We start from the raw sequence: 55934 nt of genomic DNA, 5'->3' as shown, positions 1-55934 counted from the left end.
GGAAGACCTGGCGCACATCGCCGTACCTGACCGAGCACATCAACCGGTTCGGCGAGTACTCAACACACGCGATCAACGCGGCGGCTCCCGGGGACTTGGCCGCGGCGGTGGCGCACTCCTCGGCCCTGTTCTCGTACAGCTGTGGCCAATGGACATGTAGCGCTGCGAACCGCGTCACCAGCCGCAAACGGTGGTGATCGGTCCTTGGACTGTGATCTTCCTGGGCTGGGCGGCTCGTACACTGACGAAAATGGAGGACCACACGGCCACCGGGATCGGTGCACGTCCGGCGCCCGTCTTGCGGGAGTACGTCGACTCGTACGTCGGCTTCGACCTCCGCGGGTTCCCGACGGGGGTGCACTGCGGCCCGCCGAGCCGCGCGCTCACTGCGGTGATCAGCCTGTCAGATCCTTTGGAGGTGGCGGCGGGCGTTGACGACGGGTCACCCGTCACCCGATTCGGCAGCGTGGCCGGCGGTCTGATGCGCCGGTCCGTCGCGATTCACCACGACGGACGCCAGCAAGGTGTCCAGGTATCGCTGACACCGCTCGGGGCCCGGGCCATCTACGGCATGCCGTCCGCCGAGCTCGCCCACCGACTGGTCCCACTTGACGAGCTTCTCGGAGCGTTTGCCGTCGAGTTGGTCGACCGGCTCCGATCGGCGACAACATGGGCGGCGCGGTTCACCGCGCTGGACGAATTGCTCCTCCGGGCTGTCGGCCGTGGTGCCTGCGGCGACCATGTGCGTTGGGTGCGCCCCGAGGTAGCCGAGGCATGGCGCCGCCTCGTCGCCGCGCGGGGTTGCGTCCAGGTTGGTGCGGTCGCCGCGGAACTCGGCTGGAGCCGTCGGTACCTCACCGAGCGGTTTCGCGGTGAGGTGGGCCTGTCGCCGAAGACCTTCGCCCGAGTCTTGCGCTTCGAGCACGCGCACGAACTGGCGGCGGCGCGGGACCCACTCCCGTGGGGCGATGTGGCAACCGTCTCTGGCTATGCCGACCAGGCCCATCTCGTCCGGGACTGGCGCGAGTTCACGGGCCGATCGCCGACGGCCTGGCGTCGCAACGAAGTCCTCCTCGGAGCCGGGTAGCCGCCAACCGTCTGCCCTTCGCGTCGGCTTCTCTTCCCTTTTCTTCAAGACCGCCCGATCGCTGGCGTGGACGATCGTCGGCATGAGACTCGTCAACCACGAACGCAATGCCATGGACCTGCGGACCATCCCCGTGCACCTCGGACTGGGATCGACAGCGAAACCCGTCGAGGGTTTCACCTGGGACCCGGAGGTGCTCCAGGCCTACAGCGCCGCGGTCGCGGCAGACGGCGCCGAGGGCCGGATGGTGATGATCTTCGACGGCGACGGGCTCGGCGACCATTGGGAGAGCCACCCTGCAGGCGACGAACTGGTCGTTTGCCTCAGCGGGTCCGTGACGGTCACCCGCGACGTGGACGGGGTGCCCGACCACGTTCTGCTCGGGCCGGGCGAGGCCACCATCAACCCGGCCGGGGTATGGCACGTGGTCGACATGGAGGGGCCGACGACCATCCTGGCCATCACTGCGACCCTCTGCACCGACCACCGTCCTCGGATCGACACCCGCCCGACCGAACGCGTCGGCACGCCCAGCCCGGAGGAAGCGCCGTGACGACACGCATCGCGTGCCTCGGCGACAGCCTCACCCGCGCGCAGTTCAGCGTCGACTACCTGGATCTTCTCGGACGACGCCACCCTCTCGGTGACATGCAGCTTGCCCGTTTCGGCGCCAACGGCGACTTCGCCTACAACCTCTTGCAGCGCCTCGATGCCGTCGTCACGAACCCACCCGATGTGATCACCGTGTTGATCGGGACCAACGACGCCCGAGCGAGCCTTGCCGGTTACCCCGTCGAGCAGGCCATGGAACGCAAACAGCTACCCGATCGCCCGTCGGCCGGCTGGTTCCAACAGTGCCTGGGAGCCGTCGTCGCACGGCTGCGAGCGGAGACCGACGCGACGATCGGTCTGCTGTTGCTACCGGTACTCGGCCAACAACTCGACGGACCAGCGGCAAAGGCATCGCAGGAGTACAGCCGGATGATCGCCGAGGTCGCCGCCACCAACGAGGTGGCCTACCTTCCGCTCCACGAACGCCAGATCGAGGAACTGCGCCAAGCGGACGCACCGCCGATTTCATACCGGGAGGTGACGCCCGCAGCAGGCGTCGGCGTCCTCGTCCAGCACGCAGTGCTGCGCCGCAGCCTCGACACGATCTCGCGGCGGCGAGGTCTCGTGCTCACGACCGACCACATCCACCAGAACAGCCGCGGCGCCGCCCTTATCGCTGAGGTCATCGACGCCGGTCTGCTGGCCCAGAGCGCGTAGCTGGTTCCGGCGCCCGGCCAGTCGGATGCCATCTACCGCGCGGAGGTGGCATGGCTTCGGGCAGCGGCTCGGTGCCGATCGGTAAGACGCCGTGTGCTGCTCGTCCGAGGCCTCGACGTCGCGCTGCGGGAGAAGACGCAGTGGGAGATGTTCTACGAGTCCGCGCACGGGCCGACGAGGTGTTGTGCCTCAACGTGGCAGACATCTACCCACCGGACAAGCGCGGCAGGATCACAGCCAAGGGCAGGGTGACCGAGTGGATTCACTGGCAGTCCGGCACCGCCCAGCTGCTGCCCCGCCTCATCGCCCGCCGCACCCGTGGCCCGCTGTTCCTCACCGACCGCAAGGCCCCGGCCGGAACCCCGGCACTCGGCGTGTGCCCGGAGACCGGCCGGGCCCGGCTCTCCTATCGCCGGGCTGAGGAGATCTTCGAGGAGAACACCCGGCTGCTGGCCAACTCCCTCGCCTCACCCGACGACATCGAGGACCTGGACGGCTGGACGCTGCACCGGCTACGTCACTGCCCTGACACACGACGCGGAGGACGGCACCTCTACCCCGATGCTGCTGGCCCGCTCCCGCCACGCATCCGTCCGCTCCCTGGAGCGGTACGCCCGTCCCGGCGTCGGCTCGATCGCCCGGCACGTCGCCGAACGCGACCCCGCTGCACACCGCCGCACGTAAATCCGAGCAGATCAGGGCTTCAAGATCATCCCGTTGCCCCTTTGGTGCGCGCGGGTGGGCCGAGCCGGTGGTCGAGCGCGGCACCCACGTCGGGGCAGTTCGTGCGGATGACGTCGAGGAAGGCGTTCAGGGCCGGGGAGCGGTCCCGGACTTGGAAGGACAGGACCAGATCGGGCAGAGGTGTGTGCGGGGTCACCTCACAGAACCACGTGCCCCGCCGTGGGGCCGTCAGCATGCGGGAGGGCCCCAGACCGACACCCACGCCGCAGGCGGCGAGGCCGATGATGGTGTGGATGTCCCTCGCGACGGTCGCGCCGGTGAGCGTCGCGGAGTCCTTGCCCAGCAGGGTTCGCAGCCCGGTGACGACGGCGGGCTCGTCCTCGTCCGGCGCCAGGATCAGTGGCTGTCGGCGCAGTTGGTCCACGTCCACCGAAGCCTGACCCGCGTACGGGTGTGTGCTGCTCACGACCGCGACCAGGTGGTCGTGTCCGATCGGGACCGACACCAACTTCTCGGCCCCGACGCCCCGTGGTCGGCCGAGGCCGATCGCCACGTCCAGTTCGCCGGCGACGAGCGCGGCCGTGCTGCGGTTGGTCGCCATCTCGTGCAGTTCCAGCCGTACGTCGGGCCGTTCACGGCCGAACCGGCCCAGGACGTCCGGCAGAGGTTCGAGCAGCGCCGAGGCGATGAACCCCAGGCGCAGCCGGCCCGTCTCGCCGCGTGCCGCCCTGGCCGCGTCGACCGAGGCCGCCGTGATCTCGTCGAGCGCCCTGCGGGCCCGGGCCAGGAACGCCGCGCCCGCAGCGGTCGGGAACACCCCCTGGCGGGTGCGATCGAACAAGCGGCTGCCCACCTCCCGTTCGAGGTCGGCGATCTGCTTGGAGAGCGGAGGCTGCGCGATGCCCAGGGCGCCGGCCGCCCGGCCGAAGTGCTCGTGCTCGGCCAGGGCCAGCGCGTACCTCAGATGCCGCGCCTCCATGCCGGCCTCCCGTCATATCCCATAGGTATCGTGGGGCAGCTTCTCAGATCTTTCACTGGATGGCCGGGCCGGGTTCGCATGGGATGCAGTCATGACTCGTCCATCCTTTACAGACACCGTCTTCGTCCTTGTGCACGGGGCCTGGCACGGCTCCGGGCAGTGGGCGGCGACGCAGCGCGCACTCGCCGGACTCGGTGCCGCGAGCATGGCCGTCGACCTGCCGGGACACGGCTTCGATGCACCACTGCCCAGCGGATACCTCCAGCCGGGCCAGCCGGGCATGCTGACCGAGAGGTCCACGCTCGCCGCCATGACGATGGACGAGTGCGCCGAGCCCGTACTGGACACGCTGACCCAGGCCCGCCACCACCGTCGCGTCGTGCTCGTGGCACACAGCGCGGGCGGCGGCCCCGCCTCACTGGCCGCCGAGCGGGCCCCCGAACTCGTCGACGAAATCGTCTACCTCTCGGCCTTCGTGCCCGCCGGACGGCGGCGATTCCTCGACTATCTCGGCTCGCCCGAGAACGCCACGGCACGAGGCCAGAGCCTCAACCTGGGCGACCCCGGGGAACTGGGCGCCGTACGGATCAACCCTCTCTCGCAGGATCCCGCCTACGTCGAAGAATTGCGGCAGACCCACTACCACGACACCCCCATGGACCGCTTCGCCCGCTGGCGCTCGGCACTGAGCACCGATCTGCCGCTGGCGATCCCCACCACCCCGGTCATCGTGACCCCCGGCCGCTGGGGACGCATCCCGCGGACCTTCGTACGCTGCGCGGACGACCGGGCGCTGCCACCGGCCGTCCAGGACCTGATGATCGCGGAAGCCGACCGGGCCATGCCCGGCACCCCGTTCGCCGTGCGCACCCTCCCGGGCAGCCACAGCCCGTTCGCCGCCCGGCCCCGTGAGCTCGCCGCGGTGCTGCTGCCGTGAACCACGGACGCCTCGTGCTGCCGGTGGTGCTCAGCGCCACGTTCGTGCAGCTGCTCAACGTCACTGTCGCCCAGGTCGCCGCGCCGGCGATCCAGACCGCTCTGGGCGCCGGCCCGGGCGCCGTGCAACTGGTCCTCGCCGGATACACCCTGACGTACGCGTGCCTTCTCATCCCCGCCGCGCGGCTGGGCGAGCGGTACGGCTACCGCCGGCTGTTCGTGGCGGGCACCATGGTCTTCATCGCGGGCTCGGTGGCCGGGGCATGTGCCCCCGACGCCGCGTCCCTGATCGCGGCCCGGCTGCTGCAGGGCGCGGGCAGCGGCCTGGTCGCCCCCCAGGTGCTGTCGCTCATCCAGGCAACCACTGCGGCATCGAGTCGGCCGCGCGCCCTGGGACTGTACGGCGCCACCATGGCCGTCGCGTCACTGGCCGGGCCGCTGATCGGCGGCCTCGTCCTCAGTGCCGACCTGCTCGGCCTCGGCTGGCGGCCGGTGATGCTCCTCACCGTGCCGGTGGCGCTCGCCTCGCTGGCCGGCGCGACCGCGCTGCCCCGCACCCGCGGGGCGGAGGGACTCCGCGTCGACAAGCTGGGTGCGCTGCTGGTCACTGTGGGAGCCGGCGCGCTGATCCTGCCCTTGGCGCTGGGGCGGGAAGCCGGCTGGCCCTGGTGGACGTGGGCCGGTTTCGCCGTGGCCGTGGCCTCTCTCGGCTACTTCGTCCGGAGCCTCCAGCACCGGCCCGATCCGCTGATCCATCCAGCGGTGCTGCGTGACCGGCCGGCACGGAGGGGCACGCTGCTGGTGTTCGTGTTCAACACAGGCGTGCCCTCCTTCACGTACCTGCTCTTCCTCCACCTTCAGTCCGCCGTCGGGTACTCGGCCCTGTCGGCCGCGCTGACGTCGGCGCCGTTCGCTGCCGCCGCCGTCGCCGGAAGCAGAGCCGCGCCCGCTCTCACCCGCCGGCACGGGCCGACGGTGCTCACCGTCGCGTCCGTGGTGCTGGCCGGGATGTGCCTGGCGCTGGCCCCGCTCGTCGGCTCGGCGGCGGGCCGCCAGGCGGCACTGCCCGTGTTGGCCGTCGGCGGAACCGCGTTCGGGGCCTTCACCGCGTCGGTGTTCACTCTGGTCCTGGCCGAGGTGCGCGGCCCCGCCACCGGTTCTGTCTCCGGACTGCTGCCCACAGCGCAACAGCTCGGCGGATCCATCGGAGTGACCGCGGCCGGACTCGCCTATCACGCCCCAGCCGCCGACGCGGACTCCGCGTTTCGGCACGCCATGCTTTACCAGGCCGCCGCCTTCACGATCACCGCGCTGATCAGTCTCCGACTCCGCGACCGGCCTGACCCCGGGCCCGTGCACGGCCCGGCAGTCACAGCGGAAGGACATGTACGCAAAACACGCATCTGAGCTCTGACCGCGGCGTACCTGACCTGGGCCGCATCTGGGTTGCCGCTGCACAGCACTGGACGAACCAACTGCCCGCAGGCCGGATCAAGGGCTGGTGCGTGTCGTGCGGCATCCTGAGATCGGCATGTGGCGCGTCCGCGGAGACGGACTGACCCTGGCCGCCGAGGTGAGCGTGACGGCGGGGGAGCGGATGCACGAGGAGCTCGACGCGGGCCGACCGGACGCGCGAGCACTACGGTGCAGGTTTACGGCGGCTACTGCCAAGGTTTACCGAATTCGCCACCCCTGGGTTGATTTGCGACGAGTCGGTTCTCCGTAGGTTCTCCTCCGTGGAAATCGCACCGGAAAGGCCGGTGCGAACGGACCGGAACACGGGGAGAAACATGCTGAGTCTTCAGAGGGCCGGCATCGCCGCATCAGCGGTTCTTGCCGGACTGGCCGCGACTGTCCTGCCCGCTGGCGCTGCCACGGCCCAGGACAGTCCTGTGGAGCGCCGGAGTGTGGGGCAGCAGTACTCGGCCCAGGCCGGTGACGGCTGGGGCTACATGAAGTTCGTGCACTCCGGGAAGTGCGCCGACCTGCCGGGGTGGAACACCGGGAACGGCGTACAGCTCGACCAGTGGTCATGTGCTTCGCAGGGAAACCTCTGGTGGGGGTTCTACGCGGCCAGCGACGGCACGGTCCAGGTCAAGAACTACCACAGCAAGAAGTGCATGAACGTCAAGGGCGGGAGTACCGCCAACGGGGCCAAGGTCGTGCAGTGGCCGTGCAACGAGCAGGCGAACGGTCTGTGGTACCTGCAAGGCTATTCGGACGGCACGCTCCAGCTCAAGAACAAGAAGAGCGGAAAGTGCCTGAACGTTGAGGGCGCCAGCAGGGGCAACGGCGCTGACCTCATTCAATGGCCGTGCAGCGCAGCCGCTAACAGCCGCTTCTCCTTCATCGACTGACCGCCCGGCCGGGTCGAGGTCTCGTCCCACGTGAGACCCACCGTCAACTGAGCCCCGCTTCGCGCGGGGCTCAGTGCTTCCCGCCGTCTCTGAAGGCGGTCGCGGACGGTGCCGGGCCAGCTGCTTGGCGTCACCAAGAGCGCAAGACCAAGGAGGAGGTGCCGCCCTGGAATGTCGAGGAGGTCCAGAAGTTCATTCATGGCATCAGAGGGGAGCGTCTCTGCGCTGCGCTTCTCCTGTCACTGATGGGGCTCCGCCCGGCCGACGTCTGCGGCCTCCGGTGAGAAGACGTCGATCTGGAGAACGCCACGATCGACATTGCCGACACGCGCACGATGATGGGCAGCCGTGACGTGGTGGAGAAGGACACCGAGTCTCTTGCGGGTGAACGGGCGCTACCGCTGCCGGGTCCGGTGCTCGATGCCCTGAAGGCGTTCCGGGCCCTCCAGGCCGAGGAGAGGCTCGCCCCGGGCGAGGCGTACGCGGCATCCGGCTACGTGCTGGTGCACGAGACGGGCGTCGCCTTCACGATCGCCCCATGGGGAGTGGATTGAGACTGCACGCAGAGCCCGCCTTCTGGCTGTGGACCCACAGCAGAGACTGGGGGGACAACCGGCTGGTGGCCAAGTCTTCAAACCGGGCCAGGACGGGCGTGGGAAGGTTTCCAGGGGGTCCCGGTGAGCCTCGTCCGTGCCAGTACACTCTCGTTCCGGCAGCGACTGACCTGCCGTCGCGAGAAGCCCAGTCCCGATGGGTTCACCCCGGCGATGTGACTTTTCGTGACTGATGAGAGGGTCGGGCGGGTGAGTGAGACACCGATGAACACCCTGCAATACCGCTTTGACGGGCCAGAAGACGCTCCAGTCCTGATCTTGGGTGCCTCACTGGGTACCACATGGCACATGTGGGACAGGCAGATACCCGAGCTGGTCAAGCAGTGGCGGGTGTTCCGCTTCGACATGCCGGGGCACGGCGGGGCGCCCGCGCACCCGTGCGGGTCCGTCGGAGAGCTCGCCGACCGGCTGCTCGCCACGCTCGACGAGCTCGGCGTGCACCGCTTCGGATACGCGGGCTGCGCCTTCGGCGGTGCCATAGGGGCCGAGCTCGCGCTGCGGCACCCGCACCGCGTCGCCTCGCTCGCGCTGATCGCCGCGTCGCCGCGGTTCGGCACCGCCGACGAGTTCCGGCAGCGCGGCGTCATCGTGCGCAGCAACGGGCTCGACCCCATCGCGCGCTCCGCCCCCGACCGCTGGTTCACGCCCGGCTTCGCCGCCGCGCAGCCCGCGATCACCGACTGGGCCGTGCAGATGGTGCGCACCACCGACCCCGGGTGCTACATCGCCGCCTGCGAGGCCCTCGCCGCCTTCGACGTGCGCGCAGAGCTCGGCAGGATAGGCGTGCCCACGCTCGTGCTCGTCGGCTCCGAGGACCAGGTCACCGGGCAGGGCGAGGCCCGTACGCTCGTCGCCGGGATCCCGGACGCGCGGCTCGCCGTCGTGCCCGGCGCCTCGCACCTCGCCCCCGTCGAGCAGCCCGCCGCCGTCACGGATCTGCTCGTACGGCACTTCTCCACCGCCTGGCAGGCCGCAGCCGACGCCACCATGGGCGGGCAGTCCGCGCTCGCCGCCACGCCCCCCAAGCCCGTCCTCGGGCCGTCGCCCGCGCCCGTCTCGGCCGTCGCCGAGATCGGGCCGGTGGAGCAGCCCGAGGCCGTGCCGGGGAAGGCGGGGACCGATCTGTACGACGCGGGGATCAAGGTCCGCCGCGAGGTGCTCGGCGACGCGCACGTCGACCGCGTGCTCGCCGCCGCCGACGAGTTCTCGGGGGACTTCCAGGAGCTCGTCACCCGCTACGCGTGGGGCGAGATCTGGAACCGGCCGGGCCTGGACCGCCGCTCCCGCAGCTGCGTCACGCTCACCGCGCTCGTCGCGGGCGGTCACCTGGACGAGCTGGCCTTCCACACCAGGGCGGCGCTGCGGAACGGTCTGACTCCGGCGGAGATCAAGGAAGTGCTGCTCCAGGCCGCCGTGTACTGCGGCGTTCCCGCGGCGAACTCCGCCTTCAAGGTCGCGCAGGCCGTGATCCGTGAGGAAACCACGCCGCAGGAGTAGCAGGATGGGAGACATGACGACATCTCCCGAATCTCCCGACAGCAGGGCAGGGCGCGCGCCGCGCATGACGTTCACGAAGAAGTCCCACGCGTGCGTGCGGCTCGAAAAGGACGGGCGCACGCTCGTCGTCGACCCCGGCGGCTTCAGCGAGGAGGACGCCGCGCTCGGCGCCGACGCCATCCTCGTCACGCACGAGCACCCGGACCACTTCAACGAGGACCGGCTGCGGGCCGCCATGGAAGCCTGCCCCGGAGCCGAGATCTGGACCCTCAAGTCGGTCGCGGACCAGATCTCGGCGGCCTTCCCCGGACGCGTGCACACCGTCGGGCACGGCGACACGTTCACCGCCGCCGGATTCGACGTCCAGGTCCACGGCGAACTGCACGCCGTCATCCACCCGGACATCCCGCGCATCACCAACGTCGGCTACCTCGTCGACGGGTCCGTGTTCCACCCGGGCGATGCCCTCACCGTCCCCGACCAGCCCGTCGAGACGCTGATGCTGCCCGTCATGGCCCCCTGGAACAAGATCTCCGAAGTGATCGACTACGTACGCGAGGTCAAGCCCCGGCGCGCCTACGACATCCACGACGCGCTCCTCACCGACCTCGCCCGGCCGATCTACGACAACCAGATCGGCTCGCTGGGCGGGGCCGAGCACGTGCGTCTGACGCCGGGGGAGTCCGCGGATCTGTGACTGTCAGTGCCGCCCGGTAGGTTGTGAGGCATGCGCATTGCGACCTGGAACGTGAACTCGATCACCGCTCGTCTGCCGAGGCTCCTGACCTGGCTGGAGGCCACCGGCACGGACGTGCTGTGCATCCAGGAGACCAAGACGACGGCCGAGCAGTTCCCCGCCGAAGCGCTCCGCGAGCTGGGGTACGAATCGGCGGTGAACGCGACGGGGCGGTGGAACGGCGTCGCGCTGGTCTCCAGGGTCGGCCTCGACGACGTGGTCAAGGGCCTCCCGGGCGGTCCTGGATACGACGGGGCGGAGGAGCCCCGCGCGGTCTCCGCCACCTGCGGCCCGGTCCGCCTCTGGTCGGTGTACGTGCCGAACGGCCGCGAGGTCGACCACGCCCACTACGCGTACAAGCTGCAGTGGTTCGAGGCCCTGAAGGCGGCGATCGCCGAGGACGCGGCGGGCCCCCGCCCCTTCGCCGTCCTCGGCGACTTCAACGTGGCACCGACCGACGACGACGTCTGGGACCCGGCGCTGTTCGTCGGCGCCACGCACGTCTCCGAGCCCGAGCGCGCCGCCCTCGCCGCCCTGCGCGAGACGGGCCTCACCGACGTCATGCCCCGCCCCTTGAAGTACGCCCACCCGTTCACGTACTGGGACTACCGCCAGCTCGGCTTCCCGAAGAACAGGGGCATGCGCATCGACCTCGTCTACGGGAACGAGCCGTTCGCCAAGGCCGTCTCCGACGCGTACGTGGACCGGGAGGAGCGCAAGGGCAAGGGGGCGTCCGACCACGCCCCCGTCGTGGTCGACCTCGACGTGTGACGGGGGCGGGCACGGACTACGGCACGAGCAGGCGCAGGTCCACTGACTCCGCCAGCGCCGCGAGGCCCGTGTCGCCCGGGTGCAGATGGTCCCCGCTGTCGAAGGCGGGGAGGATCCGTGCCGGGTGCGCGGGGTCCCGCAGCACCGCGTCGAAGTCGAGCACGGCGTCGAAGTCGTCGCCGCCCCGCAGATAGGCGTTGACGGCCTCGCGCTGCTGGTTCGCGGACGCCGTGCACAGGGACTCGCCCTCGCACGGCGCGATCGTCGCCGCCACGGTCCGCAGCCCGCGCGCCCGTGCGCGGTCGGCGACCTCCCGCAGCCCCGCGATCACCTGGTCCGCCGAGGCGCCCCAGCGCACGTCGTTGATGCCCTCGAATACGACCACGGTGCGCGCCGACGTCTGGGCGAGGACGTCGCGGTCCAGGCGGTGCAGGGCGCTCACCCCTCCCGTGTCGGTGGAGACGCCGTCCCCGGGGTAGCGGTCGGCGACCACACGGTTCGCGGAGATGCCCTGGTTGAGGACGCCGTAGGCCGGTACGCCGGACTGGTTCAGGAGGCGGGTCGCCAGGACGTTGGGCCAGCGCCGGTTGGCGTCCTGCGTCGACTTCACGCCGTCGGTGATCGAGTCGCCGAGCAGCACGACCGAGCCGGGCCCGCCGCCGACGTCGACGCCCGTGAGCAGCGGCCAGGACGTGATCGTCGAGGTGTACGCCGCCGGGGAGCCGTCCGCCGTGTGGTCGCCGGGACCGCTGACGTACGAGCGCTGGATGGCCTGGCTGTGCACGGGCGCCGCCGCCACCGGGCCCGGCAGGTGGAAGCTGACCAGGAGGTTCGCGTCGGCAGGCACGTGGAAGTCGAGCGGGTCGCTGTACGCCTGGGCGCCCGCGGGGAGCTCCGTGCCCGGGGCGCCGCGGAACGACAGCGGCCGCGGTGCGCCCCGCGCCCCCGCCCCGGCCTCCTGCACCGCCACCGTCGCGCCGCCGATCCGCACCGGGGCCGCCGCGAAGGTGTTGTCGAGCCGGATGCGGACCCGCGGCCCGCCCGTACTCGTGTGCACGACCAGCCGCACGGTCCGGTCGGCCCACGGCCCCACCGCCGGGTAGCCCGCGGTCGACGCCGACCAGGTGCCCGTCCAGCCCGTCGCCGCGGCCCGCACCGACAGCGCGAACACATGCAGGTCCGCGGCGCCCGGGTCGCGCGGCAGGCTGACCGAGGCGACCTCGCGCCCACGGGCCAGCGGCACCGTCACCGCGTACAGCCGTGCCTTCTCGGCGAGTTGGCCGCCGGGCGTGTTGATGTGCGGCAGGGCGACGGACTTCGTGGCGAGCGGGCCCGAGCGCCAGTCCGGCGCGGTGAGCCGGTAGGTGCCGCGCGAGCCGTCCCGGTAGCGGACCGTGCCCGTGCCGCTCGCCTCGCCGCCCGTGCCGGCGACCAGGAAGGCGAGGGCGTCGCCGCGGCCGCGCACCCGTACGGACTGGCCGTCGGCGCGTACGTTGTCCGGCCTGCCCGGCGCGGTCCGCGGCCAGGTCAGCCGGGCCCCCTCGATACCGAGGTTGCGCCCGGGCGTCCAGCCCGCGGCCGTCAGGTCCCGCGCGGACAGGGAGCCGCCCGAGCCGTCGAAGTCCGCGGCCGCGGGACGCGCGTCGTCGCTGACCGCGCGGTTGTCGAAGAGCCGCTCCAGGGGGAGCGGCACGGGTCTGTGCGGTGCCGCGGCCTGCGCCGAGGTCACCGGTACGAGGCCCGTGAACAAGGCGAGCACGGCGGCCGTTCCCCAGATACGTCGGCGCACGACAGTCCCCTCCCGCGGTGGCAGATGCGCCATGAAGCTAAGGAGGCACGGGAGGCGAGTCAATGAGGGGCGCGTGAACACGACGCGAACTCACCGGACCGGGCCGACGGTGCCCGGTCGGCGGTACGTCGGCGGCCCGCCGACGGCATGTCAGGACGCCGTCGACACCAGCCCCTTCTCGTACGCGATGATCACCAGCTGCACCCGGTCCCTGGCGTCGAGCTTCGCCAGGAGCCGGGTCAGATACGTCTTCGCCGTGGCGACGCTCAGACAGAGCTCGGCGGCTATCTCGGTGTTGGAGAGGCCCCGGCCCACCAGGGTGAGCACCTCGCGCTCGCGGTCCGTGATGCCGGAGATCGACACCTCACGCGGCGGCGCGGTCTCGGGGCGTCCCGCGAACTCTTTGATCAGGCGACGCGTGACGCTCGGCGCGATGAGCCCGTCGCCGGTCGCGACGGTGCGCACCGCCGCGAGGATGTCGTCCAGGGCCATGTCCTTGACGAGGAATCCGGCGGCGCCCGCGCGCAGCGCCCCGTACAGGTAATCGTCGTCGTCGAACGTGGTCAGGACGACGACGTGCGCGGGTGTGGCGCCCGACGTGATCAGGCGGGTCGCCTCGATGCCGTCCATGCCGGGCATCCGGATGTCCATCACCACGACGTCCGGGCGCAGTTCGGCGCAGAGCCCGACCGCCTCGTCGCCGGTGGCCGCCTCGCCCGCGACCTCGATGTCCGGGGCCTCGGTGATGACCATGCTCAGGGCGGTGCGGACCAGGGGCTGGTCGTCGACCAGCAGGACGCGGATCGTCACCGGACACCTGCCGCGGCCGGCACGGGCAGGGTGGCGCTGACCAGGAAGCCGCCGCCGGGGCGCGGGGCGGCGCTGAACTCGCCGTGCAGCAGGGCGACCCGCTCACGCATGCCGACCAGGCCGTATCCGGCGCCGTGGCCCGGACCGCGCGCCGCTCCTGTGCCGCCCCGTCCCGAGTCCTCGATCTCGATGGTGAGCTCCTTCTCGCGATAGTCGACGGACACCGTGCAGGACGCCGTGTCCGCGTGCCGCACCACGTTGGTGACGGACTCCTGGACGATGCGGAACGCCGACAGGTCGATGTCCGCGGGCAGCGGGCGCCGCTCGCCCCGCCACACGACGTCGACGCGGACGCCGGCGGCCGTCGTCGACGCGGCGATCCCGTCGACGTCGGCGAGGCCTTCGGCGGGCCCGCGCGGCATCGGCTCCCGCTCCTGGCCCGGTTCGCGGTCCCCGCCCGACTCGCTCTCCCGCAGCGCGACCACCATCCGCCGCAGCCCGGCCAGCGTCTCCCGGCCCGCCTTCTCGACCGCGGTCATCGCCTCGCGCGCCGCGGTCGGCTGGGTCTCGACGACCCGGGCCGCCGCGCCGGCCTGCAGCGCGATGATGCCGATGCTGTGGGCCACCGTGTCGTGCATCTCCCGGGCGATGCGCAGCCGTTCGGCGGTGACGGCCTGCGCGGCGGCCTGCGCGCCGAGCCGCTCGGTGTAGGCGCGGGTCCTGCGCACCGAGTCGCCGACCAGCCAGGCGACGACGGCGAGCAGGAGTGCGGTCTGCCAGTCGGACCAGCTGGAGGTGAGGGTGTGCGGGAGGTGGGTGGGGAGCCCGAGCAGCTGTCTGAGGAGTGCGTGGACGGGCTGGACGCAGAGGGCGAGGACGAGGGCGGCGACGCGGGTGCCGCGCGCCGCGGTCGCCACGACGGAGCCCATCGCGATGTCCACCGCCGCGTACTGCAGGAAGCCGATGGCCGTCTCGCCGATCGCCTGGGTCGCGACGTACGAGGAGCCGGTCAGCAACCCCAGGGACACCAGGGGGCGTCGGCTCAGCAGACGGCCCGCCCACACCACCGTCCCGACGGCGACACCCACGAGCAGCCACTCCCACGGCCCGGGCCCCGGCAGCGCGCTCGTCGGCAGCCACGAGAGCCCGAAGTACGCACGCGCGGCGAAGACCATGCCCAGGCACCAGGAGACGGCCGCCCACAGACCGGGCGGCGCGTGCTTGAGCAGGGGGAACAACGGGGTGGCCGACATGCGGTGATCGTAGCCAGGGGGAGTCGCACAAGGAATCGATCCACGGGTGTACGACCACGGTCGACAGCCGCCCCGGCACGGGCCGGGGTGGACGCTCCGTCAGACGCGTACCACCACGGCGTACGAGCCGACGCCGAGCAGGTGGTGGCCCGGTACGCGGTCGCCGCGCGAGGTGTGGAGGGCGTCTATGCGGCCGGACTCCGGGTCGAAGGCGACGTCGGTGAGGGTGCCGACGGCGTCGCCCAGCTCCGTCAGCAGCCGTTTGCCGAGCAGGTCCTGGCTCCCGGACGAGTCCGTGGACGCGAACCGGGCCGCCGACGCCGCCCCTATGACCACCGCGTCCGGCCCCACCGCGTGCACATCCGTCCAGGCCACGACGTCGCCGCCGTCCTTGGCCCCGTCCAGCCGAACCGCGGTGATCAGGGCCTCCTCCGGCGCGAGGACGAGTCCGGCCACCGTGCCGACCTGCGCGGCGTCCGACGAGCTCACGACGGGCCGGCCCACGGCCTGGCTCAGCAGCATCACGAGATCCGCTCCTCACCCGGTACGCCGGGCCCGCCGGGGCCCGCCAGCCGCTTGCGCCACAACGCCGTGGCGAGTTCGCCGAGTTCCTCGACGGCGTGCTCGGTGTCCTGCGCCGGGACCATCAACGTGTCGCCGGTCATGGCGGGGCGGTCGCCGAGCGGCAGGAACACCTTCCGCTCGTGCCGGCCCATCGCCTCCGTGGACGACATCTCGACGCCGACCACCCGGCCCTCGCGGCCCGCCTCGACCACCACGTCGAGGACGGTGCCCACTTGCACGCCCCGGTCCGTCAGCACACGCGCGCCGCGCACGAGACCGCCGGACGCCTCCTCCCAGGAGGCGACGGCCGACTTGTCCTCCAGGGCATCTGCCGACGTGATCATCACGGCGTCCACACCCAGGGCGTGCACCGCCGCCCACGGCAGGCTCTTGCGCAGCGGACCGGACAGCAGCCCCCGGCCGGCCAGCGTGAACCCGGCGATCCGGCCGCCCGCGCCGTCGAGCACCACATCCTTGACCTGGGCGACCGCCTCGCCGCCCAGGGTGACCACCGGGCGCTTGGTGAGCTCGCTCGCCGCCATCAGCGCCGCAGGGACGGACGACGTCATCGCACCCTCCCTCGCCCGGGCCGTCGGCCGCGCCGGACCACGATCACGCCCCCGCTGCGCCGCCGGGCCTGCACGCCGACCACCGCGGCGCCCAGCAGACCCACCACGACGACCACGGCGATCAACCACGCCCACCACACCATCGTCCACCTCCCGGAGCGACCAGGACCGAACCCATGGGGACCGCATACCCCGGGCGGGGAACAGTCACCTGCCCCCGCGGCTCCCGACCGGCTACCGCGCCAGTTCCGCCCGGATCGTCTTGCTGGACGCGTCCAGGGTCACGGTCACCACGCGGGCGAGGCGCTGCACCATCGGCCAGCCGAACCCGCCCGTGTTGCCCTGGAGATCGGGCGTGCGCTCCTGCGGGGGCCGCGGGTCCGCGTCGGAGACGGCGATCGTGACGACGTCCTTGCGGGCCTGCAGACGCAGGGAGCACAGGGTGCCGCGGGCGTGCCGGACCACGTTGGTGACGAGTTCGGAGACGACGAGCTCGATGCTCGACGCGTTCGGGTCCTCCACCGCCGGGGAGAGCCCGGCGACGAAGGCCCGGGTGATGTCCCGTGCGTCGGCGACCGCTTCGGGTCTCTTGTCGAAGGTGGCCGTTTCCGGCGGTCGGGTGAGCGGTGCGCGCTGCGTCCGCATGAGACTCCTCCTCCCTGGGGACGGCCGGTCCCGTCCGGAAAGAACATCTGCCCGAGGAACGGCGTGTTCAACGCCTTCGATCCGGCCGATGTGCGCGGCGCCCGGATCAGGGGCGGCCCCGCCAGTCCAGGCAGAGGATCATGGCGTCGTCGTCGGCGGCGGTGGGGCCGCGGTGCCAGGAGAGCTCGTGGAGCACCGCGCGCGGGACCTGCGAGGGCGGCAGGAGGCGGGTGCTGGTCATCGCCCGGGTGAGGGCGCGCTCGCTGTAGCGCTCGCCGCTCGGGGACGCCACGTCGTAGACGCCGTCGCTGACGAACAGCAGCCGGTCGCCGGGCTCGGCGCGGAAGCGCTCCGCGCTGTACGGCGTGTCCTCGGCCATGCCGAGCGGAAGCTGTGCGTCCAGCTCTATGGGTTCGGCCTTGCCGCCGCGTACGCGCCACATCCGCGGGGAGCCCGCGTCGATGATCTCCGTCTCGCCCGTGGCGAGGTCGAAGCGCAGCAGCAGCATGGAGAGGTGGACGGCGCCCTGGTAGTGGCCGTAGACGGCCTGGTCGGCCAGGCAGGCCTGGTCGGTGAGGGAGAGTCCGGCCCGGCGTGCGTTGCGCAGCGCGTTGATGGCCAGGCTGGTGAGGAGCGCGGCCTCGATGCCCTCGCCCATGCCGTTGGTGACGGTGAGGGTGAGATCGTCGGCGGAGGCCGACCAGTCGAAGTTGTCGCCGTGGATCGCGTACGCCGGTTCGAGCTGGGCGCCGATGTCGTACTCGGGGCGGGAGCAGGAGCGGCCGGGCAGCAGCTGCCACTGCATCTCGGCGGCGAGGGTGAGCCGGTCGGCGCGCCGTGCCTGGAGGTACAGGTCGGTGTCCCGTTCGGCCACGACGATCTCGTGCCCGAGGACCTCGGCGATGTCGCCGAGCTCGCGCACGACGTCGGCGTCGCAGGCGTCCGCGGGCAGGCGGACGCTGAGGATGCCGGTGCGGTCGCCGCGCACGCTCACCGGGAGGTGGACGGAGACGGGTTCGCCGTCGGCGCCGGTCTCGATGTGCGGCTGCTGGGCGCCGAAGGCGCGTCCTTCGGGGCTGCCGTTGATCGCGACGGGCGCCGCGGTGTGGGGCAGCGCGTCGACCGGTTGGAGTATGGTCATCGCGTAGTCGGCCATGAGCAGGTCGACCGAGCAGGCTGTGTAGCGGCCGATGAGCGCGTTCCGCACGGTGTCGAGAAGAGCGTGCGGTGCTGAGGTGCGCAGGGCTCGCTCCACAGCCAAGAATCTGTCCACGAGTTGGGTACCACCTGTTCCGGTTCGGGTCGGTAGTGCGGGAAGGGGCCGAGTGTCCGCCGCGTCTCAGCGACTGACAGGGCCATTGCGAAGTGTCACAGTTGAGGCCATGGACTCCGAAACTTCCGTCAGGGGCGGTCAGGATGCGGCCACGCATGCTGCCCGGGAAGTCATCGAATTGCTCGAGGTGCTGTGGAGCAGGGGCAGGGACATCGCCCCGACGGCACCCGTTTCGTCGTCGCAGCTGCGTGTGCTGTACGTCCTGGACGGCGCTCAGGGCATCAACCTGAGGACACTCGGCGAGTGTCTGGGGTCGGCGCCGTCTTCGGTGAGTCGTATGTGTGACCGCCTTCATGCCCTGGGCTTCATTGAGCGATCTCTCAGTTCAGCCAGCCGTCGCGAGCTCGAACTGCGCTTGTCGAGCCGGGGCAAAAATTACCTCAACGAGCTGCGGGCCCGCCGGGAGAGTGCGTTGCTTGACGCCATTTCGGCGATGCGCCCGGCGGAGCGCTCCGCGCTGGTGCGCGGTCTGAGCGGCTTCCAGCGGGCGGTAGAGGACACCGCTCCCGGGCGGCGGCCCCCCGCGCGGGACGGCACCGCCGAGTCCGCTTGAGGCAGGGCCCGGTCGGGGTCGGAGCGTGCCGTAACGGTTCGCCCGATCACGTGAGTTTACTCCTGGCGCTTCCAGGTACTCACATACGTCCGGCAGTGACGTACCCGACTTCCGCCTTCGAAGATCGCATAGCTCGGCTAACATTTGCCGTGCGACAACAATTGCTAAGGTGGATGGAATGAACTCCAGTGAGTCCGAAGCCCGGTTGCGCGTCAGTGCCGCCCTGCGCGAGCAGGGGGAGAAGGTCGCCGACCGTTGGGTGGAGCTCCAGTCGGAACAGGCGGTCCTGGACACCGGCGTCACAGAGGCGGAGCTGAACGAAGAGGCCGACTCCTTGGTCGAGGCGCTGCTCGCCGGTCTGGAGACCGACCTGCCGGTGCAGGACGTGGTGGCCTCCCACCCCGGCCTTCGCCAGTGCGTCACCGACCTGTCGCTGCGCCGTGCCAGAGGCGGAGCCACCCCCACGGCGACCTCACGGGCCGTACTCGCGCTCAAGGAAGCGCTGTTGGAAGCGGTCCAGCAGGAGACGCGTGACGTGACCGCGCTCTACCACGCCGCGCTCTTCATCAACCGCCTGCTCGACACCGCCGGCGCCATGTCCTTCGACATCTATGTGGACGGGCGCGAGGAGATCATCCGGCGGCAGAGCCGCCAGCTCCTGGAGGTGTCCACCCCGGTGGTGCGCCTGTGGGACCGCGTGCTCGCCGTACCGCTGATCGGGACCCTCGACACGACCCGTACGCAGGTCGTGATGGAGAACCTGCTCGAGGCCATCGAGCGGGACGAGGCGCAGGTCGCGATCATCGACATCACCGGCGTGCCCACCGTGGACACCGCCGTCGCGCACCACCTGATGCAGACGGTCAACGCCGTGCGGCTGATGGGCGCCGACTGTGTGATCAGCGGCATCCGCCCGCCGATCGCCCAGATCATCGCGCAGCTCGGCATCGACCTGTCGGCCATCCTGACGCGGGCGACGCTGGCCGACGCGCTCGCCGCCGCCATCCCGCTGCTCACGGACCAGCCGATGCAGCGGGCCTCCCTCGCGGACGCGCGGTGAGCGGCGCTTTGAGCGGCGTCCCGATCCTGCGCCTCGGCGACGTCCTGGTCACCGGCCTGCTCAACGAACTCGACGACAAGGCGGCCATCGCCGTCACCGAGGAGCTGACCGAGCGGATCGTCGCCGACCGTGCGCGCGCGATCCTCATCGACATCTCGCGGCTCGAGATCATCGACTCGTTCGTGGCCCGTACGCTGATGGAACTGACGACCACGGCCCGGCTGCTCGGCGCCCGGGTGATCGTGGCCGGCATGCGGCCGGCCGTCGCCATCACCCTGGTGGAACTCGGCCTGGAGCTGTCCGGTGTGGAGACGACCCTCAACGCGGAGCAGGGCATGATCGCGTTGGGCTGGCAGCCGGCTCCTCGACCCCCAAAGGGGGCCCCTGTTGTCCCTCTACGGTGATCTCGACAAGGCGACCGCCCTGTCCGACCCGACGCGCTCCGGGAGCACCCCGGACGACGACGTCCGTACGGTCCACGCCATCCGCTCCGAGGAGGACCTCCTCACCGTGCGGCACGCGGTCCGGGACGCGACGCAGCGCGCCGGCTTCGGCCTCGTGGACCAGACGCGCATCGTCACCGCCGCCAGCGAACTCGCCCGCAACGCCTACGTGCACGGCGGGGGCGGCACCCTGTCCCTGGAGACCGTCGGACAGGGCGACCGGCGCGGGCTCCGGCTCGAGGTGAGCGACGAGGGTCCTGGCATCGCCGACCTCGACCGGGCGTTCACCGACGGGTACACGACCGGTGCGGGCCTCGGGCACGGCCTGGGCGGTGCCCGCCGTCTCATGCACGAGTTCCACGTGGACTCGTCGCCGGGCCTCGGCACCACCATCACGGCGCTGCGCTGGAACGAACGACGATGAACACCGGCTCGACCGTACGCACTCTGCACATCGCCATAGACCATCCGAGCGCCGTGCAGAGCGCCGCCGGCCAGGCTCGCTCGCTCGCGATCGCCTGCGAGATGCCGGGAGCGCTGCCCGACCAGGCGGCGGTCCTCGCGAGCGAGCTGGCCAGCAACATCATCAAACACGCGCGCAACGGTTCGCTGTTCGTCCAGCGCTCGCCCCTCGTGGGCGGCATGGACGTCGTCGCCGTCGACAGCGGCCCCGGCATGCCCGACATCGGCATGAGCCTCAGGGACGGGTACAGCACCACCAAGACGATGGGCGCCGGCCTGGGCGCCGCACGCCGTATCGCCACCGACTTCGCCATCCGCTCCACCGCGGAACTCGGCACGCTCGCCCACGCCCGCCTCGCCCCGCCCGGCGCCGCGCGGTCCGCGGGCGCCACCGGGGCGCTCTGCCTGCCCGCCGACGGGGAGGACGCGAGCGGCGACGGGTACGCCGTCGCGGAACAGGACGGCATACGCACCGCGTTGGTCATCGACGGCCTCGGCCACGGACCCGAGGCGGCCGCCGCGACCCAGCGGGCCGAGCGCACCTTCCTCGCCCACCCCCACGCACCGCTGGCCGAGATCATGACCGCACTGCACAAGGCACTGCGACACACCCGCGGCGCCGCCGTCGCCGCCCTGCGCGTCGCCCCCGGGCGCGCCGAATACTGTGGCGTGGGCAACGTCCGTGCCGTGACGTTGACCTCCGAAGGCGTCAACCACCAGCTCACCGGGCAGGCGGGCATCGTCGGATACACCCTGCCCACCCCGAGGAGCCGGTTCGTGGACCTGACCCCGCACACCAGCGTCGTCCTGCACACCGACGGCATCGACCACCGGTGGGCGTACGCCGCCACGACCGCCCGCCTCACCCTGCCCCCCGCACTCCTCGCGGCCTCGCTGGCCCACACGCACCGACGTCGCCGCGACGATGCCACCGTCCTCGCTCTTGGCCCCCACCTGGGAATGAGATGACCCGCGAAACCGTCCGTACGCTCGCGGCGCTGCGGCACACCGTACGAAGCATCGCCCTCGGACACCGCCTGCCCGCCGACGAGAGGGCCCGCCTGGTCCAGTCCCTCAGCGAAGTCGCCGCCCCCGTCCTCGGCGGCGGCCGCCCCGTCACGCTGCTGAGCGGACGCGGCACCGACGAGGACGGCGAGCGCCGGCTGACCCTCGCCCTGCGCCTGCCCCGCCAGGCCTCGGGCACGGAACCGGCGACGGACCCCCTGCCGCACGGCGCACAGGCCAGGCCCGACGGGACGGTCGTGTGGAACCTCCCGCTGCCCGACGGACAGGCCACGAGCCGGCCCGCGGCCCTGCGCGCGGCGGCGGTGCGGCACGACGACGCCGATGTCGCCCTCCTGGAGGAGGAGCTCCGCGCGGCGCTGGCCCGCGCCGACGCGCTCGCCGACGAGCACCGCAGGCTCAAGGACGAACTGGCCGAGACGAACAGCGGCGTCCTGGCCCTGTACGTACAGCTCGAAGAGCGTGACGAGCAGCTGCGCACGGCGCACGGCCGCACCCTGCGCGCCCTGGAGGACGCCCTGCGCCCGAGGCCCCTGCACGTCGCGGGCCTCGAACTCGCGGTGCACTACGCGCCCGCCAGCGACGAGGCCCCGACCGGCGGCGACCTGTACGACTGGTTCACCCTGCCGGACGGCACGGTCCACATCACCGTCGTCGACGCGCTCGGGCACGGCATCGCCAGCACCCGCACCGCGCTGACCGTCACCCACGCGGTGCGCACCCTCGCCCTCGAAGGCCACCCGCTGGAGAGCATCGTGGCCCGCACCGACAGCATCCTCGCGCCCTTCGACCAGAGCGTCATGGCGACCCTGCAGCTGGCCCGCCTGAACCCGGCCGACGGCCGCCTCGACCTGGCCAACGGCAGCCACCCGCCGGCCCTCCTCGCCCACGGCGACGGCACCGCGACCTATCTGGAGGTACGAGGGCGCGGCATCGGCTTCCCCCTGCCCGGCAGCGAACGCGTGCTGTCCACGACGCTCGGGCCCGACGACGTGCTGCTCCTCTACACCGACGGCCTCACCGAGAGCCGCAGGGACCCGGTCGAGGGTGAGGCGCGGCTCAAGGGCGCCCTGTGCCGCCATCGCGACGAGCCGACCGAACGCATCCCGGGCCTGGTCGCGGAGGAGCTGGTCAGCGAGGTGCTCCACCAGGACGACACCCTCGCGATCGCCGTGCGGCGCACCGGACCGGACCCGCGGTCGCCGAAGCTTCCGGAGCCTCCGGAGTAGGGTGATTCGCCCGATTCCGTGATCAACTGATGCAAGATACATTCTTGGAAAAGGGACACGGAGAGGTCGATCATGAACATCCCGTTCCTCGACAAGTGGCGCAGGCGGCACACCGCGACGGACCGGGCCCAGGGGCTCGCGGCCGTGTTCGAAGAGGACCCGGACGGCGTGGCCGCCCTGCTGTCGGAGTGTGAGCTGCTGCGCTCCCAGGCCAGTGCCGCGGGGCTCGAACTCGACGACTCACCCGCGTCGTTGGGCGCCCTCGACCAGCTCCTGCCGCGCTGGCGCGACGACCCCGAGCTGCTGCCGTGGCTCGGCAACGACGCGGGTCTCTATCTGGGCACCGTGGTGGTGCGGACGGTGCCGGGCGCGACCTGGCACGTGTGGCCCGGAGGGAGCCCCGTCGTGCGGCTGAAGACCGGGCGGGACATCCAGGTCGTCGAGGCGGGGCTCGACTGGGCGGTGCACGGCGCTCCCGAGCTCTCGCAGGTCTACGGCGAGGCGTCGGAGACGTAACCCTCGTATACGTGGCCCTCGTAGATATGGCCCCCGTAACCCGAATTGCCTCAAATACGGTTAATGCCCATAAGTGCGTGTCGTCCAGTAAGTCCCGTTTTCACGTGGATAGTTTGCGCGGACGAACACAGCTGAGAGTGGGCAGGTCTCGCCATGGCCGTCGATCCTTTGATCGAGCTGCGTGATGTGAACAAGTACTACGGGGAGCTGCATGTCCTCCAGGACATCGACCTCACCGTCGGCAAGGGGGAGGTGGTCGTGGTCATCGGCCCTTCGGGGTCGGGCAAATCGACACTGTGCCGGACGATCAACCGGCTCGAGACCATCCAGTCGGGAGAGATCAGACTCGACGGGCGGCCGCTGCCCGAGGAGGGAAAGGCGCTCGCGAGGCTCCGCGCCGAGGTCGGCATGGTCTTCCAGTCCTTCAACCTCTTCGCGCACAAGACGGTCCTCCAGAACGTCTCGCTGGCGCAGATCAAGGTGCGGGGACGCAAGAAGGACGAGGCGGAGAAGCGTTCCCGCGAACTCCTGGAGCGCGTGGGCCTCTCCGCGCACGCCGAGAAGTACCCGGCGCAGCTCTCCGGCGGCCAGCAGCAGCGCGTCGCCATCGCCCGCGCGCTCGCCATGGACCCCAAGGCGCTCCTCTTCGACGAGCCGACCTCGGCTCTCGACCCCGAGATGATCAACGAGGTCCTCGAAGTCATGCAGCAGCTCGCGCGGGAGGGCATGACGATGGTCGTCGTCACCCACGAGATGGGCTTCGCCCGCTCCGCGGCCAACCGGGTCGTCTTCATGGCCGACGGCCGCATCGTCGAGGACAGGACCCCCGAGGACTTCTTCACCCACCCGGAGAGCGAGCGCGCCAGGGACTTCCTCTCCAAGATCCTCAAGCACTGACGGGGGAGGGGACGTGAAGAGACACTCCATGCGTACGACGCGCCTGCTCGCGGCGCTCGTTCTCACCGCCTGCGCGGCCGCCGCGTGCGGCAAGGAAGGCAGCCCGCCCACCAAGGGCCCCTCGGCCGAGGAACTGCCGAAGTACCGGGTCGCGACCGGCTTCCAGCTGCCCGGGTCGGGGACCTGGAAGAAGGCGAGGAGCCGCGGCCGCTTCGTGGTCGGCGCCAAGGAGGACCAGCCCTACCTCGGCGAGAAGGACCCGGCCACCGGCGTCTACTCGGGCTTCGACATCGAGATCGCCAAGATGATCTCGGCCTCGCTCGGTCTCGACCCCAAGAAGATCGAGTACAAGACCATCGCGTCGGCCAACCGCGAAACCGCCCTGCAGAACGGGCAGATCGATTTCTACGTCGGCACCTACACCATCAACGACAACCGCAAGAAGCTCGTCGGGTTCGGCGGCCCCTACTACATGGCGGGCCAGGGCCTGCTGGTGCGCACCGACGAGAAGGACATCAACGGCCCCGGAGACCTGGCCGGCAAACGCGTCTGCTCGGCCGCCGGATCCACGCCGTACCAGCGGATCCAGAAGGACTACCCGAAGGCCACCCTCGTCGCCTACGACACGTACTCGATCTGTGTCGACAACCTGCTGACCTATCAGGTCGACGCCGTCACCACTGACGACGCGATCCTGATCGGCTACGCGGCCAAGGCGCCCGACGAACTGAAGGTGGTCGGCAAGCCGTTCTCCGAGGAGCCGTACGGCATCGGGGTGCCCCGGGGCGACAACGCCCTCCGGTTCGCCGTCGACGACGCCCTCGCCGCCCGCGAGAAGGACGGCGACTGGAAGAAGGCCTACGACGCCACCCTCGGCCTCTCCGGGGTCCCCGCGCCGAAGCCGCCCGCCATCGACCGCTACCCGGCGAGCTGAGGAGGCGTCGTGGACGTACTGACAGACAACTTCTCCACGTTCGGCAAGGGCTTCCTCGGCACCGTCGAACTCACCGTCTACGCCTCGCTCCTGGCCCTCGCGCTCGGCTTCGTCATGGCGTCGTTCCGGGTGGCGCCCGTCGGCTCCTTCCGGGCGTTCGGCACGGCATGGGTCACGGTCCTGCGCAACACCCCGCTCACACTGCTCTTCTTCGCGGTGCTGCTCGGGCTGCCGCGCTTCGGCCTCGTGCTGCCCTTCAAGGTGTTCGCCGTGCTCGCCCTCGGCTGCTACACCTCGGCCTTCATCTGCGAGGCGCTCAGGTCGGGCATCAACACCGTGCCCAAGGGGCAGGGCGAGGCGGCCAGGAGCCTCGGCATGAGCTTCGGCCAGACCCTGTCGATGGTCGTGCTGCCGCAGGCCTTCCGGTCCGTCATCGCGCCGGTCGGCTCCAACCTCATCGCGCTCGCCAAGAACTCGGCGATCGCCGGCGCGTTCAGCGTCACCGAGCTGCTCGGCTCGTACAAGACGCTCAGCGAGCTGGGCTACAACATCATCTGGACCTTCGTCTGGATCGCCCTCGGCTACCTCATCATCACCCTCGCCATCAGCGCGATCTTCAATGTCCTCGAAAAGCGCTGGGGAGTCGCCCGATGAAAGCCCTCTCCCACGATTCGACCGCCCTCTACGACATCCCCGGCCCGAAGACCGTACGCAGGCACAAGCTGTACGGCGTCATCTCCACCCTGATCGTGCTGGCCCTCGTCGGATGGCTCCTGTACCTGCTGTTCGACACCGACCAGTTCACGGCCACCAAGTGGACGCCCTTCGAGTACAAGGGCATCCAGGAACTGCTCCTGCGGGGCCTCGGCAACACCCTCAAGGCCTTCGCCATCTCCGCGGTCCTCGCGCTGGCGCTCGGCGGACTGCTCGCGGTGGGGCGGCTCTCCGACCACCGCCCCGTGCGCTGGCTCGCCACGCTCGTCGTGGAGTTCTTCCGCGCCATGCCGGTGCTTGTGATGATCTTCTTCGTCTTCGTGGCGCTGAAGGTGCAGCCGCTGCCCGCGCTGGTCGCCGGACTCACGCTCTACAACGGCTCCGTACTCGCCGAGGTCTTCCGATCCGGCGTCAACTCCGTCGAGAGGGGGCAGCGGGAGGCGGCCTACGCGCTCGGAATGCGCAAGACACAGGTCATGGGACACGTCCTCGTACCGCAGGCCGTGCGGGCCATGTTGCCCGCCATCATCAGCCAGTTGGTGGTGGCCCTGAAGGACACCTCGCTCGGATATCTGATCACCTACGAGGAGTTCCTCCATGCCGGGAAGCTCATCGCGTCGAACCTCGACTACGATTTGCCGTTCATCCCCGTTGTCATGGTGATCTCACCGATCTACATCGGGATGTGCATGTTGCTGTCGTGGTTCGCCCAGTGGGTGTCGAAGCGGCAGCGGCGCAATCCCAAGACCGAGGCCGCGGACGTGGCCCCGGCCGAACCAGGGACGCTGCTGCCGGGTACGCAGTAGCCAAGGGCTGATGCCCACCCGGCAGCAGCCGGTGATCACTGCTCGCGCAGGGGGACGGACACGTACGACGGGTCCGCCGCCGGTGAGGAGAAGGTCAGCTGCGCGCCGGACGGGTTGTGCTCGATGTAGAGCGGGTCGACCGTGTCGACGACCAGGGCGAGCCTGTGCCCTGCCGGTACGTCGTAGGCCGTGGAGAACAACTCCAGGTCCACGCCGAACGGCTTGCCGGGCGTCTTGCCGTGGAAGGTGTACGGCGCGTTGCTGACCAGCTTGCCGAGGCCGAGCGGGCCCACGTCGTAGAGGTACGCGACGAGGGTGCCGCTCTCCTTGGTGCTGGAGAGCGTCGTGTGCAGCCTCGCGGTCCCGCGCACCCGCTGGGCGGACGTGTACCTCTCCGACTGCCAGACGCCCGTGTAGCGGCGCGGGAGCAGCGGCACCGAGGCCGTCGGCGGGATCTTGAGGAACTGGTCGAGGGCGTTGGACAGGATGGCGATGCCGCCGTTGGCGCCCGAGTCGACGTTCGTGCGGATCGTGGTGGAGCCCGCCATGGCGATCTTCTTGCGGGTGGGGCCGACCGCCTTCCAGTCCGGGTAGCCCTCGTAGCCGCCGGTGGAGCGCGACTTGAGCTGGACCGGCTGCTCCTTGTCGATGCCGTTGTCCGCGCCCTTGAGGTAGTGGTCGAACCACCGTTGGGTGGACGTCCAGGTGTCGTTGGGCAGGCCGAGCAGCCCTGTCGCCTCCGCCGTCGCGTGGTCGCCGGGGCGGAACTCCAGGCGCTTGGGCCCGGTCAGGCGCTCGTAGAACTCGGCGTACTGGTTGGGCGGGAAGAGCGTGTCGCCCCAGGCGTTGCCGAGCATGATGGCCGCGCCGTTGTCGTTGATCTGATCGAGGTAGGTCACGGGGGAGCGCTTGGCGCCCCACGCGATCATCTCGTCCTCCTTGTCCAGGTTGGACCCGAGGAAGTCCTTGAGAGTCTGCTGGAGCTCCGCGCTGGGGCGGCCGGTGAGCGCGCCTGCGCCGCCGAGCAGGGCGGCGGCCTGCGCGTGCTGGGTGCGTCCGCTGTAGATCGAGTCGATGAGGTCGGCCCAGCCGCTCAGGGCGGCGACGGCCTTGACCCGCTTGTCGTGCCCGGCGGCGAGCAGGCTGATGCCCGCGCCGTAGGAGACGCCGGCCATGCCGACCTTCTCCGGGTCGGCCGGGGTGTTCGCCAGGGTCCAGTCGATGACCTTGGAGGCGTCCGCGATGTCCTCGGGGCCCGCGGTCTCGATCTCGCCGCCGGACTGCCAGAAGCCGCGCGAGTTGTAACTGACCACCACGTAGCCGGAGTTCGCGAGCTTCTGGGCCTGGGCGACGTACTCGATCTGGGGCATGGCCCAGCTGGTGGGCAGCACGATGGCGGGATACGTCGTAGCAGTGCCGGCCTTCGCGCCCTTCGGGGTGAAGACGTTGGCCTTGAGGACGGTGCCGCCGTCGCCGGGGATGTCGACGAAGCGGACGTCGGCGGCGCTCGTGGCCCGTGGCCCTGCTACCGGTGCGGCCTGCGCCGCGGGGGCCAGGCCGAAGGCGGCGCCGGCGACGAGGGCCGCCGAGACGGTGCCCACGGTGGTCGTGCGCAGGACGCGGTGCGGGTGCGGATGGCTCACGGGTCACTTCCTCACTCGTTGAAAGTGCAAAGTGACCCGACGGTAACCGCGGACCTTTACCGGGGGTAACCCGTCGGTAAGTTACGCCCCGGTAACGATCGTTGAAGAGGGCACGTCTACTTCAGCGCGCTCTTCGCCTGCCAGTCGGACCAGGAGATGTTCCACTCGCCGTAGCCGTTGCCCGGGTCCGGGTCGCCCTTCGAGCCGCTGCCGGTGACCTCGAAGGGGTCGCCTATCTGGGCCTGGTGGTAGAGCCAGCCCGCGTCGCCGTCGCTCATGCCGACGCAGCCCGAGCTGTGGTTGGTGTTGCCGAAGTACGAGGCGTTCCAGGGGGCCGCGTGCGCGTACATGCCCGACCAGGTCAGGCGCATCGAGTAGTCGACCATCTTGTCGTAGGCGTCGCCCAGGCCGACGGTCTCGGAGCGCATGTTGATCGTGCCCTCCTTCGACATCAGGACCGAGGTGCCGCCCCAGGACGCCTTGTCGCCGCCCGGGGTGCCCGCCGACATCGGCAGCGACTTCACCGTCTTGCCGTCGCGGGTGAGCGTCGCCGTCTTGCTGTCCAGGTTCACCTTGACGACCTGGCTCCTGCCGATGGTGAAGTTCGTCGCGTAGTCGCGGACGAACCAGTCGTCGCCGCCCGAGTCGATGCCGTTGAGCCGTGCGTCCAGCTTCACCTTCGTGCCGGACTTCCAGTACTCCTTGGGCCGCCAGTCGACGCGGTCCTTGCCGTCGTAGTTCTTGATCCAGCCCCACGAGCCCTCGGTGTCGTTCGAGGTCGTCACCTTCAGGTGCTTCTCGACCTCGGCCTTGTTCCGCACCGGGTTGTCGAAGGTGATCGACAGGGGCTGGGCGATGCCGACGGTGGTGTTCTTGCCCGGGGCGAGGGTCACCTTGTTGACCTTCTCGGGCGCGGCCGTCTTGAAGGACGACTTGGCGCTGCCGCCCTCGGAGGTGGTCGCCTCGACCTGGTAGGCGGTGCCGGGCGCCGCCTTGCGCTCGGAGGTCCAGGTGGTGCCGTTCGCCGACACCTTGCCGGGCAGCGCGGCGCCCTTGTCGTCGGCGACCGTGACCTTCTTCAGCCTGCCGTCGGCGAGGCTGACCTTCACGGGCTTGCCCGCCTCCGCCTTCTGGCCGGAGAGGTTCACCTTGATCTGCGGCTTCTCGGCGGCCTCGGCCGAGGACGACTCGCCGCCGCCCGAGCAGGCGGTCAGGGCGGCGGTGAGCACCGCAAGGCCCGCGGCTGCCGCGTGGCGGGTGCGAAGCGGGCGTCGGCGGCTCGGGGAGCTCTGGGGGGTCAAGGAACGTACCTCCGTGCGAATGTGGAACTGCACGGAGAGAGTCCTGAGGGTGTCTTCAGGTTGCCCGATGTGCGGAAATTGCCTGCTAGGTCACAGAAGGGCCCCGGCCGGGTCGGCGCAGGGTGAGCACGGAGTCACTTGGCGCGATGGGTGTTGCGGCCCGACGGCGTGGGGATCGGGGTCTGGGCGGCGCGTGTCACGTCCGCGACGAGCTCGACGACGTCGGGTCCGTACGCCTGCGAATTGACGACCTTCAGGAGCAGGACGAACGAGTTGTTGCCGTGCTTGCGGGCGAGCTTCTCGTGGTGACGGGCCAGATAACGGGTGGCCGCCTGGCTGGTGACGGCGCGCTGGCCGCAGAAGAGGAAGACGGGTCTCGCCTCCTGGCCCTGGTCGGCGGTGAGGCGGGCGAGGATCACGTACTCGGTGAGACCGGCCTCCAGGCGGTAACGCTCGCTGCCGATCTGGAAGGCCCCGCGGTCGGGCACGGGATCCGGCTCCGAGTTCACGCGGACGCCGGGCAGCAGGGAGTGCATGTGTGCGGCCATACGGCGGTTCGCCACCGGATTGCCCACGCAGAACTCCGTGCGTTCGCCGAAGCCCTGCTGGGCCGCGTCGTGCGCGACGACCTGGGCGTGCGCACCGCACTCCTTGATCACGGCGGACAGCTCGATGAGCGCGAACACGTCCTGGCGCACCACGGTCAGCTCGGGGCCGCCCGCGTCACGGTTGACCACGAGCAGCGACTCGGAGTTGTCGGGCAGCCCGAAGAAGGCCTGCCTGCGGCGGAGCCTGCGCTTGAGCAGGTAGCCGCGGGCGAGCCAGCCAAGGACGGCACCGAGGCCGACCGCGATCAGGCCGAGGACGAGGTTGCGCACGTCTTCAGTCATGGGGGCGCATGCTAGCGGGCCGCCGGACCCGTGTTCGAGGAGGTCCTGACGCGACGGCCGCCGCGAAGTTACGCTGCGCAGACGCTTGTTGACTGGAGGTACGAATGCGTCGCGCTGTCGTACGGAATCTGACGCTATTGGCGGTCGGAGGGGTATTGGTGTCGGTCGGTGCGGCCGCGCCCCCTTCGCCTACGCGCTCAGCGGAACCGGCTTCGTCCGCGCGCTCGGCGGAACCGGCCGCACCGGAGAAGACACCGGTCGCCGTCGGCCACGGCGGTGCCGTCGCCAGCGTCGACCCGGACGCCTCGGCGGCCGGCATCGAAGTCCTCAGGAAGGGCGGCAACGCGGTGGACGCGGCCGTCGCCACCGCCGCAGCGCTCGGCGTCACCGAGCCGTACTCGGCCGGCGTCGGCGGCGGCGGATACTTCGTCCACTACGACGCGAAGACGCACGAGGTCAGCACCATCGACGGCCGCGAAACCGCCCCGCGCACCGCCGACGCCGGCCTCTTCCTGGAGGACGGCAAGCCGATCCCCTTCGACCAGGCCGTCACCAGCGGCCTCGGCGTCGGCACCCCCGGCACGCCCGCCACCTGGCAGTCCGCGCTCGACGCCTGGGGCAGCAGGAGCCTCGGCACCCTGCTGAAGCCCGCCGAACGCCTCGCGCGCGACGGGTTCACCGTCGATCCGACCTTCCGCTCGCAGACCGAGTCCAACGAGAAGCGGTTCAGGGACTTCCCCGCCACGGCGAAGCTCTTCCTGCCCGGCGGAAAACTGCCCGTGGTCGGCTCCACCTTCAAGAACCCCGACCTGGCGCGCACCTACCGGGAACTGGGCCGCAAGGGAGTCGGGACGCTGTACCGGGGCGACCTCGCCAAGGACTTCGTCCGGACGGTGAACAAGCCGCCCGTCGACCCGGCGGCGGAGCGCGAGGTGCGGCCCGGCGACCTCTCCCTCAAGGACCTCAAGGCGTACGCGGTCAAGCGCCAGGCCCCCACGAAGACCTCCTACCGCGGCCTCGACGTGTACTCCATGGCGCCCTCCTCCTCCGGCGGCACGACCGTCGGCGAGGCGCTCAACATCCTGGAGCGCACCGACCTGTCCAAGGCGTCGAAGGCCAAGTACCTGCACCGCTACATCGAGGCCAGCCGCATCGCGTTCGCCGACCGCGGGCGCTGGGTGGGCGACCCCGCCTTCGAGGACGTACCGACGAAGGAGCTCCTCTCGCAGCGGTTCGCCGACTCGCGGGAGTGCCTGATCAAGGACACGGCGGTGCTCAAGAGCCCGCTCGCGCCCGGCGACCCGCGACACCCCAGCCCGTGCGGCAAGGGCGACGAGGCGGCCCCGACGACGTACGAGGGCGAGAACACCACGCACCTCACGGCCGCCGACAAGTGGGGCAACGTCGTGGCGTACACCCTCACCATCGAGTCGACCGGCGGCAGCGGCATCACCGTCCCGGGCCGCGGCTTCCTGCTCAACAACGAACTGACCGACTTCTCGTTCGCGCCCGCCGACCCCGCGGTGCACGACCCGAACCTGCCCGGACCCGGCAAACGGCCGCGCTCCTCGATCTCCCCGACGATCGTGCTGAAGCACGGCAAGCCGGTGGTGGCCCTCGGCTCGCCGGGCGGCGCGACCATCGTCACGACCGTCCTGCAGACCCTCACGGGCTTCGTCGACCGCGGCCTCCCGCTGGTCGACGCGATCGCCGCGCCGCGCGCGAGCCAGCGCAACGCCGCGCAGACCGAACTCGAACCGGAACTGTGGAACAGCCCGTTGAAGGGCTCGCTGGAGGCGATCGGGCACTCCTTCAAGCAGAACCCGGAGATCGGAGCCGCCACGGGTGTGCAGCGGCTGCCGGACGGCAAGTGGCTCGCGGCCGCGGAGAAGGTCCGCCGGGGCGGCGGCTCGGCGATGGTGGTGCGCCCCGAGAAGTGACGGCCTCGCCGGGGGCCGTTCGGTGCGGCCCCCGGCGAACGCCCGCCTACGGGGCGGGTGCCGCCGCGCAGTTCTGCTCCAGCTCGTTCGCGGCCCAGCGGATCGGCGACTCCGGGTCGTCGTGCAGATACCGCAGGGCGGGCAGCGCCTCGCGGACCGCGGCCAGTTGCGCGTCGCCGCGGCCGCCGCGCGCCCGGCGCACGTCGGCGAGGTCGGCGATGAGCAGCAGCAGGGTGCTGCGGGACTTGTTGTCGGGGTCCGTCATCAGCTCGACCAGGAACGGGATCGCGGGGACCGCGGCCGTCGACGCGGCGTCCTTGGAGACCAGGAGCCGGTACAGGTCGTGGACCGCGTCCATGGCCGTCTTCTTGTCGTCCGACGCGACCTTGCCGATCAGCTCCGGGACCATGTGACCGGGTCCGCGGGCGGTCCACAGGGAACCCCAGTCGACGCCGTCCAGGCGCAGTTGGAGGTCGCGGTGCGGCCACAGCCTCGCGGTGTCCAGGCGGAGCGCGGAGGTGCCGTGGTCGTCGGTGACGCGCAGGGTCCCGTCCGCGTCGAGGCCGAGGAAGCGGATGCCGGTGCCCAGGCGCAGCCCCGCCGTCGCGTCGGACTCCAGGTCCCAGAGGCGGACCAGGCCGTCCGCCCAGGCCGCGGCGAGCGCGGGCCCGGTCTCCAGCGGGGCGAGGGCGAGCGCCCTCACGGGTGTGGCGCGGCGCGCGAAGGGGATACGCATCGGCTTGCGGCGGGTGCTCCAGTAGCGGATCACGCCGTGCTCGTCGCCGCTGAGGACGAGCCGCGTGCCGTTGCCCAGCTCGAGGCAGGCGAGGGCGGTGACCGGGGCGCGGTGCAGGGTCAGGCTGATGGTCTCGGGGGACTCGTCGTCGGTCTCCAGGACGTGCACGCAGCCGTCCGTGTCGCCCGCCACGAGGGTCGTCCCGTTCCGGTCGGAGGCCACCGACCGCAGGGCGCCCGGTGCGGGGACGAGCGCGGCCGCGGCGCCGGGCACCGCGGGCGGGGCGCTGTGGCCGCGCGTCAGGACGGTCCAGCGGCCGCGGGGGTCGGCGTCGCCCTGCGCCAGCGAGACCGGGCCGAGGTCCTCCAGTGGCTCGGGCACCTGTGAGGGCGGGCTGATGGCCTTCTCGCCCGACCAGTCGACGCCGAGGGTCTCGGCGACCGCGACGAGCGCCTCGCGCGTACGGGCGTTGATGACGATCGCGAAGTCGGCGCCCGGACCGCGCCCGTGCCGCACGACGGCGTCCGGGGCGCCGTACGACAGCGCGTCCGTCCCCATCTCCTGCCAGGGCAGCAGCCCGAGTTCGCGGTACGAGGCCGTCAGGCGCCGGACGATCTCCGGATCCGCGTCGACGACACTCCTGCGCACCCGCAGCGTCCAGCCGTAGTGCGCGGGCAGCCGCTCGAAGGCCAGCTGCGTCAGGAACTCGGAGAGCGACCTGCTCTGCACGACCCACTCGCCGCCGAGGCTCACGACGACCCGGGGGTCGGGCAGTTCGGCCTCGGCGGCGAGGTATCCCCACGCCTGGCTGTAGTGGTACTCCGACATGAAGACGCAGACCCGGCGGTCGCCGCCCCGCGCCACGAGCGGGCTGTCCGGGGGCAGTTCGAGGTCGGACATCGTCGGCGGCCACTGCGTGTGGACCCAGTACAGGCGCGGGTTGAAGGCGAACGAGTTGAGCGGGGAGTCCCACCACTCGTTCAGGGCCTGCGGGACGGGCAGCTCCCAGTCGATGCCGTCCGTGCGGTTCTCCCCGCCCCACCGGGAGTGCCCGGGCTCGCCGCCCGGGTCCTCGTACCCCCACTCCTCCTGCACGGCGTGGAGCAACTCCCAGCGGGGGCGGCCTTGTTGCCGCTCCCGCAGCCGTTCCGCGAACTGTCCGTAGTCAATGATCTCTCGGGTCACCGCAGAATCGTACGGATGATCTACGTCGGGAACTGTCCCCGCACCGTCACAGTGCCGTGAGGATCCTGGGACCGTCCTCGGTGATCGCGACGGAGTGCTCGGCGTGCGCCGCGCGGCTGCCGTCGTTCGTGCGGAGCGTCCAGCCGTCCGGGGCGGCGTGGTACTCGTCGCCGCCGCCCCCGATCACCATCGGCTCGATGGCGAGGGCCATGCCGGGGCGCAGGGGCATGCCGCGGCCGGGGCGGCCCTCGTTCGGGACGCCGGGGTCCTCGTGCATCCGGCGGCCGATGCCGTGGCCGCCGAAGCCCTCCGGGATGCCGTACCCCTCCTCGCGGCAGACGGTGCCGATGGCGTGCGCGATGTCGCCGATGCGGTTGCCGACGACCGCCGCCGCGATGCCCGCCTCCAGCGCGCGCTCGGCCGCCTTGATCAGCCGCTCGTCCTCGGGGCGCGGGGTGCCGACGATGAAGCTGATCGCCGAGTCGCCGGCCCAGCCCGCGAGCTCGGCGCCGCAGTCGAGGGAGACGAGGTCGCCGTCGCGCAGCCGGTAGGAGGTCGGGATGCCGTGGACGATCGCGTCGTTGACCGAGGCGCACAGGACGGCGGGGAAGGGGGTCGGGGCGAAGTGCGGGCGGTAGCCGAGGAAGGGGGAGGAGGCGCCGGCCTCGCGGAGGACGTCGTGGGCCACCGCGTCCAGGTCGAGCAGGGAGACGCCCACGGCCGCGGCCTCGCGGGCGGCGGTGAGGGCCTGTGCCACGATGCGGCCCGCTTCGCGCATCGCGTCGATCGATTCTGCTGTCTTGAGTTCAACCATGCCAATAACTATACCGGTATTTGAATGCCGGTATACAAATCGGCGCCGGGGTAGGATGGCGGCATGGTTCGGACACCTTTGACCCCGGAGGAGCGCGAGCGCGGCGAGCGCCTCGGAGTGCTCCTCCGCGAGGCCCGCGCGGAGCGGAGCATGGTTTCGGTCGCCGCGGAGGCGGGTCTCTCGGCGGAGACGCTGCGGAAGATCGAGACGGGGCGCGCGCCGACCCCCGCGCTGTTCACCGTGGCGGCGCTGGCGTCCGTGCTCGGGCTCTCGCTGGACGAGCTGGTGATCCGGTGCGAGCTGGTCGTGGCCTGAGTGCCGGCATGTGACGGGCTGAGTAGTGCCTGCCGAAAACTGCATGTAGTCGTCCCGTAACACGTCTGGTGTTATCTTCCGGACCGGAAGACTCCAGGCTTCACGGGACGGTGCTGGTCAGATGGCAGTGGGACAACTCCCGGTTCAGGTCAGGGAGTTCGCGAGATACCTGAGTGAGCTGCTCGGACGGCTCGACCAGTCGGCGGGCTGGTGCGGCGTGTTCTGGCAGCGCGACCCGGACGGCATGCGGGCCTGTCTGGAGGGCGCGGAGGTGCCGCCCTGGGACGTGGTGCAGGCGCTGCTCCACGACCTCGCGGCCGACCGTGGCATCCCGGAGGCCGAGCGCGAGACCGACACGGCACGCATGCTGCACCGGGCGTCCGTCGCCGCATACGACGCCCGGCCCGGCGGCCGTGAGCTCCTCGGCGACCGGCTCGACATGATGCTCACGGAGCAGCGGATCGCCCTGGAACGGCAGGCCGACCTGACGCGACAGCTGGGCACGGCGGTCGACCAGGACGACATCGACCGCATCAACCTGGACCTCGCCTGGGTCCGCGACGACCACGACCGCGCGACGGCCCGCTGCGCCGAGATCCGGGAGCGGATGGACCGCCTCGCCGACGCGGAACGTCCGTCGTGGGTCGATCTGGGTACGGCGCCGTCGGGCGACGGGTTCGGGGTGTTCCCGGACGCGTCCGCGAGACGGGGGCCGGGCGCCGGCCTGCATCCGCACCCTGACCCGGACCTCGGCCCGTTCCCGGGCGACGGACCCCACGTACCCCGCCAGGACCCCGCGCCCGCCGCGGAGACCCTCTACGGCGCGGAGCCCGGGATCGAACCCGAACCGGTGTCCGACGCCGTGCGGGAGCTCATCAAGCTGCGTGGCGAGGGCCGCAGCGGCGAGGCGCACGGCGTGCTCGTGGAGGCCGCGGGCTGGCCCGCGGACCGGCTGCCCGCGTTCGCCGCCGAGCTGCACCGCGCGGGCCTCGCCGCCGACTGGGCGACGCTGCTGTGGGAGGCCGCGTCGCTGCCGCCGGACCGGCTCGTCGCCCTGGCGGACGCGCTGGCGGGGACCGGCCGCGCCGACGACTGCAGGAAGCTGCTGCGGCAGGGGGTCGCGCGCCCCGCACCGGAGATCGCCGAGGCGATCGTCGCGCTGCTCGACGCGGACCGGGAGCGCGAGGCCCGCGCCCTCCTCGACTCCTACCTTCGCGTGCGGACCCCCGAGGACGTGGCCCGCTGCGCGCACACCAACCCGCACCGGCTCATACCCCTGCTCCTGGAGGCGGCACGGGGAGTCTCCGAGGAGCACCACTGGGATCTGGTGCACGCCCTGCGCGTGGCCGGATTCAGCGCCTGACCGGGAGCGGGCGTCGCCCGCTCGGGTGCGAAACATGATCGTCCGTGTCGGTTGACGGCGATGGTCTTGCTCAGCCCCTCGGCGGAGGCTTACGTTTCTCTGATCCACGCAGCAGATCTACGTGCGTAGAGGCTCTCTGACGTCCTCTCAAGGGCATGTGAAGGAGCAGCTCATGGCCAACGTCGTACGCGCCGCACTGGTCCAGGCGACCTGGACAGGCGACACCGAATCCATGATCGCCAAGCACGAGGAACACGCCCGCGAGGCGGCCCGGCAGGGCGCGAAGGTGATCGGCTTCCAGGAAGTCTTCAACGCCCCCTACTTCTGCCAGGTGCAGGAGGCCGAGCACTACCGCTGGGCCGAGCCCGTGCCCGACGGCCCCACCGTCACGCGTATGAAGGAACTCGCGCGCGAGACCGGCATGGTGATCGTCGTCCCCGTCTTCGAGGTCGAGCAGTCCGGCTTCTACTTCAACACCGCAGCCGTCATCGACGCCGACGGCAGCTATCTGGGCAAGTACCGCAAGCACCACATCCCCCAGGTCAAGGGGTTCTGGGAGAAGTACTACTTCAAGCCGGGGAACCTGGGCTGGCCCGTCTTCGACACCGCGGTCGGCAAGGTCGGCGTCTACATCTGCTACGACCGCCACTTCCCCGAGGGCTGGCGCCAGTTGGGCCTGAACGGCGCCCAGATCGTCTACAACCCCTCCGCCACCTCCCGCGGCCTCTCCGCCTACCTCTGGCAGCTCGAACAGCCCGCGGCCGCCGTCGCCAACGAGTACTTCATCGCCGCGATCAACCGCGTCGGCCAGGAGGAGTACGGCGACAACGACTTCTACGGAACCTCGTACTTCGTCGACCCGCGCGGCCAGTTCGTGGGCGAGCCCGCGAGCGACAAATCCGAGGAACTCGTCGTCAGGGACCTCGACTTCGGCCTCATCGAGGAAGTACGCCAGCAGTGGGCGTTCTACCGCGACCGCCGTCCCGACGCCTACGAAGGGCTGGTGCAGCCGTGACCGATCTGTACGACCGCCACCGGGCCGTGCTGCCCGACTGGCTCGCGCTCTACTACGAACGGCCCATGGAGCTCACCCACGGCGAGGGACGCCACGTCTGGGGCGCCGACGGCAGGAAGTACCTCGACTTCTTCGGCGGCATCCTCACCACCATGACGGCCCACGCCCTGCCCGAGGTCACCAAGGCGGTGAGCGAGCAGGCCGGGCGGATCATCCACTCCTCGACGCTCTACCTCAACCGCCCGATGGTCGAACTCGCCGAGCGCATCGCGGCGTTGTCCGGCATCCCCGACGCCCGCGTCTTCTTCACCACCTCCGGCACCGAGGCCAACGACGCGGCTCTCCTGCTCGCCACCGCGCACCGCCGCTCCAACCAGATCCTGGCGATGCGCAACAGCTACCACGGCCGGTCCTTCACGACCGTCGGCATCACCGGCAACCAGTCCTGGTCGCCGACCAGCCTCTCGCCGCTCCAGACGCTGTACGTCCACGGGGGCGTCCGCACCCGCGGTCCGTACGCCGCGCTGAGCGACGCCGAGTTCACCGCGGCCTGCGTCGCCGACCTGCGGGACATGCTCGGGCAGGGCCGCGGGGGAGTGGCCGCGCTCATCGCCGAGCCCGTCCAGGGCGTCGGCGGCTTCACCTCGCCGCCCGACGGTCTGTACGCCGCGTTCAAGGAAGTCCTGGACGAGCACGGCATCCTGTGGATCGCCGACGAGGTGCAGACCGGCTGGGGCCGCACCGGCGACCACTTCTGGGGCTGGCAGGCCCACGCCGAGAACGGGCCGCCGGACATCCTCACGTTCGCCAAGGGCATCGGCAACGGGATGTCGGTCGGCGGCGTCGTGGCCCGCGCCGACGTCATGAACTCCCTCGACGCCAACTCCATCTCGACGTTCGGCGGCTCCCCGGTCACCATGGCGGCCGGCCTCGCCAACCTCGCGTACCTCCTGGAGCACGACCTCCAGGGCAACGCGCGGCGCGTCGGCGGGCTCCTCATCGAGCGGCTGCGCGCGATCTGCGCCCAACTGCCCGTCGTGCGCGAGGTGCGCGGCCGCGGCCTGATGATCGGCGTCGAGCTGGTCGAGCCCGACACGGGCGGGCCGAACCCGCAGGCGGCCGCGGCCGTCCTCGAAGCGGCCCGCGAGGGCGGACTGCTCATCGGCAAGGGCGGCGGGCACGACACCAGCGTGCTGCGCGTGGCCCCGCCGCTGTCGCTGACCGTGGCGGAGGCGGAGGAGGGCGCGGCCATCCTCGAACGGGCCCTGCGCAGCGCCTAGTTCACGCACGAGAGGGACGGCCGGTCCGGTCCCGTACAGGACCGCAGGAAAGGGAGCGCACCACATGAGTACCCGCACTCTGATCACCGGCGGCCTGGTCATCACGGCCTCCGACGAACTGCCCGTCGACGTCCTGGTGGAGGACGGCCGCGTCGCCGCGCTCGCCACCCGCGACAGCCACGGCTGGACGGCCGACCACGTGATCGACGCGTCCGGGAAGTACGTCATCCCGGGCGGCGTCGACGCGCACACGCACATGGAGATGCCGTTCGGCGGCACCCTCGCCGCCGACACCTTCGAGACCGGCACCCGCGCCGCGGCCTGGGGCGGCACGACCACCATCGTCGACTTCGCGATCCAGCCCAAGGGCGGCACGCTCGCGGAGGGCCTCGACGCGTGGCACGAGAAGGCGGCCGGGCGGTGCGCGATCGACTACGGCTTCCACATGATCATGTCCGACGTGAACGAGTCCTCGCTCAAGGAGATGGACACCCTCGTCTCCTCCGGGGTGACCTCGTTCAAGCTGTTCACCGCATACCCCGGCGTCTTCTTCTCCGACGACGGACAGATCCTCCGGGCGATGCAGCGCGCCGGCGCGAACGGCGGCCTCGTGATGGCGCACGCGGAGAACGGCCTGGCCATCGACGTCCTGGTGGAGCAGGCGCTGGCGCGCGGCGAACGGGACCCTCGCTACCACGGAGAGGTCCGCAAGGCGCTCCTGGAGGCCGAGGCCACGCACCGGGTCATCCGGCTCAGCCAGGTGGCGGGCGCCCCGCTGTACGTGGTGCACGTGTCGGCGCAGGAGGCCGTCGCCGAGCTGACCCGGGCACGCGACGACGGACTGCCCGTCTTCGGCGAGACGTGCCCGCAGTACCTCTTCCTGTCGACCGACAACCTCGCGGAGCCGGACTTCGAGGGCGCGAAGTACGTCTGCTCGACCCCGCTGCGCCCCAAGGAGCACCAGGCGGTCCTCTGGCGCGGGCTGCGCACGAACGACCTCCAGGTGGTCTCCACGGACCACTGCCCGTTCTGCTTCAAGGGGCAGAAGGAGATGGGCCGCGAGGACTTCTCGAAGATCCCGAACGGTATGCCGGGCGTCGAGAACCGCATGGACCTGCTGCACCAGGCCGTCGTCGACGGGCACATCAGCCGGCGCCGCTGGATCGAGGTGGCCTGCGCGACCCCGGCCAGGATGTTCGGCCTGTACCCGAAGAAGGGCACGATCGCGCCGGGCGCCGACGCCGACATCGTCATCTACGACCCGCACGCCGAACAGGTCATGTCGGCGCGGACCCACCACATGAACGTGGACTACTCGGCGTACGAGGGCAAGCGGGTGACTGGACGCGTGGAGACCGTGCTGTCGCGGGGCGTCCCCGTGATCGACAACCGTACGTACGCGGGGCGTTCGGGGCACGGGTCGTTCCTGCGGCGGGGGATCTGCCAGTACGTGTGAGCCGTGCCGAAGGCGCCGGGTCCCGCCAACTGTCTTGGGCCCGGCGCCACTTCACGAGCGTGTGACCCGGGTCACTTCGGGGGGCCCTTGGCTCGAAGGCGCCACCCGTGTCACTATTTCAGCGCGCCGACTCTGCCCAAAATCTGTTCTGAGGCCGCGAGTCGAGTGTCGTAGCCGCCGGTTCGTCCAGGCGAGGCCGAGTCCGCACTCGGCGCAGTACCGACTCCCTTTCACATCCCGTTGCCCATGACGGTCCCCTCCCTTTGCCGCGCCTTTCGCGGACCGCGTGGGACCGGCGACCTCATGTCGCGATGCGGCCCCGGCGATCGACGGACGCCCAGATCGACAAGTGGAGGAATAATGTCAGGAACCACCGACTTGGCAGAGCTGTACTCGATCATCGAGAAAACGGCTCAGGTGGTGGATGTTACCGCTTCGCACGACAAGGTCTGGCCCATCCTGAATGCATTCCAGGACGTTTTCGGTCAGGCCGTCATCTCCTTCCGGGCGGCGACGGGAAGAAGCACGGACGAACTGGACTGTCGTTTCACCATGCTGCCGAAGGGCCTCGACCCGTATGCCCGAGCCCTGGAGCACGGCCTCACCCCGAAGACGGACCACCCGGCCGGCAGCCTCCTGAAGGAGGTCCACCAGAACCTCCCCATCGAGAGTTGCGGCGTCGACTTCGGTGTCGTCGGTGGTTTCGCGAAGACCTGGTCCTTTCCCAGCGCGTCCCACCTGCTGACGATCGACCAGCTCATCGAACTTCCCTCGATTCCGGCCGCCGTGGCCGCCAACCGCGACTTCTTCAGGAAGTACGGCCTCGACGACATCGTGGCCACGGTCGGGATCGACTACGGGAACCGCACCACCAACCTGTACTTCGGCGCGGGCGGCGGCCGAGAGGTGCCGGCCGGCTGCTTCGAGGCGCAGGGCGTCCGGGCGATCCTGGCCGAACTCGGACTGCCGGAGCCGAGCGAGGAATTGCTGAAGCTCTGCGAGCGGTCGTTCTCCATCTACACCACCATGAGTTGGGATTCACCGAAGATCCAGCGGGTCAGTTATGCCGCCATGACGCCCGAGCCGCGCGGCCTCGCGGTCGAGATGACGCCGGTATTCGACCGGCTCCTCGAGAACGCCCCGTACAGCACGGAGGGGCACAATTTCGTGTACGGCATCGCGTCGACACCCAAAGGCGAATACCACAAGGTCGCGTCGTATTACCAGTGGCAGTCGACCGTCGAGGGACTGCTCCATTCCGAGTCCTGACACGCCGCCCGCCAGGGCGGCAATACCGAGATCAACGGCTTGTGGAGAAGCAGAGACCTGCTTCTCCACAAGCCTTTTCCATTTGCACGGAGTCGTACCGCTGAGGGGGAGCGCCGGACGTGAGCACTGAACAGCAGATCACCGCGGTACGTACCGCACCGCGAGCGACGGGGGGCACCGCGACCGCGGTGGCGCACCCGAACATCGCGCTCATCAAGTACTGGGGCAAGCGCGACGAGCGGCTCATCCTGCCGCGCACCGACAGCCTCTCGATGACCCTGGACATCTTCCCGACCACCACCGACGTCCGCCGTGCGCCCGAGGCGGACCACGACGAAGTGACGCTCGGCGGCGCACCCGCGGAAGGGGAGGCGCGGCGGCGCATCGTCGCCTTCCTCGACCTGGTGCGCGAGCGCGCCGGAGTCGCCGACCGCGCCGTCGTCGACACCGAGAACACCGTCCCCACCGGGGCGGGCCTCGCGTCCTCCGCGAGCGGCTTCGCCGCCCTCGCCGTCGCCGCGGCCGCCGCGTACGGCCTCGACCTCGACGCCACCGCCCTGTCCCGGCTGGCCCGGCGCGGATCGGGGTCGGCGTCCCGTTCCCTCTTCGGCGACTTCGTGGTCTGGCACGCCGGACACCACGAGGGCTCCGAGGAGGAGGCGGACCTCAGCTCGTACGCCGAGCCGGTCCCCGCCGGGCCCCTCGACCCCGCCCTGGTCGTCGCCGTCGTCAACGCCGGACCCAAGGACGTGTCCAGCAGAGCGGCCATGCGCAGGACCGTCGACACCTCGCCGCTCTTCGAGCCGTGGGCCGTCTCCAGCAAGGACGACCTCGTGGACATGCGCCGGGCCCTCGGCCGCGGCGACCTCGAGGAGGTCGGCGAGATCGCGGAACGCAACGCCCTCGGCATGCACGCCACGATGCTCGCCGCCCGCCCCGCCGTGCGCTACATGTCGCCCGCCTCGCTCACCGTCCTCGACAGCGTGCTGCGGCTCAGGAAGGACGGTGTCCTCGCCTACGCCACCATGGACGCCGGGCCCAACGTGAAGGTGCTCTGCCGCAACGCGGACGCCGACCGGGTGGCCGGAGTCGTGCGCGGCGCCGCGCAGGGCGGCGCCATCCACATCGCCCGACCCGGCCCCGGAGCCCGGCTGCTGACCGGGGAAGGGCGGTGACCCGACGGCCCACGGTCGTCCGGCGCGCGCCGGGCAAACTGTTCGTCGCCGGCGAGTACGCGGTCGTGGAGCCGGGCAACCCGGCGATCCTGATCGCCGTCGACCGGTACGTCACCGTCACCGTGTCCGACCCCGAAGACCCCGCCGGCTCCGCAGGCGTCGTCGTCGTACTCTCCTCCGATCTCACCCCGCACACGGCGCACTGCCGATGGCGCGACGGGCGGCTCGGCGGGGCCCGACCGCGCGACGAGCAGCTGCTCCACGAGGGTTTCGCCCACGTGGCGGCGGCCGTCGAGACCGTCGGCCTGCTGCTCGCCGAACGAGGCCTGCCCGCACCCGCGCTCGACGTGTCCGTCAGCAGCGAACTGCACGACAACGGAACCAAGTTCGGGTTCGGGTCCAGCGGCGCGGTCGTCGTGGCGACCGTCGCCGCCGTGGCGGCCCACTGCGGCCTCCACCTGACGCGCGACGCCCGCTTCCGGCTGGCGATGATCGCCACGGCGGGCCTCGAACCCAAGGCCTCCGGCGGCGACCTCGCCGCCGGCACCTGGGGCGGCTGGATCGCCTACCGGGCACCCGACCGGGCCGCCGTCCTCGACCTGGCCCGCGGAGCGGGCATCGAGGAGGCCCTGCGCGTGCCCTGGCCCGGCCACGACGTGCGCGCACTGCCCCGGCCCGCGGGCCTCGCCCTCGAAGTCGGCTGGACGGGGACACCCGCCTCCACCTCGTCCCTCGTCTCCGGCCTCGACCGGCGGACCTGGCGGGGCAGCACCTCGCACCGGACGTTCGTCGAGACCAGCAACGACTTCGTACGGGCAGCGGTCGACGCGCTGGAGGGCGGCGACGGCGAAGGCCTGCTGCGGCAGATCCGGCGCGCCCGGCACGAGCTGGCCCGCATCGACGAGGAGGTCGGGCTCGGCATCTTCACGCCACGGCTGACCGCACTGTGCGAGGCCGCCGAAGCCGTCGGCGGCGCCGCGAAACCCTCGGGAGCGGGCGGCGGCGACTGCGGCATAGCGCTGCTCGACGCCGAGGCGGCCCAGGACATCGCCCACGTACGGAAACGGTGGACCACGGCGGGCGTGCGGCCCTTGCCGATCCGTCCCGCCATGGAAGGGAACGCAGAATGATCTCTCAACGCAAGGACGACCACGTCCGGCTCGCTGTCGAGCACCAGCGTCAGCTCAGCGGACACAACCAGTTCGACGAGGTGTCGTTCGTCCACCACGCCCTGGCCGGCATCGACCGGCCGGACGTGTCCCTGGCCACGACCTTCGCCGGCATCTCCTGGCCCGTACCCCTCTACATCAACGCGATGACCGGCGGCAGCGCCGGCACCGGCGTCATCAACCGCGACCTGGCCATCGCCGCCCGCGAGACCGGCGTCGCCGTCGCCTCCGGGTCCATGAGCGCGTACTTCAAGGACCCGTCCTGCGCCGACACGTTCAGCGTGCTGCGCAAGGAGAACCCCGACGGGTTCGTGCTGGCCAACGTCAACGCGACGGCCTCGGTCGACCGGGTGCAGCGCGCCATCGACCTCGTGGAGGCCGACGCCCTGCAGATCCACATCAACACCGCGCAGGAAACACCGATGCCCGAGGGCGACCGGTCGTTCTCCTCCTGGGTCCCGCAGATCGAGAAGATCGCGGCGGCCGTCGAGGTGCCCGTGATCGTCAAGGAGGTCGGCAACGGCCTCAGCCGGGAGACCGTCCTGCTCATCGAGAGCCTCGGCGTCCAGGTCGCCGACCTCGGCGGCCGCGGCGGCACGGACTTCGCCCGCATCGAGAACGGCCGGCGCGCACTCGGCGAGTACGCGTTCCTGCACGGCTGGGGGCAGTCCACCGCGGCCTGCCTCCTCGACACGCAGGACGTCGGCATCCCCGTGCTCGCCTCCGGCGGTGTGCGCCACGCGCTCGACGTCGCCCGTGCGCTGGCACTCGGCGCGTCCGCCGTCGGCGCCTCCGGCGGATTCCTGCGCACCCTCAAGGACGAGGGCGTCGCCGCGCTGATCGCGCAGATCTCGACGTGGCTCGACCAGCTCGCCGCCCTCCAGACCATGCTCGGCGCGCGCACCCCCGCCGACCTCACACGCTGTGACCTGCTGATCCACGGCGAACTCCGTTCCTTCTGCGCCGACCGAGGCATCGAGACCGGGCCGTTCGCGCAGCGTTCCCGCTCCGCCGAAGCCGCCCACCAACTGACGGGAAGCACCCGATGACCGAGACACACGCGATTGCCGGCGTTCCGATGCGGTGGGTGGGCCCCCTGCGCATCACCGGGAACGTCGCCAACGTCGAGACCCAGGTTCCGCTCGCCACCTACGAGACGCCGTTGTGGCCCTCCGTGGGCCGCGGCGCGAAGGTCTCCATGCTCGCCGAGGACGGCATCGTCGCCACCCTCGTCGACGAGCGGATGACCCGCTCGGTGCTCGTGGAGGCGACCGACGCGCAGACCGCGTACGTCGCCGCACGGGCCATCGAGGCACGGATCGACGAGCTGCGCGAAGTGGTGCGCGGCTGCAGCCGGTTCGCGCACCTGATCGACATCCGACACGAGATCAACGCCAACCTGCTGTTCATCCGGTTCGAGTTCACCACCGGTGACGCGTCCGGGCACAACATGGCGACGCTCGCGTCCGACGCGCTCCTGAAGCACCTGCTCGACACCATCCCGGGCATCTCCTACGGCTCCATCTCCGGCAACTACTGCACGGACAAGAAGGCCACCGCGATCAACGGCATCCTCGGCCGCGGCAAGAACGTGGTCACGGAGCTCCTGATCCCGCGCGACGTCGTCACCGACGTCCTGCACACGACGGCCGCGAAGGTCGTCCAGCTGAACATCCGCAAGAACATGCTCGGCACCCTGCTCGCCGGCGGCATCCGCTCGGCGAACGCGCACTACGCCAACATGCTGCTCGGCTTCTACCTCGCCACCGGCCAGGACGCGGCCAACATCGTCGAGGGCTCGCAGGGCGTCACCATGGCCGAGGACCGCGACGGCGACCTCTACTTCGCCTGCACCCTGCCGAACCTGATCGTCGGCACGGTCGGCAACGGCAAGGGCATCGAGTTCGTGGAGACCAACCTCGCCCGGCTCGGCTGCCGGGTCGACCGCGAGCCCGGCGAGAACGCCCGCCGCCTCGCGGTGATCGGGGCGGCGACGGTCCTGTGCGGCGAGCTCTCGCTCCTCGCCGCCCAGACGAACCCCGGTGAACTGATGCGTGCGCACGTCCAGTTGGAGCGCGGCGACAAGTCGGAAAAGGTGGGTGTGTGAGGCATGACCAGTGACTCAGGCATAGGGATTCACGACCTGTCGTTCGCGACGTCCGAGTTCGTGCTGCCGCACACGGCGCTCGCCGAGCACAACGGCACGGAGATCGGCAAGTACCACATCGGCATCGGCCAGGAGTCGATGAGCGTGCCGGCGGCCGACGAGGACATCGTCACGCTGGGCGCCGCCGCGGCCGCCCCGATCGTGGAGCGGCACGGCGGCGACCGGATCCGCACGGTCGTCTTCGCCACGGAGTCGTCCATCGACCAGGCCAAGTCGGGCGGCGTGTACGTCCATTCGCTGCTCGGGCTGCCCTCCCAGGCCCGCGTGGTGGAGCTGAAGCAGGCCTGCTACGGGGCGACCGCCGGGCTCCAGTTCGCGCTGGGCCTGGTGGCGCGCGACCCCTCGCAGCAGGTCCTCGTGATCGCCAGCGACGTGTCCAAGTACGAGCTGGACAGCCCTGGCGAGGCCACGCAGGGTGCGGCCGCCGTCGCGATGCTCGTCGGCGCGGACCCGCAGCTCATCAGGTTCGACGGCCCGTCCGGTCTCTTCACCGCGGACGTGATGGACTTCTGGCGGCCCAACTACCGGGACGCCGCGCTCGTCGACGGGCAGGAGTCGATCTCCGCCTACCTCCAGGCCGTCGAGGGCTGCTGGAAGGACTACTCGGAGCAGGGCGGGCACGCGCTCGACGAGTTCGCCGCGTTCTGCTACCACCAGCCCTTCACCAAGATGGCGTACAAGGCCCACCGCCACCTGCTCAACTACTGCGGCCACGACACCGACAAGGACGCCATCGAGCAGGCGCTCGGGCAGACGACGGCGTACAACCGGGTCATCGGCAACAGCTACACGGCGTCCGTGTACCTCGGCCTCGCCGCGCTCCTGGACCAGGCCGACGACCTCACGGGCCGCTCCATCGGCTTCCTGAGCTACGGCTCGGGCAGCGTCGCGGAGTTCTTCGCGGGCCAGGTCGTCGCCGGCTACCGCGACAGGCTGCGCACCGCCGAGCACCGGGAGGCCATCGCGCGCCGCACGGTCCTCGACTACGCGGGCTACCGGGAGCTGCACGAGCGGTCGTTCCCGACCGACGGCGGGGACCACCCGACGCCCGTGCAGAGCGGCGGGCAGTTCCGTCTCGCCGGACTCCGCGGCCACAAGCGGATCTACGAACGACGGTAGCCACGTGACCGTCGCCCGCGCCGCCGCGGCGGACGGAGGCGGCCGTGACACGCACCCGCGTGCCACGGCCGCCTCCGCCGTCGGCTCCGTCGCGCCCCACCCTGCTCTCTCCCGCTGAGCAGGCCGAGCGTCCCGCGAAGCCTTCCCCGCCGCTATCCGCGCGGGACGGCGCCGGTCACGCGGCTTCCTTGCGCTGCCGGTCGATGAGGTGCCGCAGGACGAGCCACTCCCGCACCTCCCACGAATGCCCCGACGAGCAGCTGATGCTGCTGTCCCGGTCCGCGGCACCGGAACTCCGCGGCGACGCGTCGATCGTGCCCGGGCACCTGTCCACCACGCACTGGCTGGTGAGCGGCGTCCGCTCCGTCTGGTCGGAGTCGATGACGCGGAGCAGTTCGGTCTGCAGCCCCTGGATCTCCGCCGCGAAGTCCTCGGCCGGCGGCTGGGCCGTCAGCCACTCCAGGTGGAGCAGGAGGAAGCACGTCAGGTGCGGTACGGAACGGCTCGGGACCGTGGTCCCGAGTTCATCCGCCACGTAACTCGCCCACGATTCCAGAATGGCGACGATGTTGCTCCGGGCGTCGAGCGCGGAGACGTTCAGGTGGTCCCGCCTCCGGCTCCCCGACACCCTGGTCGGGTTGCGCCGCCGGGACGTGGCCATCACGTGGTGCAGGCCTTCCTGATGGAGGCCGGGGAGCGCGCGCAGATCCCGCTCCAGCCTTCCCACGCAGGCGTCGCAGAGCAGTGAGCCGGTGGCATCAGGTATCTCTGCTCCGTGGTGTCCCGAGCATGAGTGAATCTCCATGGATGTGTCTCCTTGTTGTCACTGGACGGCCCGGCGGGCCGTCCCGGTCAGATGGCGGCACTGTGGCCGATGTCGCGCCGGACGCGGAACGTCACGAACGCGGCAGGACGCAGGGCGGCGAGCGCGACGTCGAGATTCACGCGGCCCCGCGCCACGTCCTCGGGGGTGTTGTTGGTGTCGTCGCAGACGACCTCGAACGCCTCGTCGGCGGAGCCGCCGGGCAGCACCCCCTGGCGCCACAGCCCCTTGAGGAAGGTCGTGGCGGCCTGCTGTATCAACGCCCGCAGCCGGGCGGTGTTCGACTCGAACGCCGCCCAGGGGGCGCCCCGTTCGAGCGAGGCCCGGGTGAAGTTCACCAGGCGGCACACCCCGACGTCCGCCCACGCGGCATCAGCGGACAGCGTGTGCGCGCTCAGTGCCCGGACACCCCGCCCCTTGACGAGCCGCAGGCAGTTCACCCCGAGACGGCTGACCGACTCCTCCTCGTCCTCGGTCAGTTCACGCTCCTGCCGCACCACTCCCACCAGCGTGCCCGTCGGCGGCGTCCGGACCCCGTGCTCCGCGTCGGTGCGGCAGTACATCCCCGAGACGTGTCCCGACGGCGGCACCACCCGTTCGTGCCCGCCGACCTCGGTCACCGTGACCCACGGATAGTGGACGGCGACGTACCGGGCGTCCGGCTCGGCGAGCCCGAACGGCCTGGCGCGCACGTCGGCGGGGGCGAGCCCCTGCCGGGTGTGGAGCAGGGCGACCCGGTGCCCGGTGCGGCCGCAGTGCGCGGCGATCTCCCGCGCGACGAGCTCCGCGTCCTTTGCCACCCGCCACAGATCGGGCGCCACCACGAGGCTGATCTCGGGCAGGCGCTCCAGCCTGGCGAGAGCGGTGCGGTAGGCGGCGACTCGGTCCCGCTCCCCGCCGACGCCCGTCGCGTCGGGCCCCGTTCCCAGGACCCACGCGCCGCCACCCCCGTTGCGGAAGTGGCCGAGCACGGCGTCGTGCACGAAGGACGGCGCGTCCCCGGCGGTTCCCGCGTTCCCGACGTCTGGACGCAGGGAGAACGCCTCGAGGAACTCCAGCGGATGCCGGACGAAGGCCGGCTTGCCCGGCAGACCCGGGGCGTCCCCGAGGAAAGCGGCCACCGACGTGTGCACGCCGTGGATGAGGGGCCCGGTGACGGTTTCCGTGCGTGGTTGATCCGACTGCTGTTGGGGCATGCAGACTCCTCGGACGCGACGTGAGGGGAGGTCCGTCGCCGGACGGCGCGGACCGTGGCGGCCGGGTCTCGGCCCGACGGAGCTTCAGCCTGCCGGAGTGCGCACCAGGGCGGTGGATTCCTTGGGCAGTTGGACAGAGCGCGCCCGGCGGTGCCGGTGTGGGGCCCCGGGGCGCGGTGCGCGCCGGGGGAGGGCGGCAGCTTCGAGGTCCGGTTCAGGAGCGGAGCGCGCCGTGCCGGACATCAGACATGGATCATGCCTTCGAGCGTGACGACGCCGTGGCCCGACACGTCGACGGAATCGACGCGCTCGCCGTCGCCCTGGACCAGCGCGCTCATGGGGGAGGGGCGGCCGATCTCGATGCCCTGGGTGATCTCGATGAGCTGCCCGTACGAGGCGAGGCCGTGCCGGGCGATGTGGATGGCGATGGGTCCCGCGACAGAACCGGTGGCGGCGTCCTCCACGACTCCGTACGCGGGCGAGAACATGCGGTTGCGCCAGACGGTCCCGGAACCGGCGATGCAGTTCGTCGCCATGTCGGGGAAGCTCGCGAGCGCGCGGTGGTCGGGGTCCACCTTCGACAGGGCCTCGAAGCTCTCGAAGCCGACCAGGACGTGCCGCGGTCCGTTGCGGTAGATCTCCACCGGCAGCGTCGACTCGCGGACGCCCAAAGCCTCGAGGAGCTCGTCGGCACGGTCGAAGGGCTCCCACACGGGCACCGGCTGGCGCATGCTCGTCGAGACGACCTTCCCGCCCACGCGCCGCAGCTCGAAGGGGATCACCCCCATGGCGGTCTCGATCCGCAGCTGGTCCGCGTCGGTGCGCCTCCCCAGCGCGATGGCGGTGCCCAGCAACGGGTGCCCGGCGAACGGGAGTTCGTTGACCGGCGTGAAGATCCGCACGTGTACGTCGCCGCCCTGCTCGGGTCCGAGGACGAACGTGGTCTCCGAGAGGTTCATCTCCCGCGCGATGCGCTGCATCTGCTCGGCGCTGAGGTCGTCGGCGTCGAAGAACACCGCGACGGGGTTGCCGGTGAGAGGTTCTCGGGCGAAGGCGTCGACCACTACGTAGTTGTGCATCAGTTCTCCACTGTCGAGGTGCCGGGCCGGCGCTCGGGGGAGGACGCCGGCCCGGCGGTTCACGGGATGCGGTGCGGAACGATGCCTACGATGCGCGATCGGTCTCAGATCGGGACTGAATCCCGCTGGAATGACGCCGGGCGTGGGGTGCGACGGCGCTTCGGGGGTTGCGCGGCGGGGCAGGGCGGGACTTCCGCCACAGGCCCTACTTGAGGCCGAATCCCGGTGCCGAGGCCTCCTCGGGCGTCGGGGCCGTGCCCTGCGTCAGGAGACGGCGGGCCGCGGCATGGTCCCCGGGCCGGTTGACGGACTCGACCGCCTGCAGATCGTCCCCGCGGAAGAGGAGTACGGAGAAGGCGTCCGGGTCGGTGCCGAGCACCACTTCGCTGTCGTGCCCCTCGTCGAAACCGGCGATCTGCACGGTCGTGGAGAACTGATCGCTCCAGAACCAGGGCAGTTCGTCGTACGCACGGGACGTCCCCGCGAGCCGTTCGGCGACCGACCTGCCGTGCCCGACGGCGTTCTGGACGCATTCGAGCCGCAGCCTGCTGCCGGACCGCACCTGCGGGAACGCCGCACAGTCACCGATGGCGGAGATGTGCGGATCGGCGGTCCGCAGCCGGGAGTCGACGGCGATCCCGCCGTGCACCGGAAGCCCGGCCGCGGCGGCCAGCTCCGTGCGCGGGGTGACACCGACACCGATCAGGACGAGGTCCGCGGGGAGCCTGCTGCCGTCGGCGAGCTCCACCGCCTTGACATGGGAACGGCTGTCGCCCTGCAAGGACTTGACGCTCTGCCCGAACAGCAACTCCGTGCCGTGCCGCCGGTGCAGCCGGGTGAAGTGCGCGGCGGTGTACGCCGAGACGGCCCGGGCGAGCGGGCGGTCGAGCGTCTCGACCACCGTCACCCGGACACCCGCCTCCCGTGCCACGGCGGCGAACTCCAGACCGATGAAGCCCGCCCCCACCACCACGACGCGCCGCGCCCCGGCCAGCGACGACTGCAGCGCGGCGGCGTCCTGCGCGGTGCGCAGGGTGTGGACGCCGCGCAGCTCCGCGCCCGGCACGTCGAGCGTCCGGGGCGTGGCGCCGGTGGCGAGGACGAGGTGCCCGTAGTCGTACGTGGAGCCGTCGGACAGCCGTACCGAGCGTGCGGCCGGGTCGATCTCCGTGACGGTGCCGGAGACCAGGTCGATCGACTGGCGTACGTAGTACGTCGCGGGGCGCAGCCACAGCATGGCCTCGTCCGCCTCGCCCTTGAGGTAGGCCTTGGTCAGCGGCGGACGTTCGTAGGGGAGGGCGTCCTCGGCGCTGATGAGGGTGATGCCTCCCCGGTAGCCGTGCTCGCGCAGGGAGGCCGCGGTCTGGTAGCCGCCCTGCCCGGCCCCCACCACGACGACCGACTCGGGGGGTGCGCCGCCCGCCATCAGTTCTGCCGTTCGGGGGTGTGGACGATGAGGCCGTCGAGGGCGTCGCTCGACTTGAGCTGGCAGCTCAGCCGGCTGTTGGGCCGGCGCGGGCACGCGGTGAAACCGAGCATCTCGTCCTCCTGCTCCTGCGGCGGGTCCAGCTTGTCGAGCGTGGACTCGTCCACGTAGACGTGGCAGGTGGCGCACTGCATGTTGCCGCCGCACTGGGCGACGATTCCGTCGATGTCGTTGAAGACGGCGCCGCGCATGACGCTGGTGCCGGCCGGGACGTCGACCGAGGTCTGGTCGCCGTCGACGTTGACATACGTGATCTTGGGCATGACGGAACTCCTTGTCGGCATCCGGGCGCGCCCGAGGCGGGCAGTGATGCGGAATGCCTTGCGGGTGGAAGACGAAAGGGCGAAGAGGGCGGAGCGGCAGTCGGTGGGGGAACGCGACACCCCTGCCGATCCGCCTCCACATGCCGGCCGTCGGGACACGCGACGTCCTGGGCCAGGGCTGTGGCAGCGGGGGGAGCGTACCAAACCGATTCCGGCCGGGCCAGGGTCCGCCGCGACTCTCAGGCGCGACGCTTGAGTGCGCGGCGCGGGTCGGGCAGCCGGTGCGTCATGAAGGGCCTGCTGGTGGTGAACTCCCTGAACTTCAGGGCCGCGTCGGAGAGATAGGCGTCGCGGTTCCACGCCAGGGTGAGCACCCGGTGGCAGTCGGGGGCGTTCACGTGCACCCAGGCCACCGGCACCTGGGACTCCGTGCCCGCCTGCCGGGACATCGCCGGGATCAGGCCGATGCCGAGGCCCGCGCTGATCATGTTCTGGCTCGCGCCCGGTTCGTTGCCCTCGCAGGACAGGATGGGTTTGAGCCCTTCGGCCGCGAACAGGCGGTCGAGCAGAGCGCGTTGCCACTGGCCGGGGCGGGTGGTGACGAAGGGCTCGGTGGCGATCTCGCGGATCGTGACGCTGTCCTGGCCGTCGAGCCAATGGCCGCGCGGAACGGCGAGGAGCACCTCCTCGGCGGCGAGCTCGACCGAGTCGAGGTTCGTGCCGGACAGCGTCTGTGACGCCACGCAGAAGTCGACCTCACCGGCGCGGAGTTGGCGGTCCATCTCCTCGGCGTTCGACTGGTAGAGCCGGACGTTGGCGCGGGGATAGGCGGCCCGGAAGCTGCCGAGCAGATGGGTGATCGTCAGGAGGGTCTCGGAAGCGACGCTCACCCGGCCGAACGCCGTGTCACGGGCGTCCTGCAACGCCCGCCGGGCGTCGTCGAGTTCGCTCAGCGCACGGTCCACGTGGGCCAGGAACACCACGCCGTACTGGTTGAGCCGGATACGGCGGCCCTGCCGGTCGAACAGGGGCGTGCCGAGGTCGTCCTCGAGGCGCGCGATCGTGCGGCTGAGGGAGGGCTGGGCGACGCGCAACTCCTCGGCGGCTCGGCTCATGTGCTCAAAACGGGCGACGGCTTGGAAGTAGCGCAACTGCAGAAGATCCATGGTCCACCTTCACTTATGCCTTCCGGGTCATCCTCACATGGCAGAACCGGTCTTGGAATGCATAAGGAATTCTCCCTACGGTTCTCGTCGAGGCCACCGCACGGGTGAACGGCAACGGCGCCGGACACCTGCACACGCGAAGCGGGGGCCCGCTTTCCCAACCGTCGGCTTCTCCCACGCCTGCTTCTCCCACGCCTGCATCTCCTACCTCTGCCGTCCCACCACATCCCCCTGCCGTCCCACCGGCCACTGTTCCTCCAGGAAGGTCGCACCATGAGCGCTGCGGATCTGGCCCGACTCCAGTTCGCGGCCACGACCGGCATCCACTGGCTGTTCGTGATCCTGACCATGGGGCTCGTCCCCATCGTCGCGATCATGCACACCCGGGCCGCGTTCACCCATGAGCCCGCCAAGAGAGCGGTCCGGGAGCGCATGACGCGCTTCTGGGGCCAGCTCTACGTCATCAACTACGCGGTCGGCATCGTCACCGGCCTCGTCATGGAGTTCCAGTTCGGGCTCAGCTGGAGCGGCGTCAGCAAGTTCGCGGGCAACGTCTTCGGCGCACCGCTGGCTCTCGAAACCCTCATCGCCTTCTTCGCCGAGTCCACCTTCCTCGGCATGTGGATATTCGGCTGGGGCCGCCTGCGCAGAGGCGTGCACGTCACGCTGATCTGGCTGGTCGCCCTGACCGCGTATGCCTCCGGGTACTGGATCCTGATAGCCAACGGCTTCATGCAGCACCCGGTCGGCTACGAAGTCCGCGACGGAGTGGCCTACTTGACCGACTTCGGCGCGTTGCTCACCAACTCCAGCTCCCTGGTGGCGCTTCTGCACCTCTCGTTGGGCGCCCTGACGACGGGCGGCGTCTTCATCGCCGGGATCAGCGCGTACCACTTCCTGCGACACACGAAGGAGACCGAACTCTTCCGCACCTCCATGAAGCTGGGCCTGTGGGTGTCGACGGTCGCGTCCTTCTTCGTCGTGGTCGTCGGCGAGATGCAGCGACCGATCATCGAGCGGACCCAGCCCATGAAGGACGCGGTCCTGGAGAACAGCGGAGTCGCCGAAGTGCAGGCCCAGCTCGTACGGGACCACGGCCCCGGCAACTACGTGCCCTGGCAGGACACCATGCGGATCTCGATGGACGCCATGACGCTCATCGGCAACACGGTGTCCACGATCACCTTCCTCGCGCTCGTCCTTCTCTGGAAGGACCGGCTGATGCGCTGGCGCTGGGCCTCCTGGATCCTGGTCGCCACCGTCCCGCTCCCGTTCATCGCCTCCGTGGGCGGCTGGGTGGTCCGCGAAGTGGGGCGTCAACCCTGGGTCATCTACGGCGAGTTGACCGTCAACAGCGCCCTCTCCCACGTCGGGAAGAGTTCGCTGCTCGTCTCCTGCACCCTGTTCATCACCATCTTCGTCGCACTGGCCGTGACGAACTGGACCCTGATCACCCGGTTCGCGCTCCGCGGCCCCGACGCCACCCAGCTCGGCGCCGACGAGCCACTGCCCGACGACCTGCCCGCGGGGCCGGGCGGCACCGGCGAGAAGCAGCCGGTGCCCGTGCTCTGAGCCCGACGGAACCGTCCCCCACCCCGCGACGAACACCCCTGATGTAACGGAAAGTTGAGCGAGATGAGTCTGGAGACTGTCTGGCTGGCCCTGCTGGGCCTGCTGCTCACCGGGTACTTCGTACTCGGCGGCTACGACTACGGCGCGCAGATGCTGCACCCCTTCCTCGGCCGCGACGGTCAGGAGGAGAAGCGCACCAGCGGCAACGCCGCCCTCGACGCCATCGCGCCGTTCTTCCTCGGGAACGAGGTCTGGCTGGTCGGCTTCGCCGGAGTCCTGTTCGGAGCCTTCCCGCACCTCGAAGGCACCCTCCTGACTGCCATGTATCCGCTGATCGTGGCGATCCTCGCCGGCCTGGTCGTCGGGAACGCCGCGGTCCAGCTGCGCCGTCGCGCCCACAGCGCCGGCGGCCGCCGGACGTGGGACGCCCTGATCGTCTTCGGCGGTGCCGTTCCCGCCGTGTCCTGGGGGCTCGTCGTGGGGCTGCTGCTGAACGGCGTGCCGCGCCGCGCGGACGACAGTTTCCACGTCGGGGCCGACGAGGTGTTCACACCGTTCGTGCTGGCCTGCGGTGCCACCGCCATGCTGCTCTTCGCCGCGCACGGAGCGGCCTTCGTGGCCCTTCGCTCCGGCCCCGAACTAGCCGCGCGAGCAAGCCGGTTGGGAGCGCAGCTGCTCATCGGCGCCGCCGCGGCGGGTGCCCTCGCCCTGCTCCTCACGTCCTTCGGGTCGGGCGCCTCGATGACCAACCGGACGGCCTCCGTGGCGGTCACCGCCCTGTTCGCGGCGTCCGTCGCCGCCGCCTGGTGGCACCTCCACCGCGGACACGGCGTCCTCGCGTTCGCCGCGACCTGCACCGCGACCGCGCTGCCCGTACTTCTCCTGGGGGCCGGCCAGTACCCGTACCTCCTGATCACGCACGCGGGCGCGGGCCTGGACATCGAGCACGCCGTCACCGACGACGCCACCCTGAAGATCCTCA

The 55934-nt window shown here is 70.9% G+C and carries 55 protein-coding genes (1 of these 55 running past the window's edge); 36 read left to right on the top strand and 19 right to left on the bottom strand.

Translation table 11 applies throughout. From position 1 onward, the window contains the following. The first annotated feature begins 250 nt into the window (after nucleotides 1–250). The 4 genes from DEJ48_RS06880 (at nucleotide 251) to DEJ48_RS40195 (ending at nucleotide 3040) form a co-directional block, all read left to right on the top strand. Nucleotides 251–1087, top strand: a complete 837-nt coding sequence (locus tag DEJ48_RS06880; protein ID WP_150215321.1) for an AraC family transcriptional regulator — start codon at nucleotides 251–253, stop codon at nucleotides 1085–1087. An 82-nt stretch (nucleotides 1088–1169) separates the two neighbouring features. After that, complete coding sequence (locus tag DEJ48_RS06875; protein ID WP_150215320.1) at nucleotides 1170–1640, top strand: cupin domain-containing protein; 471 nt, start codon at nucleotides 1170–1172, stop codon at nucleotides 1638–1640. Next, nucleotides 1637–2356: an SGNH/GDSL hydrolase family protein gene (locus DEJ48_RS06870; RefSeq protein WP_150215319.1), complete on the top strand. Its 720-nt coding sequence runs from the start codon at nucleotides 1637–1639 to the stop codon at nucleotides 2354–2356. Before DEJ48_RS06875 ends, DEJ48_RS06870 begins: the two co-directional genes overlap by 4 nt. 561 nt (nucleotides 2357–2917) lie before the next feature. Next, nucleotides 2918–3040 (top strand): PmrA, encoded by a 123-nt coding sequence (locus tag DEJ48_RS40195; protein ID WP_223831935.1) that lies wholly within the window; start codon nucleotides 2918–2920, stop codon nucleotides 3038–3040. 25 nt (nucleotides 3041–3065) lie between these two features. On the opposite strand, the gene DEJ48_RS06855 is transcribed toward DEJ48_RS40195, so the two are convergent. After that, nucleotides 3066–4019 (bottom strand): LysR family transcriptional regulator, encoded by a 954-nt coding sequence (locus DEJ48_RS06855; RefSeq protein WP_150215318.1) that lies wholly within the window; start codon nucleotides 4017–4019, stop codon nucleotides 3066–3068. Between the two features lie 91 nt (nucleotides 4020–4110). On the opposite strand from DEJ48_RS06855, the gene DEJ48_RS06850 reads away from it, so the two are divergent. From DEJ48_RS06850 to DEJ48_RS06820, 7 genes are all read left to right on the top strand, one after another. Beyond that, on the top strand, nucleotides 4111–4956 hold the full coding sequence (locus tag DEJ48_RS06850; RefSeq protein WP_150215317.1) for an alpha/beta fold hydrolase: 846 nt from the start codon (nucleotides 4111–4113) through the stop codon (nucleotides 4954–4956). Continuing rightward, nucleotides 4953–6362, top strand: coding sequence for an MFS transporter (locus tag DEJ48_RS06845; protein ID WP_223831934.1), 1410 nt, complete (start codon nucleotides 4953–4955; stop codon nucleotides 6360–6362). The genes DEJ48_RS06850 and DEJ48_RS06845 overlap by 4 nt, the downstream gene beginning before the upstream one ends. 329 nt (nucleotides 6363–6691) lie before the next feature. Continuing rightward, a complete protein-coding gene (locus DEJ48_RS06840) occupies nucleotides 6692–7312 on the top strand; it encodes an RICIN domain-containing protein (RefSeq protein WP_150215316.1) in 621 nt (206 codons plus the stop codon). 335 nt (nucleotides 7313–7647) lie between these two features. Then, nucleotides 7648–7866 carry a hypothetical protein gene (locus DEJ48_RS06835; protein ID WP_150215315.1) on the top strand — a complete coding sequence of 73 codons (219 nt, stop codon included), beginning with the start codon at nucleotides 7648–7650 and terminating at the stop codon, nucleotides 7864–7866. Nucleotides 7867–8115: 249 nt separating this feature from the next. After that, on the top strand, nucleotides 8116–9423 hold the full coding sequence (gene pcaC / locus DEJ48_RS06830) for a 4-carboxymuconolactone decarboxylase (RefSeq protein ID WP_150215314.1): 1308 nt from the start codon (nucleotides 8116–8118) through the stop codon (nucleotides 9421–9423). Between the two features lie 64 nt (nucleotides 9424–9487). Next, entirely contained in the window at nucleotides 9488–10120 is a 633-nt protein-coding gene (locus tag DEJ48_RS06825; RefSeq protein WP_150221012.1) for an MBL fold metallo-hydrolase, read from the top strand. Between the two features lie 30 nt (nucleotides 10121–10150). Then, nucleotides 10151–10930 (top strand): exodeoxyribonuclease III, encoded by a 780-nt coding sequence (locus DEJ48_RS06820; protein ID WP_150215313.1) that lies wholly within the window; start codon nucleotides 10151–10153, stop codon nucleotides 10928–10930. 16 nt (nucleotides 10931–10946) lie between these two features. On the opposite strand, the gene DEJ48_RS06815 is transcribed toward DEJ48_RS06820, so the two are convergent. The 7 genes from DEJ48_RS06815 to DEJ48_RS06785 all read right to left on the bottom strand — a co-directional run bounded on the left by DEJ48_RS06815 (nucleotide 10947) and on the right by DEJ48_RS06785 (nucleotide 17833). Then, nucleotides 10947–12752 carry an SGNH/GDSL hydrolase family protein gene (locus DEJ48_RS06815; RefSeq protein WP_150215312.1) on the bottom strand — a complete coding sequence of 602 codons (1806 nt, stop codon included), beginning with the start codon at nucleotides 12750–12752 and terminating at the stop codon, nucleotides 10947–10949. A gap of 117 nt (nucleotides 12753–12869) precedes the next feature. Continuing rightward, on the bottom strand, nucleotides 12870–13529 hold the full coding sequence (locus tag DEJ48_RS06810; protein ID WP_150215311.1) for a response regulator: 660 nt from the start codon (nucleotides 13527–13529) through the stop codon (nucleotides 12870–12872). Continuing rightward, nucleotides 13526–14782, bottom strand: a complete 1257-nt coding sequence (locus DEJ48_RS06805; RefSeq protein ID WP_150215310.1) for a sensor histidine kinase — start codon at nucleotides 14780–14782, stop codon at nucleotides 13526–13528. The genes DEJ48_RS06810 and DEJ48_RS06805 overlap by 4 nt, the downstream gene beginning before the upstream one ends. Before the next feature lie 99 nt (nucleotides 14783–14881). Then, nucleotides 14882–15304, bottom strand: a complete 423-nt coding sequence (locus tag DEJ48_RS06800) for a PRC-barrel domain-containing protein (RefSeq protein WP_223832439.1) — start codon at nucleotides 15302–15304, stop codon at nucleotides 14882–14884. After that, the gene (locus DEJ48_RS06795; RefSeq protein ID WP_150215308.1) at nucleotides 15304–15915 is read right to left on the bottom strand and encodes a PRC-barrel domain-containing protein; all 612 of its coding nucleotides are present in this window, start codon (nucleotides 15913–15915) and stop codon (nucleotides 15304–15306) included. The genes DEJ48_RS06800 and DEJ48_RS06795 overlap by 1 nt, the downstream gene beginning before the upstream one ends. Before the next feature lie 234 nt (nucleotides 15916–16149). Then, on the bottom strand, nucleotides 16150–16560 hold the full coding sequence (locus DEJ48_RS06790; RefSeq protein WP_150215307.1) for an ATP-binding protein: 411 nt from the start codon (nucleotides 16558–16560) through the stop codon (nucleotides 16150–16152). 106 nt (nucleotides 16561–16666) lie between these two features. Beyond that, nucleotides 16667–17833 (bottom strand): PP2C family protein-serine/threonine phosphatase, encoded by a 1167-nt coding sequence (locus DEJ48_RS06785; RefSeq protein WP_150215306.1) that lies wholly within the window; start codon nucleotides 17831–17833, stop codon nucleotides 16667–16669. 109 nt (nucleotides 17834–17942) lie between these two features. Here DEJ48_RS06785 and DEJ48_RS06780 point away from each other — a divergent pair, with 109 nt between their 5' ends. The 11 genes from DEJ48_RS06780 to DEJ48_RS06730 all read left to right on the top strand — a co-directional run bounded on the left by DEJ48_RS06780 (nucleotide 17943) and on the right by DEJ48_RS06730 (nucleotide 26530). Then, nucleotides 17943–18446: a MarR family winged helix-turn-helix transcriptional regulator gene (locus DEJ48_RS06780; protein WP_150215305.1), complete on the top strand. Its 504-nt coding sequence runs from the start codon at nucleotides 17943–17945 to the stop codon at nucleotides 18444–18446. A 178-nt stretch (nucleotides 18447–18624) separates the two neighbouring features. Further along, nucleotides 18625–19506 carry an STAS domain-containing protein gene (locus DEJ48_RS06775; protein ID WP_150215304.1) on the top strand — a complete coding sequence of 294 codons (882 nt, stop codon included), beginning with the start codon at nucleotides 18625–18627 and terminating at the stop codon, nucleotides 19504–19506. Then, complete coding sequence (locus DEJ48_RS06770; RefSeq protein WP_150215303.1) at nucleotides 19503–19910, top strand: STAS domain-containing protein; 408 nt, start codon at nucleotides 19503–19505, stop codon at nucleotides 19908–19910. The genes DEJ48_RS06775 and DEJ48_RS06770 overlap by 4 nt, the downstream gene beginning before the upstream one ends. Nucleotides 19911–19929: 19 nt before the next feature. Further along, a complete protein-coding gene (locus tag DEJ48_RS06765; protein WP_150221011.1) occupies nucleotides 19930–20373 on the top strand; it encodes an anti-sigma regulatory factor in 444 nt (147 codons plus the stop codon). Beyond that, on the top strand, nucleotides 20370–21380 hold the full coding sequence (locus tag DEJ48_RS06760; RefSeq protein ID WP_150215302.1) for a SpoIIE family protein phosphatase: 1011 nt from the start codon (nucleotides 20370–20372) through the stop codon (nucleotides 21378–21380). The genes DEJ48_RS06765 and DEJ48_RS06760 overlap by 4 nt, the downstream gene beginning before the upstream one ends. Continuing rightward, complete coding sequence (locus tag DEJ48_RS06755) at nucleotides 21377–22663, top strand: PP2C family protein-serine/threonine phosphatase (protein WP_150215301.1); 1287 nt, start codon at nucleotides 21377–21379, stop codon at nucleotides 22661–22663. The genes DEJ48_RS06760 and DEJ48_RS06755 overlap by 4 nt, the downstream gene beginning before the upstream one ends. A gap of 72 nt (nucleotides 22664–22735) precedes the next feature. After that, nucleotides 22736–23179 carry a DUF6278 family protein gene (locus DEJ48_RS06750; RefSeq protein ID WP_150215300.1) on the top strand — a complete coding sequence of 148 codons (444 nt, stop codon included), beginning with the start codon at nucleotides 22736–22738 and terminating at the stop codon, nucleotides 23177–23179. Nucleotides 23180–23332: 153 nt separating this feature from the next. Then, the gene (locus DEJ48_RS06745) at nucleotides 23333–24076 is read left to right on the top strand and encodes an amino acid ABC transporter ATP-binding protein (protein WP_150215299.1); all 744 of its coding nucleotides are present in this window, start codon (nucleotides 23333–23335) and stop codon (nucleotides 24074–24076) included. A 28-nt stretch (nucleotides 24077–24104) separates the two neighbouring features. Then, a complete protein-coding gene (locus DEJ48_RS06740) occupies nucleotides 24105–25010 on the top strand; it encodes a glutamate ABC transporter substrate-binding protein (RefSeq protein WP_150215298.1) in 906 nt (301 codons plus the stop codon). Nucleotides 25011–25019: 9 nt separating this feature from the next. Beyond that, nucleotides 25020–25664: an amino acid ABC transporter permease gene (locus tag DEJ48_RS06735; RefSeq protein WP_150215297.1), complete on the top strand. Its 645-nt coding sequence runs from the start codon at nucleotides 25020–25022 to the stop codon at nucleotides 25662–25664. Then, the gene (locus DEJ48_RS06730) at nucleotides 25661–26530 is read left to right on the top strand and encodes an amino acid ABC transporter permease (RefSeq protein ID WP_150215296.1); all 870 of its coding nucleotides are present in this window, start codon (nucleotides 25661–25663) and stop codon (nucleotides 26528–26530) included. The genes DEJ48_RS06735 and DEJ48_RS06730 overlap by 4 nt, the downstream gene beginning before the upstream one ends. A gap of 35 nt (nucleotides 26531–26565) precedes the next feature. On the opposite strand, the gene DEJ48_RS06725 is transcribed toward DEJ48_RS06730, so the two are convergent. The 3 genes from DEJ48_RS06725 to DEJ48_RS06715 form a co-directional block, all read right to left on the bottom strand. Next, the gene (locus DEJ48_RS06725; RefSeq protein ID WP_150215295.1) at nucleotides 26566–28173 is read right to left on the bottom strand and encodes a CocE/NonD family hydrolase; all 1608 of its coding nucleotides are present in this window, start codon (nucleotides 28171–28173) and stop codon (nucleotides 26566–26568) included. Between the two features lie 116 nt (nucleotides 28174–28289). Further along, nucleotides 28290–29474, bottom strand: coding sequence for an Ig-like domain-containing protein (locus DEJ48_RS06720; RefSeq protein ID WP_150215294.1), 1185 nt, complete (start codon nucleotides 29472–29474; stop codon nucleotides 28290–28292). A gap of 134 nt (nucleotides 29475–29608) precedes the next feature. Then, entirely contained in the window at nucleotides 29609–30364 is a 756-nt protein-coding gene (locus DEJ48_RS06715) for a hypothetical protein (RefSeq protein ID WP_150215293.1), read from the bottom strand. 104 nt (nucleotides 30365–30468) lie between these two features. Here DEJ48_RS06715 and ggt point away from each other — a divergent pair, with 104 nt between their 5' ends. After that, complete coding sequence (ggt, locus tag DEJ48_RS06710) at nucleotides 30469–32304, top strand: gamma-glutamyltransferase (protein WP_150215292.1); 1836 nt, start codon at nucleotides 30469–30471, stop codon at nucleotides 32302–32304. Nucleotides 32305–32350: 46 nt separating this feature from the next. On the opposite strand, the gene DEJ48_RS06705 is transcribed toward ggt, so the two are convergent. Together DEJ48_RS06705 and map are read right to left on the bottom strand one after the other, a co-directional pair. Beyond that, on the bottom strand, nucleotides 32351–34225 hold the full coding sequence (locus DEJ48_RS06705) for a WD40 repeat domain-containing protein (protein ID WP_150215291.1): 1875 nt from the start codon (nucleotides 34223–34225) through the stop codon (nucleotides 32351–32353). A 46-nt stretch (nucleotides 34226–34271) separates the two neighbouring features. Beyond that, nucleotides 34272–35039 carry a type I methionyl aminopeptidase gene (gene map / locus DEJ48_RS06700; protein WP_150215290.1) on the bottom strand — a complete coding sequence of 256 codons (768 nt, stop codon included), beginning with the start codon at nucleotides 35037–35039 and terminating at the stop codon, nucleotides 34272–34274. Nucleotides 35040–35102: 63 nt separating this feature from the next. Here map and DEJ48_RS06695 point away from each other — a divergent pair, with 63 nt between their 5' ends. The 11 genes from DEJ48_RS06695 (at nucleotide 35103) to DEJ48_RS06645 (ending at nucleotide 47367) form a co-directional block, all read left to right on the top strand. Further along, complete coding sequence (locus tag DEJ48_RS06695) at nucleotides 35103–35354, top strand: helix-turn-helix domain-containing protein (protein WP_150215289.1); 252 nt, start codon at nucleotides 35103–35105, stop codon at nucleotides 35352–35354. A gap of 121 nt (nucleotides 35355–35475) precedes the next feature. Next, complete coding sequence (locus DEJ48_RS06690; protein WP_190537238.1) at nucleotides 35476–36717, top strand: hypothetical protein; 1242 nt, start codon at nucleotides 35476–35478, stop codon at nucleotides 36715–36717. Nucleotides 36718–36889: 172 nt separating this feature from the next. Beyond that, on the top strand, nucleotides 36890–37732 hold the full coding sequence (locus DEJ48_RS06685; protein WP_150215288.1) for a nitrilase-related carbon-nitrogen hydrolase: 843 nt from the start codon (nucleotides 36890–36892) through the stop codon (nucleotides 37730–37732). Then, a complete protein-coding gene (locus tag DEJ48_RS06680) occupies nucleotides 37729–39012 on the top strand; it encodes an aspartate aminotransferase family protein (protein ID WP_150215287.1) in 1284 nt (427 codons plus the stop codon). Before DEJ48_RS06685 ends, DEJ48_RS06680 begins: the two co-directional genes overlap by 4 nt. 64 nt (nucleotides 39013–39076) lie before the next feature. Continuing rightward, nucleotides 39077–40468, top strand: coding sequence for a dihydropyrimidinase (hydA, locus tag DEJ48_RS06675; RefSeq protein WP_150215286.1), 1392 nt, complete (start codon nucleotides 39077–39079; stop codon nucleotides 40466–40468). A 378-nt stretch (nucleotides 40469–40846) separates the two neighbouring features. Further along, entirely contained in the window at nucleotides 40847–41737 is an 891-nt protein-coding gene (locus tag DEJ48_RS06670; protein WP_263399434.1) for an aromatic prenyltransferase, read from the top strand. Nucleotides 41738–41856: 119 nt separating this feature from the next. Beyond that, complete coding sequence (gene mvaD / locus DEJ48_RS06665; RefSeq protein ID WP_411757429.1) at nucleotides 41857–42912, top strand: diphosphomevalonate decarboxylase; 1056 nt, start codon at nucleotides 41857–41859, stop codon at nucleotides 42910–42912. Next, entirely contained in the window at nucleotides 42909–44042 is a 1134-nt protein-coding gene (locus DEJ48_RS06660) for a phosphomevalonate kinase (protein WP_150215284.1), read from the top strand. Before mvaD ends, DEJ48_RS06660 begins: the two co-directional genes overlap by 4 nt. Then, nucleotides 44039–45130, top strand: coding sequence for a type 2 isopentenyl-diphosphate Delta-isomerase (gene fni, locus DEJ48_RS06655; RefSeq protein WP_150215283.1), 1092 nt, complete (start codon nucleotides 44039–44041; stop codon nucleotides 45128–45130). The genes DEJ48_RS06660 and fni overlap by 4 nt, the downstream gene beginning before the upstream one ends. Further along, on the top strand, nucleotides 45127–46188 hold the full coding sequence (locus DEJ48_RS06650; RefSeq protein ID WP_150215282.1) for a hydroxymethylglutaryl-CoA reductase: 1062 nt from the start codon (nucleotides 45127–45129) through the stop codon (nucleotides 46186–46188). Before fni ends, DEJ48_RS06650 begins: the two co-directional genes overlap by 4 nt. 3 nt (nucleotides 46189–46191) lie before the next feature. Then, nucleotides 46192–47367, top strand: a complete 1176-nt coding sequence (locus DEJ48_RS06645; RefSeq protein ID WP_150215281.1) for a hydroxymethylglutaryl-CoA synthase — start codon at nucleotides 46192–46194, stop codon at nucleotides 47365–47367. A 175-nt stretch (nucleotides 47368–47542) separates the two neighbouring features. Here DEJ48_RS06645 and DEJ48_RS06640 read toward each other — a convergent pair whose 3' ends face one another. The 6 genes from DEJ48_RS06640 to DEJ48_RS06615 all read right to left on the bottom strand — a co-directional run bounded on the left by DEJ48_RS06640 (nucleotide 47543) and on the right by DEJ48_RS06615 (nucleotide 53380). Next, nucleotides 47543–48172 carry a hypothetical protein gene (locus DEJ48_RS06640; RefSeq protein WP_150215280.1) on the bottom strand — a complete coding sequence of 210 codons (630 nt, stop codon included), beginning with the start codon at nucleotides 48170–48172 and terminating at the stop codon, nucleotides 47543–47545. A gap of 47 nt (nucleotides 48173–48219) precedes the next feature. After that, the gene (locus tag DEJ48_RS06635; RefSeq protein ID WP_150215279.1) at nucleotides 48220–49386 is read right to left on the bottom strand and encodes a phage tail sheath family protein; all 1167 of its coding nucleotides are present in this window, start codon (nucleotides 49384–49386) and stop codon (nucleotides 48220–48222) included. A 242-nt stretch (nucleotides 49387–49628) separates the two neighbouring features. After that, nucleotides 49629–50465: a PhzF family phenazine biosynthesis isomerase gene (locus tag DEJ48_RS06630; RefSeq protein WP_150215278.1), complete on the bottom strand. Its 837-nt coding sequence runs from the start codon at nucleotides 50463–50465 to the stop codon at nucleotides 49629–49631. Nucleotides 50466–50670: 205 nt separating this feature from the next. Beyond that, a complete protein-coding gene (locus DEJ48_RS06625) occupies nucleotides 50671–51891 on the bottom strand; it encodes an NAD(P)/FAD-dependent oxidoreductase (RefSeq protein WP_150215277.1) in 1221 nt (406 codons plus the stop codon). After that, nucleotides 51891–52214: a 2Fe-2S iron-sulfur cluster-binding protein gene (locus DEJ48_RS06620; RefSeq protein WP_150215276.1), complete on the bottom strand. Its 324-nt coding sequence runs from the start codon at nucleotides 52212–52214 to the stop codon at nucleotides 51891–51893. The genes DEJ48_RS06625 and DEJ48_RS06620 overlap by 1 nt, the downstream gene beginning before the upstream one ends. A 239-nt stretch (nucleotides 52215–52453) precedes the next feature. Next, nucleotides 52454–53380, bottom strand: a complete 927-nt coding sequence (locus DEJ48_RS06615) for a LysR family transcriptional regulator (protein ID WP_150215275.1) — start codon at nucleotides 53378–53380, stop codon at nucleotides 52454–52456. A 273-nt stretch (nucleotides 53381–53653) separates the two neighbouring features. On the opposite strand from DEJ48_RS06615, the gene DEJ48_RS06610 reads away from it, so the two are divergent. Continuing rightward, nucleotides 53654–54952 (top strand): cytochrome ubiquinol oxidase subunit I, encoded by a 1299-nt coding sequence (locus DEJ48_RS06610; RefSeq protein WP_150215274.1) that lies wholly within the window; start codon nucleotides 53654–53656, stop codon nucleotides 54950–54952. Between the two features lie 63 nt (nucleotides 54953–55015). Continuing rightward, on the top strand, nucleotides 55016–55934 hold the 5' portion of the coding sequence (cydB, locus tag DEJ48_RS06605) for a cytochrome d ubiquinol oxidase subunit II (protein WP_150215273.1). It continues 104 nt past the right edge of the window; 919 of the gene's 1023 nt are visible here — the first part of the coding sequence; its start codon is at nucleotides 55016–55018; the stop codon falls past the right edge of the window.

It is taken from the genome of Streptomyces venezuelae, from assembly GCF_008642315.1.
GTDB lineage: Bacteria > Actinomycetota > Actinomycetes > Streptomycetales > Streptomycetaceae > Streptomyces > Streptomyces venezuelae_D.
Note: the sequence above shows the minus strand (reverse complement) of the source record. Positions and strands in the feature narration are given on the sequence as shown.

What these genes read in the sequence shown, in the direction of transcription:
- DEJ48_RS06880 (WP_150215321.1), top strand. Translation starts at nt 251, where the DNA reads ATGGAGGACCACACGGCCACCGGGATCGGTGCACGTCCGGCGCCCGTC.
- DEJ48_RS06875 (WP_150215320.1), top strand. Translation starts at nt 1,170, where the DNA reads ATGAGACTCGTCAACCACGAACGCAATGCCATGGACCTGCGGACCATC.
- DEJ48_RS40195 (WP_223831935.1), top strand. Translation starts at nt 2,918, where the DNA reads ATGCTGCTGGCCCGCTCCCGCCACGCATCCGTCCGCTCCCTGGAGCGG.
- DEJ48_RS06855 (WP_150215318.1), bottom strand. Translation starts at nt 4,019, where the DNA reads ATGGAGGCGCGGCATCTGAGGTACGCGCTGGCCCTGGCCGAGCACGAG.
- DEJ48_RS06850 (WP_150215317.1), top strand. Translation starts at nt 4,111, where the DNA reads ATGACTCGTCCATCCTTTACAGACACCGTCTTCGTCCTTGTGCACGGG.
- DEJ48_RS06835 (WP_150215315.1), top strand. Translation starts at nt 7,648, where the DNA reads ATGATGGGCAGCCGTGACGTGGTGGAGAAGGACACCGAGTCTCTTGCG.
- DEJ48_RS06825 (WP_150221012.1), top strand. Translation starts at nt 9,488, where the DNA reads ATGACGTTCACGAAGAAGTCCCACGCGTGCGTGCGGCTCGAAAAGGAC.
- DEJ48_RS06820 (WP_150215313.1), top strand. Translation starts at nt 10,151, where the DNA reads ATGCGCATTGCGACCTGGAACGTGAACTCGATCACCGCTCGTCTGCCG.
- DEJ48_RS06815 (WP_150215312.1), bottom strand. Translation starts at nt 12,752, where the DNA reads ATGGCGCATCTGCCACCGCGGGAGGGGACTGTCGTGCGCCGACGTATC.
- DEJ48_RS06805 (WP_150215310.1), bottom strand. Translation starts at nt 14,782, where the DNA reads ATGTCGGCCACCCCGTTGTTCCCCCTGCTCAAGCACGCGCCGCCCGGT.
- DEJ48_RS06800 (WP_223832439.1), bottom strand. Translation starts at nt 15,304, where the DNA reads ATGCTGCTGAGCCAGGCCGTGGGCCGGCCCGTCGTGAGCTCGTCGGAC.
- DEJ48_RS06795 (WP_150215308.1), bottom strand. Translation starts at nt 15,915, where the DNA reads ATGACGTCGTCCGTCCCTGCGGCGCTGATGGCGGCGAGCGAGCTCACC.
- DEJ48_RS06790 (WP_150215307.1), bottom strand. Translation starts at nt 16,560, where the DNA reads ATGCGGACGCAGCGCGCACCGCTCACCCGACCGCCGGAAACGGCCACC.
- DEJ48_RS06780 (WP_150215305.1), top strand. Translation starts at nt 17,943, where the DNA reads ATGGACTCCGAAACTTCCGTCAGGGGCGGTCAGGATGCGGCCACGCAT.
- DEJ48_RS06775 (WP_150215304.1), top strand. Translation starts at nt 18,625, where the DNA reads ATGAACTCCAGTGAGTCCGAAGCCCGGTTGCGCGTCAGTGCCGCCCTG.
- DEJ48_RS06760 (WP_150215302.1), top strand. Translation starts at nt 20,370, where the DNA reads ATGAACACCGGCTCGACCGTACGCACTCTGCACATCGCCATAGACCAT.
- DEJ48_RS06755 (WP_150215301.1), top strand. Translation starts at nt 21,377, where the DNA reads ATGACCCGCGAAACCGTCCGTACGCTCGCGGCGCTGCGGCACACCGTA.
- DEJ48_RS06750 (WP_150215300.1), top strand. Translation starts at nt 22,736, where the DNA reads ATGAACATCCCGTTCCTCGACAAGTGGCGCAGGCGGCACACCGCGACG.
- DEJ48_RS06745 (WP_150215299.1), top strand. Translation starts at nt 23,333, where the DNA reads ATGGCCGTCGATCCTTTGATCGAGCTGCGTGATGTGAACAAGTACTAC.
- DEJ48_RS06740 (WP_150215298.1), top strand. Translation starts at nt 24,105, where the DNA reads ATGCGTACGACGCGCCTGCTCGCGGCGCTCGTTCTCACCGCCTGCGCG.
- DEJ48_RS06730 (WP_150215296.1), top strand. Translation starts at nt 25,661, where the DNA reads ATGAAAGCCCTCTCCCACGATTCGACCGCCCTCTACGACATCCCCGGC.
- DEJ48_RS06715 (WP_150215293.1), bottom strand. Translation starts at nt 30,364, where the DNA reads ATGACTGAAGACGTGCGCAACCTCGTCCTCGGCCTGATCGCGGTCGGC.
- ggt (WP_150215292.1), top strand. Translation starts at nt 30,469, where the DNA reads ATGCGTCGCGCTGTCGTACGGAATCTGACGCTATTGGCGGTCGGAGGG.
- map (WP_150215290.1), bottom strand. Translation starts at nt 35,039, where the DNA reads ATGGTTGAACTCAAGACAGCAGAATCGATCGACGCGATGCGCGAAGCG.
- DEJ48_RS06695 (WP_150215289.1), top strand. Translation starts at nt 35,103, where the DNA reads ATGGTTCGGACACCTTTGACCCCGGAGGAGCGCGAGCGCGGCGAGCGC.
- DEJ48_RS06690 (WP_190537238.1), top strand. Translation starts at nt 35,476, where the DNA reads ATGGCAGTGGGACAACTCCCGGTTCAGGTCAGGGAGTTCGCGAGATAC.
- DEJ48_RS06685 (WP_150215288.1), top strand. Translation starts at nt 36,890, where the DNA reads ATGGCCAACGTCGTACGCGCCGCACTGGTCCAGGCGACCTGGACAGGC.
- hydA (WP_150215286.1), top strand. Translation starts at nt 39,077, where the DNA reads ATGAGTACCCGCACTCTGATCACCGGCGGCCTGGTCATCACGGCCTCC.
- fni (WP_150215283.1), top strand. Translation starts at nt 44,039, where the DNA reads ATGATCTCTCAACGCAAGGACGACCACGTCCGGCTCGCTGTCGAGCAC.
- DEJ48_RS06650 (WP_150215282.1), top strand. Translation starts at nt 45,127, where the DNA reads ATGACCGAGACACACGCGATTGCCGGCGTTCCGATGCGGTGGGTGGGC.
- DEJ48_RS06645 (WP_150215281.1), top strand. Translation starts at nt 46,192, where the DNA reads ATGACCAGTGACTCAGGCATAGGGATTCACGACCTGTCGTTCGCGACG.
- DEJ48_RS06640 (WP_150215280.1), bottom strand. Translation starts at nt 48,172, where the DNA reads ATGGAGATTCACTCATGCTCGGGACACCACGGAGCAGAGATACCTGAT.
- DEJ48_RS06635 (WP_150215279.1), bottom strand. Translation starts at nt 49,386, where the DNA reads ATGCCCCAACAGCAGTCGGATCAACCACGCACGGAAACCGTCACCGGG.
- DEJ48_RS06630 (WP_150215278.1), bottom strand. Translation starts at nt 50,465, where the DNA reads ATGCACAACTACGTAGTGGTCGACGCCTTCGCCCGAGAACCTCTCACC.
- DEJ48_RS06625 (WP_150215277.1), bottom strand. Translation starts at nt 51,891, where the DNA reads ATGGCGGGCGGCGCACCCCCCGAGTCGGTCGTCGTGGTGGGGGCCGGG.
- DEJ48_RS06620 (WP_150215276.1), bottom strand. Translation starts at nt 52,214, where the DNA reads ATGCCCAAGATCACGTATGTCAACGTCGACGGCGACCAGACCTCGGTC.
- DEJ48_RS06615 (WP_150215275.1), bottom strand. Translation starts at nt 53,380, where the DNA reads ATGGATCTTCTGCAGTTGCGCTACTTCCAAGCCGTCGCCCGTTTTGAG.
- DEJ48_RS06610 (WP_150215274.1), top strand. Translation starts at nt 53,654, where the DNA reads ATGAGCGCTGCGGATCTGGCCCGACTCCAGTTCGCGGCCACGACCGGC.